The following is a 55,785-nucleotide window of genomic DNA, read 5'->3' as shown; positions in this document are numbered from 1 at the left end:
CCGTTGAACGAGAGCGCGACCTTCTTCGACCCGAGCTGCACGTCCGGACCGGTCGTCGTGGAGAACACTCCGTACTTCGGCATGTAGCCCTTCTCGGCGAGCCCGAAGTACCAGGAGATCGTCTTCTGGAACGCGGGGTCGTCGTAGCGGAACGCGTTCCCCCACGGGTTCCGGTTCGTGTAGGACCAGTCGATCGACCCGGTGAACGGCGACCACTGCGTCTGCCCGAACCCGTCGCCACCGCTGCCGTTGGCGCTGATGCCGTAGACCGCCACGTCCGACCTGTCGAAGCCGGGCTCGTCCCCGCGGCGCCCCTTGCCGTCGATGGTCAGGTGCGCGACCGCCCGTTCGAAGGTCCCACCGTCGTCCGGGTTCCACTCGAGCGCGGCGAGGTCCTCGGCCGAGTAGCCGGCCTTCGCGATCACGTTCCGGTCGTAGAACATCGCGACCGTGTCCCAGTCCTTCGGCGACCCGTAGCGGTGCCCGTCGCGCCCCTTCCAGAGCTGCGCGAGGCCGGACTGGTAGTCGTCGTCGCGGATCGCACTCGTCGCCTCGAGCTCGTCGAGCCGGTGGAGCACGTCGAGGTCGGCGAACTGCGGGAACTTCGACAGGTGGTCGGTGAACACGTCGGGCGCGGTACCGGCGATGAACCCGGCGGTGAGCTTCGTCCAGTAGTCGCTCCACCCGAGCTGGGTGATGCGGATCCGGATGTCGGGGTTCTCACGCTCGAAGGCCTTCGCGACGGCCTGGTACGCGGGGAGCTGGTTCGCGTCCCACAGCCAGTAGGACACGGTGCCGGTCGCGCCGCTGCGGGGGTCCGGCGTGCTCGGGGACGAGCAGGCGGCGAGGGCGCCGAGCGCCAGGGCCGAGGCACCGCCCGCGAACAGTGCGCGTCGGGAGATGGAGTGCGTCATGTGCGGGGTTCCCTACTTGATCCCGGAGAAGCCGATGGAGTTGACGATGCGCTTGGCGAAGACGCCGAACAGCACGATCATCGGGAGCGCGGCGACGAGGGTCGCCGCCATCAGGCCCGCCCAGTCGGTGCCGGACTGCGGCGTCTGCGACTTGAACACCCCGAGCGCGACCGTGAGCACGCGGGAGCTGTCCGTGTACGACACCATGAGCGGCCAGAAGTAGTCGTTCCACGCCGTGATGTAGGTGAGGACCGCCAGCGTCGCGATCGGCGCCGATGCCATCGGCAGGACGAGGCGGAAGAACACGCGCACCTTCCCGGCGCCGTCGATGAGTGCGGCCTCCTCGACCTCGCGGGAGATGCCGAGGAAGAACTGCCGGAGGAAGAACACCGCGAACGGGGTCATCAGCATCGAGGGCAGGGCGATCCCGAGCACGGTGTCGACCAGGCCGAGCGACTTGATCAGGGTGAAGTTCGGCAGGAGCGTGAAGATCGTGGGGACCATGAGCCCGGCGAGGAACACCCCGAACACCCGGTCGCGTCCCGGCCAGCGCAGCCGGGCGAAGGCGTAGGCGGCTCCGGCGGAGAAGAACACCTGCCCGACCGTGATCATCGTCGCGGTGACGACCGAGTTGAGCAGGTACTGCCAGAAGTTGATCGCCGCGCCGGAGCCGCCCTGCGCCAGGGCCTCCTCGGTGGACTGCAGGCCGAACACCCGCTCGAACCCGCCCAGGCTGAAGCCGGTCGGCAGCAGCGAGGTGGGGTCGGCGGAGATCGCGCCGTTCGACGACAGCGCCGTCCGGAGGATCCAGTAGAAGGGGAACAGGGTCACGACGATCACGGCGATCATCGCGGTCCAGGCGAGGACCCGTCCGACGGACGGCTTCGGACGCGGGGGCTTCGCGCCGCGGGTGGTGAGGGCGCGCGTGGTGGTGGGTTCGACCACCGGGGGCAGGGTGCTGGTCATCGTCGACTCGCTTCCGGTTGCTTCGGTGGCCGTCAGTCCAGGTCGCTCTCGCCGGAGCGCGAGAGTCGGTACTGGACGATCGTGATGATGCTCAGGACGACGAGGAGTGCCACCGAGACGGCGGACGCGTACCCGAACTGGAACCGGCCGAAGGCCAGGTTGTAGATGTAGTTCTGCACGACGTTCGTGGCGTTCGCCGGGCCGCCCTGGGTGGTGATCGCGACCGTGTCGAACACCTGGAACGAGCCGATGATCGTGATGATGAGCACCAGTGACAGGATCGGGCGCAGCAGCGGGACCGTGATCCGCCAGAACATCTTCCACTCGCTCGCACCGTCGATGCGGCCGGCCTCGTAGACGCTCTCCGGCAGCGCCTGCAGGCCCACGAAGATGAGCAGTGCGGTGTAACCGACGTTCCGCCAGACGTTGATGAAGGCGATCGTGGGGATGCCCCAGACGTCGCTCTGCAGGAACGGGATGCGTCCGACACCGATCGCGGACAGGACCTCGTTGCCGATGCCGAGCTGCGTGTCGAGGATCCAGAGCCAGATGAGTGCCGCGACGACGTTCGACACCAGGTAGGGCGCGAGCACGATGCCCCGGACGAAGGTCGACTGCGTGAGCCGGTGCATCATGACGGCGATGAAGAGCGCCAGGACCGTCTGGAAGCCGATGTTCAGCACGACGTACTCGACGGTGACGAGCATCGAGTTCCAGAAGATCGAGTCCTGCACCAGGCGCTCGTAGTTCTGCAGGCCCGTGAACACCGGCGGGGTGAGCAGGTTGTACGTGGTGAAGCTGAGCCAGATGCCCCGGATCGTCGGCCAGAGCAGGAACACCGCGAACCCGACCGACGCGGGGGCGATGAACACGAGCGCGAGCCACAGGTCGTTCCGTCGTCGGCGGCGTGGTGTGGTGGTCCGGGCACGTGCCGTGTCGGCACTCCGCGCGGTCCGTGGTGGTGCCGTCACCAGGGGTGACGACAAGGGGCTATCGGTTGCCATCGCGACTCCTTCGTCTGCGGTGGACTGACGTCGGCAGTCCGTGGCGGGGAATCTACACGTGGGGACTCAGCCTCACAAGGACCGATTCATGGCGCGCTCCAAGGGGTTGTCACGTGTAGACCCCTGTGCAATGCTTGGCGGCGATCGCGACGGAGCGACCTGCTCGGCGACACGTCCCCCACCTCGGAAGGTCACTGATGATCAGCATCGGAATGGTCGGAGCCGGCCAGTTCGCGCCCCAGTTCGCCAAGCTCTTCAAGATCCACCCGGACGTCGACCGGGTGTTCGTCACCGACGTGGTCGAGGGCCGCGCCGAGGACCTCGTCGCCGCCCAGCACCTCGACGGCACGCTCGAGGACTTCGACGCCGTGCTCGCCTCGGACGTCGACGCCGTCGCGATCTTCACCCAGCGGTGGACGCACGGTCCGCTCGTCGTCCGCGCTCTCCGGGCCGGCAAGCACGTGTACTCCGCCGTGCCGATGGCGGTCACCGAGGACGAGATCGCCGCGATCATCGAAGCCGTCCGCGAGACGGGGCTCACCTACATGATGGGCGAGACGAGCCACTACAACCCGGCGACGGTCTTCGCGCGGAAGCAGGTGGCCGAGGGCGCCTTCGGCCGGGTGTTCTACGCCGAGGGCGACTACGTCCACGACATGGACCTCGGCTTCTACGCCGCCTACCAGTACAGCGGCGGCGAGCAGTGGAAGCGCACTGCGAGCTACCCGCCCATGCTCTACCCGACGCACTCGGTCGGTGGCGTCCTCGGCGCGATCCCCGGACACGCGGTCAGCGTCAGCTGCATCGGCGTCAAGGACGACCGCGACGACGGCGTCTTCGACAAGGAGGTCAGCCAGTTCGACAACGACTTCTCGAACGCGACCGCCCTGTTCGAGCTCGACAACGGCGGTGTGGTCCGGATCAACGAGATGCGACGGGTCGGCTACCCGTCGCACCTCCGCGAGTCCCGCTTCCGGTACTTCGGCACCGAGGCCAGCTTCGAGCAGCTCGCGACGGTCAGCGTGTGGCAGGACAAGGAGGCCGTGCACGACGTCAGCGACCAGATCGACACCCGCCCGACGATGGAGCTCGACGACCCGCGTCTCGCCGACGTCGACCCCGCCCTCCGGGACGCGTTCGTGTCCGGCTACGCCCCCGTGCACGACGTCGACCGCCTGCCCGCCGAGTTCGACGGGGTGCCGACCGGGCACGAGGGCAGCCACCACTTCCTGGTCGACGACTTCGTCCGCGCGGTCGTCGACGGGACGCTCCCCCCGGTGAACGCCTGGGTCGCCGCCCGGTACACGCTGCCCGGCATCGTCGCGCACCGGTCGGCCCTGCAGGGCGGCGTGCGGCTGCCCGTCCCCGACCACGGCGACGCACCCGAGCCCGCCACCAGCACCGTCTCGTCTAGGATCGCGAGCGAGTAGCCCGCCGCTCGGCAACGGACGGCGCCCGACCACGGTCGTCACCCGACGCCGGACGGCGCCCGACGACGACCGTCACCCGACGACGTCGAGGAGTCCGCGCGGGCATCCCGTGCGACCAGTGCGGCCCGGCCCCGTCCCGTGACGGCGCCGGGCCGCTCCCGTCGGCCCGAGCGGCCGACGGACCGACCGACGAAGGTGATCCCGTGACCGTGCCGACCAACCCGAGGGCGGTCACCCGTGCGGACGTCGCCCGGTACGCAGGGGTGAGCACGTCGGTGGTCAGCTACGTCGTGCACGACGGACCGCGCCCGGTCGCCGCGGAGACGGCAGCGCGGGTCCGCGAGGCCATCCGGGTGCTCGGCTACCGCCCGAACGCGAGCGCCCAGGCACTCCGCACCGGCTCCTCGAAGATGCTCGGCCTGATCGTGCCCGAGCTCGACAACCCGTTCTGGTCGGAGCTCGCGGTGGCCGTCACGCACGCCGCGGCGGCCCGGGGGTACGACCTCCTCATCGCGAACAGCGACGGGGACGCCCAGCAGGAGCGGGAGCGGCTCCGCACGCTGTCCGCCCGGCAGGTCGACGGGATCATCGTGACGAGCATCATGACGCACCCCGACCTGTCGTCGACGACCGACCCCGGCATCCCGATGGTGCTGCTCAACACCTTCTTCGAGGTACCCGAGTACGCGAGCATCGGCGTCGACGCCCTGCGCGGCGCCCGCGAGGGCACGCAGCACCTCGTCGACCACGGCTACCGGGAGATCGGGCTCGTCATGGGGCACACCGGGTCGATGGAGCTCCGCGAGCAGGGGTGGATGCAGGCCCTGCGCGCGGCCGGGCTGCCGGACGGACCGATCGTGCGCTGCTCGTTCGACCGCGCCGGCGGGTACGAGGCGGGCCTCCGGATGTTCGGCGGCGGCACCGGACCGCGCGCCGTCTTCGTCAGCTCCGACCTGCAGGCCGTCGGGCTCCTGCGCGCCCTGTACGAGCTCGGGCTCCGCTCCCCGGACGACGTCGCCGTGGTCTCGTTCGACGGCGTGGCGGAGGCCGACTACACGAACCCTCAGCTCACCGTCGTCCGGCAACCCGTCGAGGCGATGGCCGCGGCCGCGGTCGACCGGGTGCTCGCGCGGGAGGACCCCGACGACCACCACCTCGACCTGGTGCCGGCGGAACTCGTGCTCGGGGCGAGCTGCGGCTGCGACGTGCGACGCTGACGTTCTACGTCTTGTAGAGTGAGCGCTCGTGCGGCACGGTGCCGCACCTCCGCCCGACAGCCCGACAGCCCGACAGGACCCTGCGCTCCGATGCCCGTCACCGCCCCGCCTCCGTCCCGCGGCTGGTTCGCCCAACTCCTCCTCCGCCTGCACTTCACCGCCGGGCTCTTCGTCGGCCCGTTCGTCCTGGTGGCGGCGCTCTCCGGAGCCGTGTACGCCGTCGCACCGACCGTCGAGCAGGGCGTGTACCGGCAGGAGCTCACGGCGCCGTCGTCCGCGCCTGCGCTCCCCCTCGCCGACCAGGTCGCAGCCGCGGAGCGCTACGTGGCCCGCCACCACCCGGACGACACCGTCGCCGAGGTCCGCCCGGCCCCCACGCCCGGCACCACCACGCGCGTGATGTTCACCGAGGAGGGCCTGCTCGAGTCCCAGACCCGTGCGGTGTTCGTCGACCCGGGCGACGCCGCCGTGCGCGGGGACCTGCCGGTGTACGGCACGTCGGGGTCGCTCCCCTTCCGCACGTGGATCAGCACCGTGCACCGCAGCCTGTTCCTGGGCGACGTCGGGCGGCTCTACAGCGAGACCGCGGCGTCGTGGCTCGGCATCGTGTCGCTCAGCGGCATCGGCCTCGGGGCGTTCCGCCTCCGGCGCGCACGACGGAAGCGCGACCTCGTGCTGCCGGACAACCGTGCGACCGGGTACCGGCGGACGTTCTCCTGGCACGCCGCGACGGGCGCGTGGGTGCTCCTCGGCGCGCTCTTCCTGTCGGCCACCGGCATCACCTGGTCGCACTTCGCGGGCGACAACGTCAGCGCGCTCCGCTCGACGCTCAGCTGGCGGGCGCCGACGGTCGACACCGCACTCGACGGCTCGTCGGCGACGTCGGGCGGGGAACACGCCGGGCACCACGGCGGTGGCTCGATGCCGATGGGCTCCCCGACGACGACGCCCGAGCAGTTCGACGAGGTGCTCGCGGTCGCCCGCGACTCCGGTGTCCGCGCGGCCGAGGTCCGGATCCGTCCGCCGGCGGCCGCCGATACGGCGTGGACCGTCGAGGAGATCAAGCTCAGCTGGCCGGTCGCGATGAACGCGGTCGCGGTGGACCCGGGCACGATGACGGCGGTGTCGCGGGTCACCTGGGGCGACTACCCGCTCATGGCGAAGGCCGCCAAGCTCGGCATCAACACGCACATGGGCGCGCTGTTCGGCCTGGCGAACCAGGTCGTGCTGCTGCTCGCGGCGCTCGGGATCGCGGCGATGGTCGTGTTCGGCTACCTCATGTGGTGGCAGCGGCGTCCCACCGGTGCGCGTGCGGGTCGCGCGCCCGCCGCGGGTGCGCTGGCCAGGGCTCCGTGGTGGGGCACCGCCGCGGTCGTCGTCGCCGCCGTCGGCCTCGCGCTGCTGCTGCCCGTCGTCGGGGTCACCCTGCTCGGGTTCCTGCTGGTCGACGCACTGGTCACGACGTTCCGTCGCCGTGCCGACTGACGGACGGGAGGCCCGTGGCGGTGTCGCCACGGGCCTCCCGTCCGTCAGGTGGTCCGGATCAGGCGGAGGCGGGCTCCGAGATCGCGTCGCGGAGCGCGGACGCGGCGGCGGCCACGTCGTCGGCGCTGTAGATCGCGCTGCCGGCGACCGCGATGCGGGCGCCCGAGGCCTGCACGGCCTCGATCGTGTCGGTGGTGATGCCGCCGGCGACCGAGAACGGGACGCCCGAGGCCTCGCCGTCGCGCAGCAGCGTCTCGAAGGTGAAGCCCTCCTCGGCCTGCTCGTCGAGGCCGGCGTGCATCTCGACGAACTCGGCGCCGAGCGCGACGACCTCCGTCGCGCGGGCGGCCTTGTCGGGCACGCCGATCAGGTCGACGACGATGCCCTTGCCGTGCGCCTTCGCGGCCTTCACGGCACCGGCGATGGTGGAGTCACCCGCGACGCCGAGCACGGTGACGAGGTCGGCACCGGCCGTGAAGGCGATGTCGGCCTCGAGCTCGCCGGCGTCCATCGTCTTGAGGTCGGCGAAGACGACCTTGTCCGGGTGCGCCTCCTTGATCGCGGTGATCGCGGAGAGGCCGGCGCTCTTGATCAGCGGGGTGCCGAGCTCGATGACGTCGACGTACGGCGCGGCCTTGCCGGCGAGGTCGAGGGCGGCCTCGGTGGTCAGGGTGTCCATGGCGAACTGGAGCTGCATGGTGGTGTCCTTCCGGTGGTGGTTCGTGGGGGTCTCGGTGGCGCGCTCGGGTGGCACCGGCGGCGTCACGGTCGGTTCACTCGAGGTTGGCGTGCCGCGGCCACAGGTCGTCGGCGGAGTGCCCGCTGCGCTGCCAGAGCGCGTGGAACAGGGCGTCCCCGAGGAGCGCGACGCCCTGCTCGAACAGGCCGCCCGCGTACTGCGCCGAGGCCGTGCCGGAGCGGTCCGTCTTCGTGGCGGCGGGCAGGACGAGCGTGGTGTCGGCGACCTCGGACAGCGGAGAGTCGTCCGTCGTGCTGACGGCGAGCACCTGCGCTCCGACCTCGGTCGCGGTCCGGGCTGCCTGCACGATGCCGCCGGTGGTGCCCGAGCCGCTCGCGACGAGCAGCAGGTCGCCCCGCCGGATCGCGGGCGTCGTGACCTCGCCGACGACGTGCACGTCGAGCCCGAGGTGCATGAGGCGCATGGCGGTCATCCGGAGCGCGAGGCCGGACCGTCCGGCGCCGTGCACGAACACGCGCTCGGCACCGGACAGCAGGTCGAGGCCGCGCTCGAAGGGCGCCTGGTCGGCGCGGCGAACGGTCGCAATCAGCTCCTGGAGCTCGTCGCCGATCAGTCCGAGGGCGTCGGCGGTCGTCGTGGTGGCCATGACTCCGATGCTCCTCGCGCGGGGTCGATCGCGCCGCTGCCCGGGCAGGCGGTCCACCCACCCGATCGGGTGGGACCGTCCGTCCGGGTGGGACCGGTACGTTCGGTCCTCGTGGAAACGGAACCGGACGCACCAGCCAGCCGGATCGCGGCGTCGGAGCACGCCCGGACGGTGGCGGAGCAGGCCGACCGCCATGCGCTGACCCTCGAGTCGGTGCTCGCCGCCCTGCGCGCGAACCGCCTGTCCGACGCCGCCGCCCGTGCCGAGGCCGTCGAGATCGCCTCGGCCGCACTCGTCGAGCTCCGGACCGTGACCGACCGGCAGCGGAGCACCCTGCTCGAACCCGTCACCGGGGCGTTCTCACGGCTGCGGGCCGACCTCCGCCCGCTGGTCCGGTTCGGTGACCTCGACGTGCAGTTCGTCGAGCCGCCGGCGACCGGCAGGGCTCTGCCCGGGGACGTCGCGCACAGCGCACGAGCGATCGTCCGCACGGCCGTGCTCGCCCTGGTCGACGGCGGGGTCGCCCGACGCGTCCGGATCCAGTGGGACTGCGACGGGCGCAACCTGCTCATGCAGCTCCGGGACGACGGTGCCGGCACCCTCGACACGCACGACGATGCCGTCCGCCCGATCGCCGAGCGGGTCGTCGCCCTCGACGGCACGATGCACGTCGACTCCACGCCGGGCTGGGGCTCGACCCTGGACATCTCGCTCCCCCTCGACCCGGCGCCGGGCGCGACCGACCTGCCGGAGGACACCGACCTGACCGAACGGGAGCGCGACGTGCTGCGGCTCGTGGTGACCGGCGTCGGGAACCGGGAGATCGCCGAGGGGCTCGGGATCAGTCCGAACACGGTCAAGTACCACGTGGCGAACCTGCTCCGGAAGCACGGTGCCCGCACCCGTGCGGAGCTCGCCGCGCTCGGCGCCCGCCCCTGAGCGGCGGGCGCGGGGCGCCTCCGTGTCGAACCACGTTCCCGACGTCGAACCAGCCACCCGGGATGGTTCGACGTCGGGATCGTGGTTCGACGGCGGGATCGTGGTTCGACGGGATCGTGGTTCGACGGCGGGATCGTGGTTCGACGGCGGGATCGTGGTTCGACGTGCGCGCGCACAACCGGGAGCACGTCGCGCCACGTCGTTCCACGGCGCGACGTGGTCCCCGTTGTGCAGCGTGCAGCGCGAGGCGCAGCGTGCGGCGTGCGGCGTGCGGCGTGCGGCGTGCAGCGGCGCGCTAGGCTGCCCCGATGACAGCGGGGGCGACGGTCGGCACGGACGAACGGTCGGGGTGGACGCGACCGGGCTGGGTCGCGCTCTACTGGGCGACCGTGGGGCTCGGCGTCCTCGGCGGGGCCTGCTCGTGGCTGTGGCTGTTCCTGGCATCGGAGGAGGCCACCCGCGGCGCGACCCCCGACCGATCGGGAGCGAACCCCGGCATCCCCCTCGGACTCGTCGGACTCGTCGTCGGCCACGTGGTGGGGTTCCTCCTGCTGCTGATGGCCGCGCACCTCGCTCGCCACGGCGGGGCGTCGGCGGCGCGGTTCGCGGTCCTCGGGCTCGTGGTCGGCTCCGGGGTCGGGCTCGCGTGCTCGCTCGCTCTCACCGGCGGTGCGCTCGTCGTGCCGTGGCCGGACGCCCCGTACACCCCCTGACGACCGCGCACTGGCTCGACATCGGGGTCGTGGTTCGACACGCCCGCGCACAACGGGGAGCACGTCGCGCCACGTCGTTCCACGGCGCGAGGTGCTCCGCGTTGTGCAGCGGGCAGCGGGCAGCGGGCGCCGCGCAGCGGGAAGCGGGCGCCGCACGCGTACTGCTCGGACGTCCGTGCGTCAGGCGTCCGGCGCGAGCACCTGGAACATGACGTGGTCGCGCCACTCGCCGGCGATCCGGATGTACTTCGGCGCGAACCCGTACCGCTCGAAGCCGTTCCGCTCGAGCGCCCGCTGCGAGCCGGTGTTCTCCGGGAGGGTCTCTGCCTGGACCCGGTGCAGCCCGAGCTCCCGGAACGCGTGGTCCAGCGCGAGCCCGACCGCACGGGTCGCGTGCCCCTGCCGCGTCCGGTCGGCACGGACCCAGTACCCGAGCGCACACGACTGCAGGGCGCCCCGGGTCACACCGCTCAGGGTGATCCGTCCGAGCAACTCGTCGTCATCTCCCATGATCACGAAGGGAACCGAGCCGTTCTGCGCGGCGGCGAGCAGGACACCGATGGTCGCGCGCTGCCCGGCCTCGGTGAAGTAGCTGTCCGGCCGCGTCGGCTCGAACGGCCGCAGGTGATCGGCGCTCGCGCGGACGATCGCGGCGAGCTCGGCTGCATCGGACAGCTCGATCAGTCGGAGGCGGGTCCCGGTGCTCATGTGCGGAGGGTGTGGGATTCGAACCCACGAGACATTGCTGCCCACCTGTTTTCAAGACAGGCTCCATCGGCCGCTCGGACAACCCTCCGTGACGCGACCACGTGGCGAGACGTGATCGCGTCCCGGGCAGTCTAGCGAACCTGCCGTCCGTCAGCGCGGCAGCGCGTCGAGTGCCGCGGCGAGCCCGTCGTCGGTGACCCCGCCGGTCAGCTCGTTGCCCGCGTCGACGACGTCGTCCGGGGCCTGCCCCATGACGACTCCGCGGCCCGAGGTCGACGCCCAGCGCAGCATGTCGATGTCGTTCCGCCCGTCACCCGCCGCCATGACGCGGGAGCGTGGGATGTCGAGCCACTCGCGGACGCGCTCCATCGCGGTGGCCTTCGTCACGCCCTCGGGAGCGATGTCGAGCCAGGACGTCCAGCCGACCGAGTACGACACCTTCTGCAGCCCCATGCGCTCGACGACCTGCAGGAAGTCCTCGGTGTCGTGTCCCGGCGAGATGACGACGACGCGGGTGGCCTCGGTCCCGAGCAGCTGCTCGAACGGCACGTGCTCGCCGGCGACGGTCATCGTGTCGTCGGGGAAGTTGCCGGAGAGCAGGAAGTGGCCGGTCTCGTCCTCGACGCCGAACGCCGCGTTCGCGAGGGCACCGTGGATGACCTGCAGGACCTCGGTCGGGTCGAAGCGCTCGACGTGGACCCGGCGGTAGGACCCGTCGTCCTGGCGGGCGAGGGTCAGCGCGCCGTTGGCGCACACGACGTACTTCGAGCGCAGGCCCAGGCGTTCGAGCAGCGGGATCGTCATGCCCTCGCTGCGTCCGGTGGAGAGCATGACCTCGTGCCCGGCGGCCTCGGCGTCGCGGACGGCGTCGATCACCGTGTCCGTGATGACACCGTCCTCGCGCATCGTCGTGCCGTCCACGTCGAGCGCGACGAGCCAGCGCTTCGTCCGCGGAGACGCGGCAGCACCGCCGGCAGCACCAGCGACAGCGCCGCCGGCAGCGACCGAGCCCGAGCCGGACGCACCGGCGCCGGAGCCGCCGCCCTGCGCCGACCCGTCGACGAACCGCTCGTGCGCGCTCATCGGGGCTCGATGACCTCGACGCCGCCCAGGTACGGCCGCAGCACCTCGGGCACGACCACCGACCCGTCGGCCTGCTGGTGGGTCTCGAGGATCGCGACGATCCAGCGGGTGGTCGCGAGCGTGCCGTTCAGCGTGGCGACCGGCGCCGTCTTCCCGGTCGACGTGCGGTAGCGGGTGTCGAGGCGACGGGCCTGGAACGTCGTGCAGTTCGAGGTCGACGTGAGCTCGCGGAAGGTGCCCTGCGTCGGGACCCACGCCTCGATGTCGTACTTGCGTGCGGCGCTCGTGCCGAGGTCACCGCCGGCGACGTCGATCACGCGGTAGTGCAGGCCGAGGTCCTGCATCATCGACTCCTGCATCGCGACCAGGCGCTGGTGCTCCGCCTCGGCCTGCTCCGGGAGCACGTACGCGAACATCTCGAGCTTGTTGAACTGGTGCACGCGGAGGATGCCGCGGTTGTCCTTGCCCGCCGAACCGGCCTCGCGCCGGTAGCAGGTCGACCAGCCGGCGTAGCGGATGCCCTCGCCCTCGGGGAAGGCGAGGATCTCGTCGGCGTGGAACCCGGCGAGGGCGACCTCGCTCGTGCCGGTCAGGTACAGGTCGTCGGCCTCGAGCCGGTAGACCTCGGCCGCGTGCTCGCCGAGGAAGCCGGTGCCGGCCATCGTCTCCGGACGCACGAGCGTCGGGGTGATGAGCGGCTCGAAGCCGTGCTCGATCGCACGGTCGAGGCCGAGGTTCATGAGCGCGATCTCGAGCCGCGCGCCGAGACCGCGCAGGAAGTAGAAGCGCGACCCGGAGACCTTCACGCCGCGCGGGATGTCGATGATGCCGAGGTGCTCGCCGAGGTCGGCGTGGTCCTTCGGCTCGAAGGCGAACTCGGGCTTCGTGCCGACGGTGCGGAGCGTGACGAAGTCGTCCTCGCCGCCCTTCGGCACGTCGGGCAGCACCACGTTCGGGATCGAGCGGACGACACGGTCGAACGCCTCCTCCGCCGAGGTGACCTCGGCCTGGGCGTCCTTCACCTTCGCGGCGAGGGCCTGCGCCTGCTGCACGAGGGCGGCCTTCTCGTCCTTCGGGGCCTTCGCGACGGTCTTGCCGAAGGCGTTCTGCTCCGCACGGAGGGCCTCGAACGCGGTGATCGCGCTGCGCCGCGCGGTGTCCGCGGCGACCGCGTCGTCGACGACGGACACGGAGGCGCCGCGCGCCTCCTGCGAGGCCTTGATGACGTCCGGGTGGTCGCGCAGGAGCTGGAGATCGATCACCGGATCATCCTAGAGGGACCGTGTGACCACCGGACGGGAGGCCCGTGGCGGCCCAGTCACGGGCCTCCCGTCCGTCAGTCGGTCACGGCACCCGACGTGTCGTCACGCAGGGCGGCGACCATTCCGCGCAGCAGGCGGAAGGCCGCTGCGCGGCCCGCGTCGTCGAGGTCCCGGGTCATCCGGAGCTCGACCTGCCGGACCGCCGCGCTGGCCGCCTCGCGTTGGCGTCGTCCGGCCGCGGTGAGCGTGGTGGGGAGCACCTTGCCCGTGGTCGGGGTGGCCGGCCGGGTGACGATGCCGTCGCGCTCGAGCTGCTGCAGGAGCGTGTTCATCGACTGCCGGGTGACGAAGGTGCCGCGCGCGAGGTCCGAGTTCGACATGCCGGGGCGCTGGGCGAGCAGTTCGAGGCACGAGTAGTGCGTGACCGTCATGCCGAGGGGACGGAGGGCGTCCTCCATGGCGGCGCGCAGGGCACTGGCGGCCTCCTTCAGGACGTAGCCGACCGAGCTGTCGAGGTCGATCCGCGCTTGACGCATGTCAGGATTCTGACACATACTGCTCGTGTCAGGCATCTGACACAGACGAAGGAGCACACCATGCCCGCCACCGGGATCGACTTCACCTCGCTGCAGGTCCGCGACCTCGACGCCTCGCAGGCGTTCTACGAGCGGTACCTCGGACTCGTCCGCTCCCCCGCCGGCCCGCCGCACGCCGTGGTCTTCCAGACCGAGCCGATCGCGTTCGCGCTCCGCGACCTCGTGCCCGGGACGGACCTGTCCGCCGGGCAGCCCGCGCTCGGCGTCGCACTGTGGTTCCACGCGACCGACGTCCAGGCGATCCACGACGCGCTCGTCGCCGACGGGCACGGGATCGTGACCCCGCCGTTCGACGGCCCGTTCGGCCGGACGTTCACCTTCGCGGACCCGGACGGCTACCCGGTCACACTGCACGACCGGCGCTGAGCCGGACGGGCGGGTCGCCGACGCGGCTGGCCGCGCCGACCCGGACGGGCCGCTCGCCGAGGCGCGCGGTCGAGCGCCGGTACGGCCGGTCGGGCCGCCGACGCGGGCGGTGCGCGCCGACCCAGCCGGTCGCTCGCAGGCGTCCGTCGGTAACGTCGGCAGCATGTCGACACCATCGGAGACCGCGCCCGCGGGCCAGGACGCCCTCCCCACCGAGCAGAAGACGGCCGCGGTCGTCTACAACCCGGTGAAGGTGGACCTCGAGACCCTGAAGCGCACCGTCGCGGAGCACGAGCAGGAAGCCGGCTGGGCCGAGACCCTCTGGTTCGAGACCTCGGAGGAGGACCCGGGCGGCGGCATGGCGAAGGCCGCGCTCGACGCCGGAGCCGACGTCGTCGCAGCGGCCGGCGGTGACGGCACCGTCCGTGCCGTGGCCGAGGTCGTGCACGGGTCCGACGCCGTTCTCGCCCTGCTGCCGAGCGGCACCGGCAACCTGCTCGCCCGGAACATCCCGGCGCCGATCGACGACCTCGGTGCGAGCGTCCGGACGATCTTCCGCGGCGAGGACCGCCCGATCGACTTCGGTGAGCTCGAGGTCGAGCGCGAGGGCGGTGAGCGCGAGCAGTTCGGCTTCGTCGTCATGGCCGGGCTCGGGCTCGACGCCCGGATGCTCGCCAACACGAACGACGACCTGAAGAAGAAGGTCGGCTGGCTCGCCTACGTCGACTCGCTCTTCCGGTCGCTCCGCGACGCGGACGCCTTCGAGTTCCGGTACCGGCTCGACGGCGAGGGCAACCAGTCCGTGCGCGCGCACTCGCTCATCGTCGGGAACTGCGGGATGCTGCAGGCCGGCGCGACGCTCCTGCCGGACGCCGAGATCGACGACGGCGTGTTCGACATCGTCGTGATGCGGCCCCGCGGGTTCTTCGGGTGGGTCCGGATCGGCGCCCGGGTGTTCTGGGAGAACGCGATCCTGCGCTCGTTCCGCCGCTCGAAGATCGGGCAGACCCAGGTCGGCAAGCGCATCGCCACCGCCGCGCGCGAGGAACGACCGCTGCGCTACATCCGCGGTCAGGACTTCGTGGCGCGGCTCGAGCGTCCGGACGAGTTCGAGATCGACGGCGACCCGGTCGGCGAGGTCGTGGCGTTCAAGGCGCGCATCGACACCGGTGGGCTGCGGGTGCGCGTCGCCGGACCGCAGGACCAGACCCGCAACACGCGCCGGGTCGAGAACGCCCACAGCTGACGCGGGCCCCCGTCCGGCGGGCGTGCGCCTGCTGGGACGGAGAGCGGCCGGCACAACCGGAGGCACGTCGAACCACCGAAGAGCGTGGTGCGACGTGCCTCCGGTTGTTCGGCGGCACGTCGCGCCACTGCCGGACCGGCCGCTCCGCCGGGCTCGGGCTCGGGCTCGGCCAGGCTCGGGCTCGGGCTCGGCCAGGCTCGGGCTCAGGCTCAGCCAGGCTCGGTCAGGGCTCAGCCGGCCTCGGGCTCGGGCTCGCCGTCGGGCTCGCCGGAGACGATCGCGCGGAGCCAGTCCCGTGCCTCGACGAACGCCTCGTCCGAGTAGCGCGCGGAGACCTCCGGGCGGAAGCCGTCGGCGCGCGGGTACGACCCGAGGAACGTCACGCGGGGGCTGAACCGGCGCAGGCCGAGCAGGGCGTCGGCGACCCGCTCGTCGTGCACGTGTCCGTCGAGGTCGATGACGAACCGGTAGCGCCCGAGCTCGTCGCCGATCGGCCGCGAGGACAGCAGCCCCATGTTGATGCCCCGCGTCGCGAACTGCTCGAGCATGTCGACCAGGGCGCCGGGGTGCTCGCTCGGCAGCTCGACGATGACGCTCGTCTTGTCCGCTCCCGTGCGCTCCGGAATCGCGAGCGTGCGTGACACGAGCACGAAGCGGGTGACCGCCGAGGCGTTGTCGCCGATGGACGACGCGAGCACCGCCAGGTCGTGGTGGTCGGTGATCCCCGGCGGGGCCACGGCGGCGTCGGCGACGGGGTGCTCGTCGAGCAGCGCGGTCGCGGCGGCGACGTTCGACGACGCCGGGATGTGGCCGTGGCCGCGCAGGTTGGTCTCGAGCCAGCGGTGCGTCTGCGCGTACGCGACCGGGTGCGCGTTCACGGTCCGCACGTCCGACAGGGCGGTGCCGTGCCGGGCCACGAGCACGAAGTCGACGGGCACGAGGTACTCGCCCACGATCCGCACGCCGGGGATCCGCGCCAGGGCGTCCTGCGTGGCGCTGACGCCGCCGTCGACGCTGTTCTCGATCGCGATCACCGCTCCGACCGACCGTCCCGTCACGACGTCGTCGAGCGCCTCGCCGACGTTGTTCACGCTGCGCCACGGCTTGCCGGCGGCGGCCTCGACGAGCTTGAGTGCCGCCTCGGTGAACGTGCCGGCGGGTCCGAGGTAGGAGTACGTGTCGGACGGCGTGGCACGGTCGGTCATGCGCCAGATCCTACTGGTGTACCAGTCGCCCGCGACGCGAGCAGACCGACCAGACCGACCAGACCGACCGAACCGACCAGACCGACCAGGGCGCCGGCCCGGACGTCAGGACCGGACGAGCATCGTGTCCGAGTCCCCGTTCCGCCCGACCGTCCGGAACCCGGCCCGCTCGTACGTGATCCGCGCCCCGGTGTTGCCGTCCTCGACGCTCAGGCTGACACCCGGCCAGCCCGCGGCCCGGCCGGCGTCGAGCAACCGCGCGAGCAGCGCCGTGCCGATCCCCCGACCCCGCCCGCGTGCCTCGACGGCCATCGTGAGCTCCGGGACGTCCTCGGCCACGAACCCGTACCCGGGGTCGTCCGCCGGCAGGAACCGCGCCCAGGCCACCCCGACCGGTCCCTCGCCGTCCTCCGCCACCACGCCGTGGTCGCGGGCGGGGTCGAAGGCGACGAAGTAGTGCGCGAACTCGGGGCGGTCGAGGTCGGCGTCCGCGAAGGACGGGGCCTTCCAGTTCATCGCCGCGAGCGTCGCGTGCCGGAGCAGCCCGGTGTCGTCCGCAGTCGCGTCCCGGAAGAGCACGTCCGCCGGTGCAGAAGGCGATGCACCCGTCAGACGCTCCTCGCACAGCACCTCGCCGTCGGACCGCGGGTAGGTCAGCGCTGCGAACCGCCCCTCGGGGTCGAGCCGCCCGAGCAGCGCCCGCGTGATGCCGTCGAGCTGCCGGACCTGCTCGTCGCTCAGCGCGTCGATGACGAAGCGTCGGGCGGTCCGGACGTGGTCGGGCGCCGCCGCGACGATGGCCGCGAACCCGTCGTCGGTCAGTCGGACGTCGGTGGCCCGGCGGTCGTCGACCGAGGGGCACCGGGTGACGAGCCCGCGCTTCTCGAGCCGCGACACCACGTGCGACAGGCGCGGCAGGGACGCGTTCGTCGCCGCGGCGAGCGCCGACATCCGGAGCGTGCGCGACTCGGTCTCCGACAGCATCGCGACCACCATGTAGTCGAAGTGCGTCAGGTCGGCGTCCCGCTGGAGCTGCTGGTCGAGTGCGGCCGGCAGGAGCTCCATGACGGCGACGAGCTTCATCCACGCGCGGAGCTGGTCGCGCGTGAGCCAGGGCGTCTCGTCCGTCATGCACTCATGCTAGCCATTGATTGTCGATGCAACCAGTGGTCGCGGGGATCGTCGTGCACGGACGACGCCGACCACGAGTGCGACCACCACGACCGCGAGCAGCAGCCCCTCGACGACGAGCAACCGCGCGGTGTAGTCGAACGGCAGCACGGTCGGGTTCTTCTGTCCGTGCTGCTTCGCGGCGATCTCCGGGAGCACCACCAGGGCGAGCACGCTCCCGAGCACCACCGCGGTCTGCACGACGACGAGCACCCCGGCGCCGAGCGTCCTGCCGGTCCGACGGAGCAGGAGTCCCGCTCCGACCACGAACGGCGACAGCACGACGTCGTGCAGCACGACCGCGCCGAGCAGCCACGTCGCCAGGCCCCAGATGCGGTTCGGTCGGACGGTCGTGACGAGCACGTACGCACCGAACGCCATCACGAGCACGCCCACGACGACGAGCACGATCCTCGCGGCCCTCATCGGATCACCTCGATCTTCCCGATCCACTTCGTCTGCAGCACGCCGGGTCGTCCCGGCGCGATGACCCGGGCGGGGAACCCGTGGTCCAGGTCGAGCGTCTTCCCGTTCACCTCGAGCGCGAGGAGCGTCGTCGGGTCGGACGCGTACTCCGGGCCCATCTCGGTCACCCGGTACCCACCGCTCTTCTCGAGGCTCGTGATCCGCAGCGGCGACGCCGGGTCGGCCTGCACCGACGCGAGCAGGTCCCGCATCCGGACGCCCCGCCAGGACGCCACCTGGCTCCACCCCTCGACGCACGAGATCGGCAGGTCCGCGGTGGCGGTGCCGAGCGCGACGAGCTCGGCGCGCGAGAACGTCCGCGTGACGTCCGGACCGACCACGGTCAGCGTCCAGTCCGCCGCGGTCGCGGTCGCCAGGACCCCGGCGGCGCGAGCGGTGCGGTTGACGGGGAGGTCGTCCGGGCCGATGTGCCGCTGACGGGCACCGAACACGTTGAGCGGTTCGAGCAGCCGGTTCGACTGCCCCGCGGTGAGTGCGACGACGCCGACGGTCGCCGCCGTCACACCCGCCACGAACCCGCGGCGGGCGATCCGCTGACGGGGTCCGGGGAGCGCGTCGTCGTGCTCCGGCCGGGAGGCGCGACCCGCCTCCGCCCCGCCCGCGCCGTCCCCGAGACTCGGCTCCGCGGACGTGTTCGCGGTCCCGAGACCGCGAACCTGTCCGCCAGGGCGAGTCTCGGCAGCGCCCGCCGGCGCAGCCGGCGCAGCCGCGCCGTCCACCCACCGCAGCAGGCGGCCGGTCAGGCCACGGGGGTACGCGCCGCCGGCCGTCTGCTCGGCCGCAGGGCGGCCACCCACGGCGGGGCGGGCCTCCCGGCCGTCCGGCAGCAGCTCGCTGCCCACCGTCGGATCGGCGACGAACCGGCCCTCGGCGTCGTGGGCGTCCCGCGCCCGCCAGTAGCGCGCGATCACGGGCAGCTTCGACGCGATGTGCACGACGAGCGAACCGATGATCAGGTACGACATGGCGTAGTGGACCTGGCGGAACGGGAACGGCCACGGGTACCACTGGTACGTGTTCAGCAGGCCGGTGCCGACCTGCACGATCGACGCCGACACGAGCACCGCGATCGACAGCCGCTCGAGCAGGTGCAGGACCCCGCGCACCGGCGGGACCTGGGCCAGCGCGGGCATGACGACGTTCAGCTTGGCGAGCAGCAGCGGGATGATCGCGATGCCCGCGGTGATGTGCAGGCCCTGCGTGAACTGGTAGAGCTGCGTCGGCCGGGTGGGGAAGCGCATCCACGGCAGGGGGTCCTGCAGCAGGTGGCTGTAGACGCCGGTCCCGAAGCAGACGACGAACGCGATGCCGAGCAGGCGACCCCAGACGACGGCCGAGCGGGCGTTGCGGTTCGGGGACGCCATGACCGCGCGTGCGTCCAGCAGGACCCGGCGCACGATCGGTAGCCTCGGGGAACCATGAGCAGACGACCGCGCGCCGCCTCCGTCCCGACGACCGCGGTCGTGTCGACCGTCCTGTCCGTCGTCGGCGTGCTGGCGCTGGCGGGTGTCATCGCCTTCGGCATCACGCATCTGGGGTTCCTCCGTGCCGGTCATCGTGCACCATTCGTTGCCTGGACGCTCATCGCTTGGGCGGTCTTCGCGGGAGCAGTGGTCGCCGTGCGGTTCGTGCCCCGCGAGTGGACGACCCGGATCGTCCTCGGTGGGGCGGTCGTGGTCGGCATCGCGGCGCTCGTCGGCCCGCCGAACACCAGTACCGACTCTGCCCGGTACGCCTGGGACGGCATCGTGCAACACGCCGGCATTTCACCGTACGCCCACACGCCGCAGTCGAACGCGCTGGCCGACCTGCGCCCGGACTGGCTGTTCCCGGACAAGATCGACGGCACCTGCAAGCCGCTCGAGCCGCGGATGCGGGGGCTCGGCGACGGGGCCGACGGGCACTGCGTCGCCATCAACCGGCCGGACGTGACCACGATCTACCCACCGATGGCGCAGCTGTGGTTCGCCGGTGTGCGCGCGTTCGTGCCCGCGACCGCGCAGTACATGCCGTTCCAGGTCGCGGGACTCCTCGTCTCCCTCGGCGTCACGATCGGTCTGGTCGCGGTGCTCCGTCGCGTCGGCCGCCCGACCTGGTGGGCCGCACTGTGGGCCTGGTCGCCGCTCGTCGCGTCCGAGGCGGTCACGAACTCGCACGTCGACGTCGTCGGTGCCGCCCTCGCCACGGCGGGCGTCGTGCTCGTCGCCTTCGGTCGGCCGATCTGGGGCGGGATCGCCCTCGGTGCGGCGACGGCCACCAAGCTCATCCCGGCGATCGTCTACCCGCCCCTGCTCGGCCGGTGGCGGTACTGGTGGGCGGTCCCCGTCGGCATCGCCACGTTCGCGCTGCTCTACGTGCCCTACGTGCTCACGACCGGCGTGAAGGTCCTCGGGTACCTGCCCGGCTACCTGTCCGAGGAGGGCTACGAGGACGGCTCCCGGTTCGCCCTGGTCTCGTCCGTGATCAAGGGCGATGCGGCGACGATCGTCGTCGGGCTCGTGATGCTCCTGGCGGCCGTGGTGTCCTGGCGCCTCGCGGACCCCGCACGGCCGTGGTCCGCCGAGGTGTTCATGATCGGTGTGACCTTCCTCGCCGTGACCCCGCGGTACCCCTGGTACGCGCTGCTCCTCATCCCCTTCGTGGTCCTCTCAGGTCGGTGGGAGTGGATGGCCCTGAACCTCGCCATCGCCCTGCGCGGGGTCTGGCCCTCGGCGCCCGCGTTCCGGTGGTGGCTCCTCGCCGCGGTGCTCGTGATCGTGGTCGTCACGCTCGTCCGCACCCGGCGCGAGGACTGGGTGCGCTGGGGACGACGACTCGACCCCCGTGGGTGGCGGTCCGTGGACCCCCGCACCCGCGACCGCACCGACGCGGGGTAGCATCACGGGGATGACGGCGCGGATCCTGCCCTCGACCGGCCTGCTGCGCCGGGTGCGCAGCGAGTCGCCGGCCATCCCTCCTCGACCCGTCGACGACCCCGGGCTCGTCGACCGGTTCGCCCGGCGCGCCGTCGACCTGCGGGTCTCGCTCACCGAGCGCTGCAACCTCCGATGCACGTACTGCATGCCGGCGGAGGGGCTGCCCGTGATCCCGTCGGACGCACTCATGACGGCGGCGGAGATCGACCGTCTGGTCGGCCTCGCCGCCGGCACCCTCGGCGTGCGCAAGGTCCGCTTCACCGGTGGTGAGCCGCTCCTGCGCGCCGACCTCGTCGACATCGTCCGTCGGTGCTCGGCCCACGACGTCGAACTGTCGATCACCACGAACGCGATCGGCCTGGCGAACCGCGCACGGGCCCTGGCGGACGCCGGACTGCGCCGCGTCAACGTCTCGCTCGACACCGTCGACCCGGACGTCTTCGCCGAGGTCACCCGGCGCCCGTTCCTCGACCGCGTGCTCGAGGGCATCGCCGCCGCGGCGGACGCGGGTCTCGGGGTCAAGGTCAACGCGGTGCTGCTCCGCGGGGTGAACGACCACCTCGCCGTCGACCTGCTCGCCTGGTGCCTCGAGCGCGGGCACGAGTTGCGCTTCATCGAGCAGATGCCACTCGACCCCGGGCACGCCTGGGACGGCGCCACCATGGTCACGGCGGAGGAGACCCGCGCCCTGCTCGGCGAGCACTACCGGCTCGAGCCCGACGAGGCGCCGCGTGACGGCGCCCCCGCCGAGCGGTACCGCGTGTCGACGCTCGACGGCGAACCGCTCGGCACCGTCGGTGTGATCGCGAGCATCACCGAGTCGTTCTGCGCCGACTGCACCCGCACGCGCCTGACCGCCGAGGGACACGTGCGCTCCTGCCTGTTCTCGGACGACGAGGTCGACCTGCTCGGCCCCCTGCGCGCCGGCGCCGACGACGACGTCCTGCTCGACACCTGGCGACGCGCGATGTGGGCGAAGCCGCGGGACCACGGCGACGACGCGGACGGGATCGTGCACCCGTCCCGCGGCATGAGTGCGATCGGAGGCTGACCCGTGACGACGATGCGGTTCTTCGCCGCGGCCCGCGCGGCCGTCGGCCAGGACGAGACCACGGTGGCCGCGACGACGCTCGATGCGGCACTGCGGGGCGTCACGGCGGCCGATCCGGACCGGTGGACGGCGTTGCAGGAGCGGTGCTCGTACCTCGTCGACGGGGTCACGACGCGCGACCGCTTGACGTCGCTCGACGGCGTCGCGACCGTCGACGTGATGCCCCCGTTCGCCGGCGGCTAGGCCACCGTCACGCGGGCGCGGCGACGCTGACCTCGTCCGGGTCGACAGCGACCCGCACCGCCACTCCCGGCTCCAGACCGAGGGCCGCGGCCGACGCGACGGTCACGTCGGCCACCAGGTCACCCGCGTGCACCCGCACCAGCCCGTCACGCGGTTCCACCGCGGTCACCGTCCGTGCCAGCCCCGGCCCGTCACGGCGCACGCGCGCCGCGGTCGGGTGCAGGGCCGCGACCGCGGGTCGGCCGGGAGGCACGGTGTGCGTCGCGGACGCCAGCTCACCGCCGCCGTCGAGCGCGATCCCGGTCGGCGTGGCCGTCCCGGGGACGAGCACCAGTCCGGAGAAGGACGCCGAGAACGGCGTGCGCGGTTGCCGGAGGACGGCCTCGGTGCGCCCCTCCTCGACGACGCGGCCGTCCTGCAGCACGACGACGCGGTCGGCGAGCGTGACGGCCTCGAGCGGGTCGTGTGTGACGAGGAGGGTCGGGCGGCCGCGCAGGGCGGCGCGCAGCGCCGCGCGGACCTCGGTGCGGGCGTCGACGTCGAGCGCCGTGGTCGGCTCGTCGAGGAGCAGCAGCGCGGGTTCCGTCGCGAGGGCACGGGCGACCGCGACACGCTGCGCCTGCCCGCCGGACAGCGTGGTCGGTGACCGGTCGGCGAGTCCGGACGCACCGACGGCGGCGAGGGCCGTGGCGGCGCGGTGCCGCGCCTCCCGGCGGCCGGCCCCGGTGGCACGCGGGCCGAAGGCGACGTTGCCGGCGACCGTGCGGTGGGCGAAGAGGTCCGGGCGTTGTGCGACCAGGCCGACCCGGCGGCGGTGCGTCGGCACGGACGTCAGGTCGCGGCCCGCGAGCACGACGCTGCCGTCGCGCGTGCGGAGGAGGCCGGCGAGGGCCTCGACGACGGTCGACTTGCCGGCGCCGTTCGGCCCGACCAGCGCGACGCACTCGTCGGGGCCGATCGTCAGGCGCACGTCGACGTCCCGCTCGGGCACGAGCACGTGCGCGACGAGCCCCGTTCCACCGCCCGTCACGTCGTCACCGGGCGGGTGCGCACCGTCGTCGTCCCGATCACGACGAGGGCGACCACGACGAGGACGAGCGCGAGCGCGACGGCGGTGTCCGGGTCGATCTCGCGCTGCAGGTAGACCTCGAGCGGGAGCGTCCGGGTGACCCCCTGCAGGCTGCCGGCGAAGGTGAGGGTGGCGCCGAACTCGCCGAGCGCCCGCGCCCCGCAGAGCACCAGGCCGGAGGTGATGCCCGGGAGCACGCGCGGCGTCGTGACGGTGAGGAACGTCCGGGTCGGTCCGGCGCCGAGCGTGGCGGCGACCCGTTCGGCGCGACCGCCGCCGGTGCGGAGCGAGCCCTCGATCGACGACACCAGGAACGGCATCGACACGAAGACCTGCGCCGTCACGACCGCCGTCGTGGTGAAGGCGATCCGGAGCCCGTGCTCGTCGAGGAACGCGCCGAGCACGCCGAGCCGCCCGAAGGCCGCGAGCAGGGCGAGGCCGCCGACCACGGGCGGGAGCACGAGCGGCAGGAGGACGAGCGCACGGAGGACCCCGACCCAGCGGGAGGTCGAGCGGGCGAACAGCACCGCCAGCGGGTAGCCGAGGACGAACGCGACCCCGGTGGCGGCGGCCGCGGTGCCGAGGCTCAGCCCGAGCGCGGTGGTCGACGCGGGTGCCGTGACCAGGGCGACGAACGACGACCAGTCGACGCGACCGACCATCGCGGCCACGGGCACGACGACGAACAGGCCGCCGAGGACCGCGGGGACCGGGAGCCACCACGGCACGGGGTCCCGCTGGTGGCGGAGCGTGGTCCTGTTCGTCATCGTCCTGGTCGTCCGGTGCATCGTGGTCGTCGTCAGGGTGCGCCGAAGCCGGCGTCCGAGAGGACCTCGCGGCCGGCGTCGGAGCGGACGAACGCGGCGAACGACGCGGCGGTCTCCGGGTTCGCGGAATCCTTCAGGACACCGATCGGGTACGTGTTCACGGCCTCGGACGACTCCGCGAACGGGACGCCCTCGGCCTTCCCCCCGGAGCCCTCGACGTCGGTGACGTAGACGAGCCCGGCGTCGGCCTGCCCGGACTCGACCTTCCCGAGGACGTCGGTGACCGACTGCTCCTCGCTCACCGGTCGGAGCTCGACGCCCGCGGCCCGCTCGACCTCCGCCGTCGCCGCACCGCACGGCACGGGGGCGGCGCAGGTGACGACCTGCAGGTCGGACGCGGTGAGGTCGCGGAGGTCCGCGACCTGCTCGGGGTTGCCGGGTGCGACGGCGATCTCGAGGGTGTTCGTCGCGAAGTCGCGGGGCCACCCCGTCGCCAGGTCGGTCGTCGCGAGCTTCGCCATGTTCGCCTCGTCGGCGGAGGCGAACACGTCGGCGGGGGCGCCGTTGCGGATCTGCGAGACGAGGTCGCTCGAACCGGCGAACGAGAACGTGACCGTGGTCCCCGGGTGCTGCTGCTCGTACTGCTCCCCGAGCTCCGTGAAGGTGCGCTGGAGCGAGGCGGCGGCGAAGACCGTGATCGACCCGGTCGGGCCCGTGCTGCCCGTGGCGGTGCCGCTCGCCGAGGTGCCCGTCGCGCCGCCGGTGGCCGGCCGGGTCGTGCACGCGGCGAGGCTCGTCCCGACGACGACCACGAGCGCGATCGCAACAGAGGTTCGCAGGAGCGTCTTCACGGGGCGATCCTAGCCGCACCTGCGGTCAGGAGGTGATCGGGTGGCCTTCCTGGCCCCACGCGGTGATCCCGCCGTCGAGGACGGTGACGGGCGACGACCCTGCCGGACGGTCCGCGATGGCCTGCCGTGCCCAGGCGGTGGCGCGCTTCCCGGACGCGCACACGACGACCAGTTCGTCGATCGCCCCGGAGCCGCCGAGGTCGTCCGGGGTCCGCGAGCCCGGGATCACCCCGGTCGCACGCTCCGCCTCGGTCCGGACGTCGACGAGGACGATCCGGTCGCCGGCGACGTCGGCCGCACCGTCGTCACCGAGTCGTCGTGCCAGCTCGGCGGGGGCGATCCGCGGCGGCTCCGCGACCGCCGACGCCGCGGGACGGACCGATCCCGGGCCGCGACGCAGGACGCTCTCGGTCCAGCGCCACCGACGGGCGTCCACCGTGAGCACCCGGCCGAGCAGCGGCTCGCCGAGCCCGGCGACCAGGGCGGTGACCTGCGCCGCCATCACCGCGCCCACTGCGCCGCACAGGGCGGGCAGCACGCCGTCCGCGGCGCAGGAGCCCTCGTCCGGCAGCGCCTCGGGGTGGAGGTCGTGGAAGTCGACCGGGTCGGCGGCGGCGTCGTGGAAGACCGAGACCTGTCCGTCGTAGCCGAGCGCGGTGCCCCAGACGAAGGGCACGCCCGCCGCGGCGCACGCGTCGGAGACGGCACGGGTGACCTCGACGCTGTCCGCCGCGTCGACCACCACGTCGTGGTCGGCGACGTGCTCGGGGCGGAAGCGCTCGGTCAGGGCGACGACCTCGACGACGGCGTCGACGCCGCGCACCCGGTCGGCTGCGCACGCCGCCTTCGAGCGCCCCACGTCGGCGGCAGCGAACAGCGTCTGTCGCGCCAGGTTCGACGTGTCCACCGTGTCGTGGTCGACGATCGTGATCCGGCCGAGCCCGGAGCCGGCCAGGTACGTCAGGACGGGTGCGCCGAGCCCGCCCGCTCCGACGACGAGGACCCGGGCGCCGGCGAGCGCGTCGAGCGCCGCCTGCCCGGCACCGTCGAGCGCGGCCGTGCGCGAGGTGCTCCGCCGCCGGGCGGCGAGCGCTGCGGGGTCGGGCGTGGCTGGGTCGGGCGTGGCTGGGTCGGACACGGCGGGGTCGGACACGGCGGGGTCGGGCGTGGCGGGGTCGGGCGTGGTCACCGTGCGCGCTCCGGCTGCTCCGGCACCTCGACGGTGACCATCGTGGCCTTGACGGACGCGACCGCGACGGAACCGACCTCGAGCCCGAGGTCGCGGACGGCCTCGGCGGTCATCAGGGACACCACGCGGTTCGGGCCGGCCTGCAGCTCCACCTGGGCGACCACCCCCTCGACGACCAGGTCGGTGACGATGCCGACGAAGCGGTTCCGCGCCGAGCTGCGGACACCGGACGGGTCGTCGAGCCCGGCGTCACGACCGCGGACGTACGCGGCGAGGTCCCGCCCCTCGACCACCGTGCGGCCGGACGGGTCCTCGGAACGGGGCAGCGTGCCGGCGTCGACCAGGCGCCGGACGGTGTCGTCGCTGACGCCCAGGTACCGCGCGGCGTCTCGGATGCGGAGTGTCGTCATGGTGTCCGTGACCCTACGGCATGGCGAACTCTCACGGAGGGGACAGCGGTACGGGGCACGCGCCCAGCCGTGCGCGCTACCGTCGCGGGCGTGACTGCACCACAGACCGGCACCATCCACGTCCCCGCATCCGCCGGGGTCGCGCCGGTCCGTACCCGCCTGCGGTCCGCGTCGACGGCCCTGCGCATCGCAGCCGTCCGGACCCCGGAGCTCACCGTGGGCGCGCTCGGCGTCGTCACGGGTGCGCTCTTCGCCTGGGTCCCCTCGGTCTGGTACGACGAGGCCGCGACGGTCACCAGCGCCACGCGCAGCTGGCCGCAGCTCTGGGCCGAACTCCACACCGTGGACGCGGTGCACGGGCTGTACTACGCACTCATCCACGCCTGGTTCTGGCTCGTGGGGTACACGCCGTTCACCCTCCGCTTCCCGAGTGCACTCGCCATCGGCGTCACCGCCGGGCTCGTCGTCGCACTCGGACGCCGTCTGGGTGGTCGTCGGCTCGGCATCGTCGCCGGGCTCGTGTTCCTCGCGATCCCCCGCGTGCAGTGGGCCGGGTCCGAGGGCCGCCCCTACGCCACCGTCACGACCCTGGCCGTCGCACTGACGCTCGTCGGCATCACGGCCGTCCGACGCACCCGGTCCGGCGCGACGCGGGCGTCGAGCATGCGCTGGTGGACCGCCTACGGGCTGCTCGCGGTCCTGGCCGTCTGCTTCAACGTGTACCTCGCGCTCGCCGTGGTCGCTCACGCGGCAGCCCTGGCCTGGACGTGGCTGGCCGAGCGCCGGTCGCGCACGTGGACCCGGCGGTCGGGCACCGGTGACCCGCTCGCGGGCCGCGTCGTCCTCGTCCGCTGGGTCATCGCCGCCGCAGCTGCCGCGCTCCTCGCGTCGCCGCTCGTGCTCGAGGTCACGGAGCAGTCCAAGCAGGTCGCGTGGATCTCGGGCATCACGCAGCGCACGCCGCGCCAGGTGTTCGCCACCTCGTGGTTCGGCGGGATCGACTCGTACGCCGCGGTCGCGTGGACGCTCCTCGTCATCGGTGTCGTCGTGTCCCTGGTCGCCGCACACCGCCGCGTCCCCACCGTCCGCGCGCTCCTCCGGGCGCAGGCGGTCCGGATCGCCCTGCCGCTGGCGCTGCTGCCGACCGGGGCACTCCTCGCCGCGACGGCACTCGGCAAGCACCTCTACTCCCCCAAGTACGCATCGCTGAGCATGCCGTTCGTCGCGCTCCTCATCGCGCTCGCGATCACCGCCCTGCGGCGGAAGGCCCTGATCGCCGCGCTGCTCGCGCTCTTCCTCGTCATCAGCGTCCCGAGCGCGATCGACGTCAAGACGCCCCGGTCGAAGCAGGAGTCGACCTGGGCGAACGCCGCGTCGATCATCGCCGCCGAGCGTGGGGCGAACACCGGTGCCAACGAGGGCGTGGTCTTCGGCAGCGTCTACGGGCACCCGACGTCCACCGCGGAGATCATCCGCGTCTCCTACCCCTGGGCGTTCACCGGGATGACCGACCTGGGCATCCGGAAGAACGGCGCCGAGACGGGCGTGCTCTGGAACGAGAACGGCGACCTGGCGTCGACGATCCCGGCACGCCTCGGTGACATCGACACCGTGTGGTTCGTCGGCGGCACCCCGAAGGCTCGCAACATCCAGCCGGAGACGACCGAGGTGCTCGCCGAGCACGGCTTCCACGTCGAGCAGAAGTGGCGGACCGGTCGGGTCGTCATCACGGAGTTCGTCCGCGACTGAGCCCCGACGGCACCGTAGGTCCGGTGGTCAGTCGGCACCGCGGGTCCGGTGGTCAGTGCACGACGCGGGCACCGTGCACCGGGCCGGTCGCCCGGAGCGCGACGAGCCCGGAGGCGCTGAGCTCGACCTGCACCTCGAGCGCAGCATCGCGGTCGGCGACCAGGAACGCGACCGTCGGGCCGCTCCCCGAGACGATGCCCGCGAGCGCGCCGGCCTTCTCCCCCACCTCGATCGTCGCCGCGAGCCCCGGCTGCAGCCGCATCGCGGGTGCCTGCAGGTCGTTGTGCAGGCAGTCCGCGAGCAGGTCCGCGTCGCCGGCACGGAGCGCCTGGAGCACGTTCGCCTCGACGACGGGGGTCGTGGGAGCCGGGCGGATGTCGGCCCGGTAGCGCTCCCGGTGCTCGTCGAGCGCCCGGTAGACAGCAGGGGTGGAGAGACCGTCCTCGCTGAGCGCGAGGACCCAGTGGAACTCCCCCTTGGCGAGCGCCGGGCTCAGCTCGTCGCCGCGACCCGTCCCCACGGCGGTGCCGCCGGCGAAGGCGAACGGGACGTCCGCGCCGAGTCGGGCCGCGAGCCGCAGCAGCTCGTCCCGCCCGAGGGCGGTGCCCCAGAGGGTGTCGCACGCGAGCAGGGTCGCCGCGGCGTCGGCCGATCCCCCGCCCATCCCGCCGGCGACGGGGACCTGCTTGTCGATGGTGAGCCGGACGCCGCCCCGGTGCCCGGCGGCCTCGGCCACGAGACGCGCGGCGCGGATCGCCAGGTTCGAGTCGTCGGTCGGGACCGCACTGGCGTCGATCGGTCCCGTGAAGCGCACGGAGAAGTCGTCGGCCGCTTCCGCGGTGACGTCCTCGTACAGCGACACCGCCTGGTACGCGGTCGCCACGTCGTGGTAGCCGTCGTCCTGCAGCGCGCCGACGGACAGGAACACGTTGATCTTGCCGGGAGCGCGCACCCGCACGCGGGTCGGTGCGGCCAGCGAGGTCATGCGTCCAACCTATCCTCCCCGCGCCGGGCCGCGGACTACGCCGAGGTCCCCGCCGCCGCGAACCCGCGAGCCAGGTCGGCCAGGATGTCGTCCACGTGCTCCAGACCGATCGACAGGCGGATCATGCCCTCCCCGACGCCGGCGGCCGCGCGTTGCTGCGGGGTCATCTGCACGTGGGTCGTCGACGCGGGGTGCACGACGAGCGACCGGACGTCGCCCAGGTTCGACACGTGGTCGAAGAGCTCGAGCGCGGCGACGAACCGGCGACCGGCAGCGACCCCACCGGCGAGGTCGAACGCCAGCACGGCCGACGGCCCCTTCGGCACGTAGCGCTGCTGCAGGTGGTGCCACGGCGACGAGGGCAGCCCGGCGTAGTGCACGTGCTCGACCTGCGCGTGTCCGTCCAACCACGAGGCGACCGCGGCCGCGTTCGCCACGTGCCGGTCCATGCGCAGCGACAGCGTCTGGATGCCCTGCAGGACGAGGAAGGCGTTGAACGGGGCGATCGCGGGGCCGAGGTCGGCGGACAGCTTCGACCGGGTGCGCTGGATGAACGCGCGGCGGCCGAACTTCTCGGCGAAGGCCGTCCCGGCGAACCCGGACTGCTCGACCGTCGTGAGCTGCGGGTACTTCTCCGCCTGCGCCGCCCAGTCGAAGTTCCCGCCGTCGACGATGATCCCGGCGACGGCGCTGCCGTGGCCGGCGAGGTACTTCGTCGCCGAGTGCACGACGATGTCCGCGCCGTGCTCGATCGGTCGCACGAGGTACGGCGTCGCGATGGTGTTGTCGACGATGAGCGGCACCCCCGCGTCGTGCGCGACACCGGCGACCCCCGCGAAGTCCAACACGTCGCCGCGCGGGTTCGGGATGCTCTCGCCGAAGAACGCCCGCGTCTCCGGACGGACCGCGGCGCGCCACTCGTCGAGGTCCGTCGGGTCATGCACGAAGGTGAACGTGATGCCGAGGTCGCTCAGCGTCGAGTGGAAGAGCGTGTAGGTCGCACCGTAGAGCGACGCCGACGAGACGACGTGGGCGCCCGCCCGCGCGACGCCGAGCACCGCCAGCGAGGTCGCCGCCTGACCGGACGCCAGCGCCAGTGCTCCGACCCCGCCCTCGAGGTCCGCGACGCGTCGCTCCAGGGCCGCCGCAGACGGGTTGTTGACGCGTGTGTAGGTGTGTCCAGGTGCGTCGAGCATGAAGCGCGCCGCCGCGTCCTCGCCCGAGGGGTACACGAAGGCCGCGCTCTGCGCGATCGGAGGCACGTTCGCCCCGAAGCCCGGGTCGGCCGTGAAGCCGGCCCGGATCTGCCGCGTCTCGAACGCCCAGTCGTCCTCGGCCGCCATCAGGCGACCGGCTCGGCGGGGACGGCGGCGCGGACGAGCGGGATGACCTGCTCGCCGAAGCGCTCCATCTCCTCGGCCTGCGGCGAGAACTGCAGCAGGAGCGTGTCGACGCCGGCGTCCTCGAACTCGCGGATGCGGTCGGCGACCTGCTGCGGCGTACCGACGAACCCGGGGCGCAGACCGCGGTTCGACACCGAGTAGTCCTCGAGCGACGGCACGTGCTCGAGCTGCGACTTCGAGATGAAGTCCTGGTACGACTCGTACGCCTTCCCGTGGCGGACGTCGGTGATGCGGGCCAGCTCGGCCTGCGCCTCCTCCTCGGTCTCGCGGACGATCACGTACGCGGCCATGCCGAACGCCTCGAACGGTGCGGCGCCGGCGTCCTCGCGGCGACGCTTCATCTCGTCGATCTTCGTGCGGAGCTCGTCGACGGTGCCGCCGTGCGTCAGGTACGCGTCGGCGAAGCGGGTGATCGAGCTCTTGCCCGCCTCGCTCTCGCCGCCGGCGTAGATGCGCGGGGTGACCCGCGGCTTCGGCTCGAGGTGCGTGTTCTGCACGTCGTAGTACTCGCCCGTGAACGAGAACGGCGTCTCGGCCCAGAGGCCCTTGAGGATCGCGACGAACTCCTCGGTGCGCGCGTACCGGTCGTCGTGCTCGGAGAAGATGCCACCGTACTGGCGGGCTTCCTCCGCCCACCAGGCGCTCACGACGTTGAACGTGAAGCGACCACAGGAGATCTCGTCGATGGTCGCGGCCTGCTTCGCCGTCACCGCCGGCAGGTGGTAGCCCGGACGCATCGCGGCCATGATCTCGAGCCGCTCGGTCGTCGCGGCCAGGGCGGCCGCGAGCGCCCACGCCTCGAGGCTCGGCGCGGCCGTCCCCTTGATGTCGTTGAGGTTGAGCTCCGGCACGAGCGTCAGGTCGAAGCCGATCCGCTCGGCACGCTGCGCCAGCCGCTTCACGTAGTCGAAGGTGACGGGCATGTCCTCGTCCTCGACGTTGCGCAGCCAGCCGCCGAAGAGCGGGGTCCAGTATCCGAATCGCACGAGTGGTTCCTCAGGTGTGTCGTGACGGCCGGGAGGCGCGGGGCGGGCCCGCCACGAGCCTCCAGGCCGGTGGGTGGTGTCGTCTCAGGCCGTGGTCGCCGACGTGGCGTACGCCTGCTCGAGGAGCGCGCCGGTGAAGCGCGCGATCGCGCGCGGACCGGAGACCGGCGCGACCGCCTCGACGGCGGGGTTGTAGTTCGTGTTCGTGTTCACGTCGTAGACGACCGTGCGGCCGTCCGTGGTCTCCATGAACTCGACACCCGCGACCTGGATGCGCTGGTCGGCGAGGAACGTCCGGAGCTGCTGCACGAGCGGGTGGTGGGCCGTGACCTCGTCACGGATGCTGAAGGCGGCCGGTGCCCCGGTGCCGGTCGTCTCGGCGCCGGGCACGTCGCAGACGGCGCCGGCGATGGCCTGGGGCACCTCGCACGCGTCGGCCGGGCAGAGCTCGAAGCTGCCGGCGCTCGTGTCGACACGGACCGCGTAGACGAACTCGCCGCCGACGAACTCGGCTCGGGTGATGAACGGCTCGCGGGCGGTCAGGAGCTCCTGGAGCAGCGTGATGCCGTCGACGGGGGCCTCGAACTCGGGGCTGTCGACGTACGCGTCGAACTCGGCGAGGGTGTCGAAACGGCGGACGCCGAGGCCCTTGCCGCCCTGGTTGTGCTTCGTGATGAAGGGGACGTCCTGCCCGTCCGTGAAGGTCCGCGCGGCGTCCTGCAGGGCGGCCGACCCGAAGACCGCGGTCGTGCGGGGCACGTCGAAGCCGGCGTCCCGGAGGAGCCCGTGCTGGGCGACCTTCGACACCTCGAGCTCGAGCACGTGGCTGCCGTTCACGACCGTCGCACCGGAGCGCTCGAGCCAGCCGAGCAGCGCGCGGGCGTACTCCTTGCTGTGCTCGTTGCCGCGGGTGTGGCTCGACGCGGACATCCGCGACCAGTAGACGCCCGGAGCCGGCTCGGCGGTCAGGTCGATGCTGCCCAGGGCACCGCCGTCGGTGAGCAGGAGTTCCTCGACCGGCACCCCTTCTGCCGCGAAGGCAGCGGCGAACGGCGGGAACCACTCGGGGTTCTCGTGGATGACGTACACGCGCGGAGTTGTCACCGGGCCACCCTAGGCACGCTCCCCCTGGGGGTGCCAGGTGTGTGACGCGGGATTGCGGCGTGCGTCCGCGCGCGGTCGCCTCGTGCCATCGCGGCGGGGTCACCTCGTGCCGGAGCGCCGGGTGTGCGAGGGTGGAACGCATGTCCTACCCCGCGTACGAGGAGACCGTCCGTCCCGGCCGTGTGATGACCGTCGTGGGGTGGGCCGTGATCGCGACCGCGGTCGGGATCGCGACGCTCGTGCTCGCGGTGCCGGCGGGGTGGCAGGACCAGCCGCCGTCGGCGTCGGACGTCGGCGTGCTGGTGGTCACCCTCGCCGTCACGGTCGCGCTCGGCATCGGGATGATGACCATGCGGATGACGGTGCGGGTCGACGAGGTGCTCGAGGTCCGTGTCCGCCCCTGGTGGTACCGGCGGCGCGTCGCCCCCGAGCAGATCACGTCGGCCGAGGTCGTGCACATGACGGGTGGCAACTCCGGCGGGCTCGGCATCCGGCTCGTCCCCGGCGGCACGGCGGTGCTGCTCGACGGCGGACCCGGCGTGCAGGTCGCGATCCGCGGGGCGCGGTCGCTGCGGTTCCGGTGCAACGACCCCGAAGCCGTCGTCGAGGCCCTGCGGGCACGGGGTGCGTCGGCGGACTGAGGATCAGCGCGCGACGCGGTCGGCGCCGAACTGCTGCGTGCCGACGACGCCGAGGAGCTCGAGCTTCTGCGCGTCCTCGCTCCCCGCGGGCGCGGTGAACAACAGGAGCGCCTGCGCCTGGTCGTCCGTGTGGAGCACCTGGCAGTCGACGGTGATCCGGCCGAGCTCGGGCTGCACGATGGTCTTGTTGTCGGACCAGCGGGTCGCGACCTCGTGGCGTTCCCAGAGCTCCCGGAACTGCGGGCTGCGGCGCTGCAGTTCGGCGACGAGCTCCGTCGCCCGACGGTCGCTCGGCCCCGCGAGCCCGACGGCCGCGCGGAGCGACGCGACCACGACCCGACCGAGCCGTTCGTGCTGTTCGGGCGCGTACTTCGCCTGCTCCGTCCCCGAGACGAACCAGCGCCACGCCTGGTAGCGCTCGTTGCCCGGCAGGTCGACGGATCCGCCGAGCAGTGCCCGAGCGAGCCGGTTCTCGACGAGCGTCTCACCGAGGTGGCTCACGACGATCGCCGGGGTGTCCTCGAGCCGGTCGAGCACGCGCAGGATCGCGGGGTCCACGTGGTCCGCGCGGTGCATCCGGACCGGCGCCGTGTGCCCGGCGAGGTGGAACAGGTGGTCGCGTTCGTCGAGGCTGCACCGGAGGGCCCGGGCGATCGCCGCGACCATCTGCTCCGACGGCTGCGGGCCCCGCTGCTGCTCGAGCCGCGTGTAGTAGTCGACGCTCATCCCGGCGAGTGCGGCGACCTCCTCGCGACGGAGTCCGGGGGTCCGCCGACGGGGACCGCTGCCGAGGCCGACGTCCTCGGGGCGCAGCAGCTCGCGGCGGCGGCGCAGGAAGTCGGCGAGCGTGGGGCGGTCCATGCCCCCATCGTGCCGTCTCGGCCGGAGCGGAGCCAGGGACCGCCGGTCCCCCGATGCCCGCGCCCTGGAGGAGCCCCGGGCGCAGGAGCATCGTGGTCGGCATGGACACCACGAACAGCACCGTCTTCATCTCCGGCGCGACCTCGGGCCTCGGGCTCGCCCTCGCGCAGCGCCTGCAGGCCGCCGGCAGCACCGTCGTCATCGGCGGCCGCCGCCAGGACCGCCTGAACGCCCTCGCCGCCGAGCACGGCTTCGGTACCGTCGCGATCGACGTCGCCGACGCGGACTCCATCGCGAGCGCGGCAGCGGACGTGACGGCCCGCTGGCCGGAGCTCGACACCGTCGTCACGATGTCGGGCATCATGCGCAACGAGGACCTGCGCGACCCCGGACACATCGACGACGCACTCGCGACCGTCCAGACCAACCTGGTCGGGACGATCCGGCTCATCGACGCCTTCCTGCCGCACCTGCTCTCCCGGCCGGCGGCGACGCTGATCACGGTGTCGTCCGGTCTGGCCTTCGTCCCGCTGACCGCGACCCCGACCTACAGCGCCACGAAGGCCGCGGTGCACTCGTACACGCAGGCGCTCCGGCAGCAGCTCGTCGGCAGCTCGGTGGCGGTGCTGGAGCTCGCCCCGCCGGCCGTGCAGACGGACCTGATGGGTGGCGCCGACTTCGGCGGGATGCCCCTCGACGCCTTCACGGACGAGGTGATGGGTCTGCTCGACTCCGGTGCCGCGCCGGAGATCCTCGTGCAGGACGTCCAGCCGCTGCGCTGGGCCGAGCGCGACGGGACGCACCAGCAGATCCTCGAGGCGATGGCCGGCCGCGGCCACTGAGCCACGCACCACGGGCGGATCAGCCCCGGGCGAGGAGACGTGTGCACGTCGACCGTCAGGCCGGGGTCGGGGTCGGGGCCGGTGCGGGCACCGGCGCCGGCGGGAGCACGCTGCTCCGTCAGTCGACCTCGCCGGCGGCGCGCCGACGCCGGATCCGCGCGTCGAGCCCCCGGTTCAACGCCCAGAGCCCCAGCACGATGGCGGTGACGAGGAGCGACTCGGCCAGCGTCCGGTCCAGCGGTCCACGGAGCACCCAGAAGGCGCCCCCGGCCAGGACGGCGACCATCGCGACGGTGCCGATGGAGCTCCTCGCAGCCCGCGGCTCGGCCCCGGTGGACGCCCCGTCCTCGTCCTCGTCCGCGAGCTGGTTGAACCAGAGTCCCCACGCCGCCAGGCCTGCCCCGAACAGGGCGGCTGCCCACGCAGCATCGTCGCCGGCGTCACGGACGAGGGCGACGACGGCGAGGACCACGACGAGTGCACCGCCCGCGAGGAAGAAGAGCGTGATCGCCAGGGCGAAGCGTGAGGTCGGAGCGTGCACGCGGTCAGCCTAGGGCTCCGTCGCCGACACGACGACCACCGGACCGGAGCAGTGACCCGACCGCCTGCCGTCAGGCGGCGGCGAGGACCGTCAGTCCGAGGCGCACGAAGTCGTCCGGCGACAGCGCCTCACCCCGAGCAGTCGGGTCGAGACCGGCCGCGGTCAGCAGCTCCGACGCACGGGCGCTGGACCCCAGGACCCCGGACAGGCTCTGCCGGAGCATCTTCCGGCGCTGCTGGAACGCCCCGTCGACGAGCTCGAAGACCTGCGCCCGCAGCGTCTCGTCCCCCGGGCGCTCACGACGGTCGAAGCCGACGAGCACGCTGTCGACGTTCGGCACCGGCCAGAACACCTGGCGGCTGATCTGCCCGGCGGTCGACCACGACCCGTACCAGGCAGCCTTGACGCTCGGCGCCCCGTAGACCTTGCTGCCCGGCCCGGCGGCGATGCGGTGGCCGACCTCGGCCTGCACCATGACGAGCACCCGTTCGATGGTCGGGAAGGTCGCGAGCAGGTGCAGCAGCACGGGGACGGAGACGTTGTACGGCAGGTTCGCCACGACGTGCGTCGGGGCCTCGGGCAGTTCGTCGGCGGTCACCGCGAGCGCGTCCTGGTGCACGACCCGCAGGCGCGCGCCCGGCTGCATCGCCGCGACGGTCGCGGGCAGCTGGGCTGCGAGCCGACCGTCGATCTCCACCGCGGTGACGGACGCGCCGGTCTCGGTCAGCCCGAGGGTCAGGGAGCCGAGCCCCGGTCCGATCTCGAGCACGCGGGAGTCCGACGTGACCCGGCCGGCCGAGACGATGCGGCGCACGGTGTTGGCGTCGTGCACGAAGTTCTGGCCGAGCTTCTTCGTCGGGGTGACGTCGAGCTTGGCGGCGAGGTCCCGGATCTCCGCCGGGCCGAGCAGTGCGCCCACGACTACTGGTCCACCGTGACGGGCTCGGCGTCCCACGCACCGTAGACGAGCTCGGTCGTCGAGGCGATCTGCGCCGCGAGCATCGACGGGTCGGTACCGAGGGTCTCGGCCATCGACCGGAGCGTGAGCGGGATCAGGTACGGCGCGTTCGGCCGCCCGCGGTACGGCGTCGGCGTGAGGAACGGGGCGTCCGTCTCGATCATGACCAGGTGCCGCGGCGCGACCTGCAGGGCGTCTCGGAGCGACTGGGCGTTCTTGAACGTGACGGTTCCGGCGAAGGACATGTACCAGCCGCGCTCGGCGCAGAGCCGGGCGAGGTCGGGACCGCCGGAGAAGCAGTGGAAGACGGTCTTCTCGGGAGCGCCGACGCGGTCGAGCACCTCGACCACGGCCTCGTGCGCGTCACGGTCGTGGATCGTCAGCGCGAGGTCGTGCTCCTTCGCGATGCGGATGTGCTCCTCGAACGAGCGGACCTGTGCCGCGCGGCCGTCCTCGCCGGTGCGGAAGAAGTCGAGACCGGTCTCGCCGATCGCCCGGACGCGGGGCAGCGCCGCGAGCCGCTCGATGCCGGCGAGGTGCTCGTCGAGCAGCCCCTGCTCGTCGAGCACGGGCGCCTCGTTCGGGTGCAGCGCGACGGCGGCGAGCACACGGGGCTCACGCGCGGCGATCTGCGCCGACCACTCCGACGTCGCCAGGTCGGTGCCGACCTGCACGACGCCGCGGACCCCGACGCTCGACGCACGGTCGAGGTGCTCGCGGTAGTCGAGCGGACCGTCGCCGCCCTCGCCGACGCCGTCGGCGATCTCCATGTGCGTGTGGTTGTCGTACACCGGCACCACGAGCGCCTGCGGCAGCGGTGGGTAGCTCAGGTCGCGCTTCGAGCCGCCGGACGCCCCCTCGCCACGCGCCCGGACGTGCGAGCCGTCCGCCGCGTCGGTCACGCTGCGCCCTGCTCGGGCTGCTGCTCGATGCGCGGGAACAGGCCGGACCCGAGCGGCACGACGGTTGCGGCGCCCTGCCACTCGTAGGCGCGGTCAACGCGCTGCTCGGTCACCGATCCGCCGGCACCGATCGACGCCCAGAGCTTCTCCGTTGCCTTCGGCATCACCGGGGACACGAGGACGTTCACGGTGCCGAGGCCGCGGAGCGCCGTCGCGAGGACGGTGCCGAGACGCTCGCGCGCCGACTCGTCCTTCGCCAGCGCCCAGGGCTCCTGCTCGGTGATGTACCCGTTCAGCGCGTCGACGAGCTCCCACACGGCGGCGATCGCCTCGTGCGGCGCGAAGGCCTCGACCGCGGCGTCCGCACGCTCGGTGACGGACACCGCGAGCGCGTCGATCGCCTCGTCCGACGGGGTCAGCTCGCCGCGCGACGGCACGGCACCGTCGAAGTACTTCTGCAGCATCGCGACGAGACGCGAGGCAAGGTTGCCGAAGCCGTTGGCGAGGTCGGCCGAGTACCGGGCGGAGATGTCCTCCCAGCTGAAGTTGCCGTCCTGCCCGAAGGTGATCGCGCGGAGGAAGTAGTAGCGGAAGGCATCCGAGCCGAAGGTGTCGGTGATCTCCGACGGCGCGATGCCGGTGAGCTTCGACTTCGACATCTTCTCGCCGCCGACGAGCAGCCAGCCGTGACCGAACACACGCTCCGGCACGGGGAGGCCCGCCGCCATGAGCATGGCGGGCCAGATCACCGCGTGGAAGCGGGCGATGTCCTTGCCCACGACGTGCACGCTCGGCCAGAGGCGCTGGAACGCCTCGTCGTCGTCCGACCCGTAGCCGAGGGCGGTGACGTAGTTGAGCAGGGCGTCGAACCACACGTAGAGCACGTGGTCGTGGTCCCAGGGGATCGTGATGCCCCAGTCGAAGCTCGAGCGCGAGATCGACAGGTCGCGCAGGCCCTGCTTCACGAAGGAGACGATCTCGTTGCGGACGCTCTCGGGCTGGATGAACTGCGGGTTCGACTCGTACAGGTCGAGCAGGCGCTGCTCGAAGTCGCTCATGCGGAAGAAGTAGTTGCGCTCGGCGAGGACCTCGACGGGGATCGAGTGGATCGCGCAGACCTGCTGGCCCTCGTAGGGACCGGTGCCGGGCACGAGGTCGCTCGGCTGCTTGTACTCCTCGCACCCGACGCAGTAGAAGCCCTCGAACTCGCCGGCGTAGATGTAGCCGTCGTCGTACAGCTTCTGCAGGAACGCGGTCACGCCGCGCTCGTGCCGTTCGTCGGTCGTGCGGATGAAGTCGTCGTTCGCCACGTCGACCGTGTCGAGCAGCGGCTTCCACGCGTCGGTGACGAGCCGGTCGGCCCACTCCTTCGGGGACACGTCGTTCGCGCTGGCGGTCCGGAGGATCTTCTGGCCGTGCTCGTCGGTCCCCGTGAGCAGCCAGGCGTCGTCGCCCCGCTGCCGGTGCCACCGTGCCATGAAGTCCGCGGCGACCTCGGTGTAGGCGTGCCCGATGTGGGGCACGTCGTTCACGTAGAAGATCGGCGTGGTGATGCTGAACGAGGACCCGTCGGACATGCGGACCATCCTACGGGCGGGCCGGAGCCGCGTGACGCGCCCCGCGCGCCGCCTGTGGAGAACCGGACGGGAGGCGGGTGGCGGGCCCGCCCCGCGCCTCCAGACCGACGGTGGTCGGCCCTACCGCGCGGCGAGCGCGCCCTCGTACAGGTCGCGCTTCGACAGGCCGGTCGCGTCCGCGACCGCCGCGGCGGCCTCCTTCATGCGCGACCCGGCGGCGACCCGCTCGAGCACGAGCCGCACACCGTCCTCGATGCTCGTCACGTCGAGCGCGCCGGTCGAGCCCTCGACGACCACGCAGATCTCACCGCGCACCCCGTCGGCGGCCCAGGCGGCGAGCGCGGCGAGCGAGTCGCGGCGGACCTCCTCGTGCAGCTTCGTGAGCTCGCGGCACACGACCGCGCGGCGGTCGTCCCCGAACCCCGCGGCCATGTCGGCGAGCGTGTCGGCGAGCCGGTGCGGTGACTCGAAGAACACCATCGTCCGCTGCTCACCGGCCAGGGACGCGAAGAGACGACGGCGCTCCCCCGCCTTGCGGGTCGGGAAGCCCTCGAAGCTGAACCGGTCGGTCGGCAGGCCCGACACGGCGAGCGCCATGAGCACCGCGGACGGCCCGGGCAGGGCGGTGACGGTCACCCCGGCGGCCGCCGCGGCCTCCACGAGGGGGAAGCCCGGGTCGCTGATCGCGGGCATGCCCGCGTCGGTGAGGACCACCACGTCCTCGTCGCGGGCGAGCTCGACCACCTCGGCGGCCTTCGCGCGCTCGTTGTGCTCGTGGAGGGCGATCAGGCGCGGGCGGTTCTCGATGCCGAGCGCACGCATCAGGTGGATCGCGGTCCGGGTGTCCTCGGCGGCCACCACGCTCGCGTTCGAGAGGGTCTCGACGAGACGACGAGACGCGTCGCCGAGGTTGCCGATGGGCGTTGCTGCGAGGACGATCACCTCCCCATTCTGGTGCCAGGTCCGCCGTGGCGGCGATCCGTAGGATGCAGGCGATGACCAGCGAGCTGACCGACGACCGCACCGCCCTCGTCGACGGACCGGCCGGCTCCCGCCTCGACGACTGGTGGGGTCGGGTCCTCTCGACGTCGCGGCGGGTCGCCGTGTGGCGCTGGACGGGTCCGATCGCGGTGACGCTGCTGGCGGCCGTGCTCCGTCTGGTGGGACTCGGACACCCGCACTCGCTCGTGTTCGACGAGACGTACTACGTCAAGGACGGCTGGTCGATCGTGCACCTCGGCTACGAGGGCACCTGGCCGGCGAACTCCTCCGACGACGGCGCCCCGACGACCGACCAGCGCTTCGCGGACGGCGAGACCGACCTGTACTCGAGGGCGGCGGAGTTCATCGCGCACCCGCCGCTCGGGAAGTACCTGATCGGCCTCGGGATGCTGCTGTTCGGCGCCGACAGCTCGTTCGGGTGGCGGTTCACGGTCGCCGTGCTCGGCACCGCGACCGTGTTCCTGACCGCGGTCATCGCCCGCTCGCTGTTCCGCTCGACCGCGATCGGGACGCTCGCCGGCTTCCTGCTCGCGATCGACGGGCAGGCGATCGTGCTGTCGCGCGTGACGCTGCTCGACGGCATCCTGACGTTCTTCGTCGTGCTCGGCGCGGGTGCGCTGCTGCTCGACCGGAGGTGGACGCAGCGGCGGCTCGACGACTGGGTCCACCGCCGCGTGGACGGCGGCGGCGACACGCTCTGGGGGCCGGTGCTGGTCCGGCGGCCGTGGCTCGTCGCGATGGGCGTCGCCCTCGGTCTGGCGTCCGCTACGAAGTGGTCCGGCCTCTACTTCCTGGCGTTCTTCGCCCTGTACTCCGTGCTGAGCGACATGGTGATGCGCCGCCGGGCGGGCGTGACGTTCTGGTCCTCGAGCGCCTTCCTGCAGCAGGCGCCGGTGACGTTCCTGCTCACCGTGCCGGTCGCTGCCGTGACCTACCTGGCGTCGTGGACGGGGTGGTTCCGGACCTCCGGTGGGTGGGACCGGAACTGGATCGCCTCCGGCGGCGAGCGGTGGACGGGACTGCTCGCGTGGGTGCCGGACCCGCTGCAGAACTGGTGGCACTACCAGTCGGAGATCTACGGCTTCAACATCGGCCTGCACACCCCGCACTCGTACCAGGCGAACCCGCTGCTGTGGCTCGTCATGCAGCGCCCCACGTCGATGTACTACGTCGGGACGAACCGCGGCCAGGACGGCTGCTGGGCGGACCGCTGCGGCGAGGCGATCACCGGCATCGCGAACCCGTTCGTCTGGTACGCCTCGGTGATCGCGGCGGTCGCGCTGCTCGTGCTCTTCGTGCTGCGGCGCCGGTGGGAGTACGGCTTCGTGCTCATCGGTGTCGCGGGCGGGTACCTGCCCTGGCTGCTGTACACCGACCGCACGGTGTTCCAGTTCTACACGGTGGCGTTCGAGCCGTTCCTCGTCATGGCCCTGGCTGCGGCGATCGGACTCGTCGCCGGCTCTCGGACCGACCCGCGGCCGCGGCGGACCCGGGCGTTGGTCTGGGTCGGCGTGTACCTCGGTGTCGTCGTGCTCGCGTCGGCGTACTGGTACCCGATGTGGACCGGCTTGCAGATGCCGTGGGACTTCGTCCGGTCGCACTACTGGTTGCCGAGCTGGCTGTAGCGGTGCTGCCGAGCTGGCTGGAGCGGTCCGGCCCTGGGGACGCGACCGCGCGGGACGCCGGTGACTGCCGACCCGCTGTCGGCCTGGAGGCGCGGTGCCCGGCCGCCACGAGCCTCCCGCCCGGCGCATACCGCGTCAGGCGACCGTCAGGGCTGGCCGTGCAGGGCGCGCTCGATGGCGGCGCGGTCGAGCGGGGCGCCGACCATGGGGTCGGTGGTGCCGCCGGGCAGCACGCCCTCGAGCACGACCTCAGCGTAGCGGCGCCAGGCGTCGGGGTCGTGGGCGCGTGTGGCGTCCGCGACGGCGCCGACCATCGTGGTGAGCATCGGGAGGTCGGCGTAGCTGAACCCGGCCCGCACCACCCCGGACGCCGCCGCTCGCTCGATGATGGTCGCGACCTGGCGCTCGAGCCGGTCCCGCTCGTGCACGATCGACGGCCGCGCCTTCCCCGCGCGGACGATGGCGTCCGCCAGGGCACGGTCGCGCGCGCGGAACTCGAACACGCCCGTCAGGTAGACACGGAGGGCCTCGCGCGGATCGGTCTCCTGCGCGGCTCGGGCGGCGGCGGCGTTCATCGCCTCGAACTTGGTGGCGAGCAACGCCTCGATCAGGGCGTCCTTGTCGGCGAACCGGCGGTAGACGGTGCCGACGCCGACCCCGGCCTCGTGCGCGATGTCGTTCAACGTGACCGACAGGCCCCGCTCGGCGAAGCACCGGCGCGCGGTCTGCAGGATCAGCTCGCGGTTGCGCGCGGCGTCGGCGCGCAGGGGGCGCTCGAGGTCGTGCGCGGTGTCGGTGGTGCTCACGACGTCGACGGTAGTTGACGATTCTGGGAACAAACGGATGCGGTGGCTCCGTTTCGGTCTACACTCGACACAAACGGATGCACCACATCCGGTTTCCACCTCCTCGCGAAGCGCTCGACGGCGCGTGCTCCGCCACCTCCACCCTTCTCCGAAGGAGGCTGCCGTGACGGCAGAACAGACCGTGCCGACCCCGACCGGGTCGGCACCGACGACGACCGGCCGTGCTGCCGGCACCACGACCGGCTCCGGCTCCGGCTTCGGCTCCGGCTCCGACAGGCCGAACCACCGCTGGATCGCGCTGGCGGTCATCGCCCTCGCCCAGCTCATGGTCGTGCTCGACGCGACCATCGTGAACATCGCCCTCCCCTCGGCGCAGGCCGATCTCGGCTTCGGCACCGACCAGCGGCAGTGGATCGTCACCGCGTACTCGCTCGCGTTCGGCTCCCTGCTCCTGCTCGGCGGTCGCCTCGGTGACCTGTTCGGCCGGAAGACCACCTTCATCGTCGGCCTGGTCGGGTTCGCCCTGGCCTCGGTACTCGGTGGTCTCGCCGACTCGTTCGGCCTGCTCGTCGCCGCCCGCGCACTGCAGGGCGTCTTCGGTGCCCTGCTCGCCCCCTCGGCGCTCGGCATGCTCACCACGACCTTCCGCGATCCGAAGGAACGCGGCCGGGCGTTCGGCATCTTCGGGTCCATCGCCGGCTCAGGTGCGGCGATCGGCCTGCTGCTCGGCGGCGTGCTCACCGAGTACGCGTCCTGGCGCTGGTGCCTCTACGTCAACGTCGTGTTCGCGGTCCTCGGGGTCATCGGTGCGCTCGTGTTCATGGCGAAGCCACCGAAGGTCGAGCGTCCCCGCATCGACGTGGCCGGTGTGCTGACGATCACCGCGGGTCTGGTCGGCATCGTCTACGGCTTCTCGAACGCCGAGTCGAACGGCTGGGACGCCCCGCTCACCATCGTCATGCTCGCCGCGGGCGTCCTGCTCGTCGCCGCGTTCGTGGTCATCGAGACCCGCGTCGCGCACCCGCTCCTGCCGCTGCGCGTCGTGCTCGACCGCGACCGCGGCGGCGCCTTCATCGCGATCGGCCTCGTGGCGATCGGCATGTTCGGCATCTTCCTGTTCCTGACGTACTACCTCGAGCAGACCCTCGGCTTCAGTTCGCTGCAGACCGGTCTGGCGTTCCTGCCGATGCCGCTGTCGATCATGGTGTCGGCGACGCAGATCGGCGGGCGGCTGCTCCCCCGCGTCGGCCCGAAGGTCCTGATCTTCGCGGGCGGACTCGTCGCGGCGACCGGGCTCCTGCTGCTGCTCCGCACCGACGTCGACAGCACCTACGCGGGCACCGTCCTGCCGGCGCTGATCGTCATCGGTCTCGGCATGGGCACGATCTTCTCGTCTGCGATGAACACCGCGACGACCGGTGTCGCACGGGCGGACGCCGGCGTGGCCTCGGCGACGGTCAACACGATGCAGCAGATCGGCGGCTCGATCGGCACCGCCCTGCTCTCGACGATCTTCGCCGACGTCGTGAAGGACAGCCTGTCGGGCCTCTCGGCAGCACCGACGAAGCTGCAGCAGGCCCAGGCGGTGATCGACGGGTACCACGTCGCCTTCGGCATCTCGGCCGGGGTGCTCGTGCTCGTCGCCCTCGCCGGCGGCCTGCTCATCAACCGGCAGTCGGTGCGACTCGCGAAGCTCGAGCGCGCGGCGTCGGCGACCACGGGCAGCATCCCGGCAGCGGCGCACTAGCCGCCCCGCCCCGCTACCCGAGCCGCTCCGCTCCGCGCCCGGTCCGCCCCCGGTCCGCCCTGCCCTGCTCTGCCCCCGCTCTGCGACATCCCACGCGTCGATCGACGCGTGGGATGTCGCGTCCCCGGGGCTGGCCGAAGGAACGACCGACCTCGGCCGTTCCGGTGCGCACGGATTCGGCACACCCCGTGGTCGGGACGGCGGCGTTGCGCACTGTGTCGGTCCTCCTGCGGCACATCAGTGGCCCCGGTTACCCTGAGCGCCATGGCCCCCGTCCTGACCTCGCCGCTCGTGTCGACGCAGTGGCTCGCCGACCACATCGGTGCCGACGATCTCGTCGTCCTCGATGCCTCGGTGCACACCACCGGGGTCGGCACGGCGATGCGCTGGCAGGCCGCCCGCGACGCGTACGAGCAGCACGGGCACGTACCGGGCGCCCGGTACGCCGACCTGGTCGACGACTTCTCGACGCCCGACGCGGACGTGCCCTTCACCCGCCCGACGGCGGAGCGTTTCGAGTCCGCCGCGAGTGGACTGGGCGTGACCAACGGCTCGACCGTGGTGGTCTACGACGACAGCGTCGGTGAGTGGGCGGCACGGCTCTGGTGGATCTTCCGCGCGTTCGGCTTCGACGACGTCGCGGTGCTCGACGGTGGGTTCACCAAGTGGCGGGACGAGGGACGGCCCGTCCGCGTCGGACCGCTCCGTGGCAGCACCCCGTCGCCGTCCGCCGAGCCGTTCCTGGCCGGCGAGGAACGCCCCGTGTGGGCCGACCACGACCGTGTCCTGCGCGCCGTCCGCGGCGAGGAGCCCGCGGCGGTCGTCCTGGCGGCTCCCCCGTCGGCGCTGGGATCCGACCACCCCGGCGTGGTCCCCGGCAGCACGGCGATCACCACGGACGACGTGGTCGACCCCGACACCAACACCCTCCGCCGCGGCCCGGCACTCGCCGAGGTGTTCGCGCCGGTGCTCGACGCCGACGAGATCGTGACGTACTGCGGCGTCGGCAGCGCGGCCTGCGTCGACGCGCTCGCCCTGACGGTGCTCGGGCACGACCAGGTGAAGGTCTACGACGGCTCGCTCGCCGAGTGGTGGCGCCTCGAGCCGGAGCTGCTCGCGTCCTGACGCCACAACGTCGGCCACGCCGACCGCGCTGGCCGGGCCGACCGGGCTGGCCGGGCTGGCCGGGCGTCCGGGCCGTCCCCGCGGCACTAGCGTTGGCGCATGAGCACCAGACGCGCGGTCGTCCTCGGCGGTACCGGCGGGATCGGGTCGGCGGTGGTCCGAGACCTCCTCGACGTCTCCGGCCGCGGTGGCGACGACTGGCAGATCGACGTCGTGGCACGACACGGTGGTCCCGCAGCCGATGCGCTGACGGCAGCCGGCGCCTCCTTCGTGGCCGGTGACCGCCGCGACACGAGCGTGCTCCGCGAACTCCTGCGTCCCGGCGCCGACCTGCTCGTCGACACCGTGGGCGCGACCCGTGACGACGCCCTGCAGCTGCGACCGTTCCTCGACGACGTCGGCTCGACGGTGTTCGTGTCCTCGAAGGCGGTCTACGTCGACGACCGAGGGCGCCACGCGAACTCGGTCGGACGGCCGGTGTTCGGCGGCGCGGTCACGGAGCTCCAGCCGACCGTCGTCGCGGGCGACGGCGACCCGACCTCGCGCGAGGGCTACGGCGCCGCGAAGGTTGCCGCCGAACAGGTCCTGCTCGACCACGGCGCTCCCGTCACCGTGCTGCGCCCCTCGAAGGTGTACGGCGTCGGGATCGGCCGCCCCCGGGAGTGGTTCGTGGTGCGTCGCGCGCTCGACGGCCGGGAGCGGATCCTGCTCGCGGACCACGGACGCGGGGTCGACCACACGACGGCGGCGAGCGGGATCGCTTCGCTCGTGCGCCTCGTCGCCGACGCTCCGGACCGCCGGATCCTCAACGTGGCCGACGAGACCGCGCCCGACGTGCTGGAGATCGTGCGGACCGTGGCCGGGCTCGTCGACCACCGCTTCGACGAGGTCCTGCTCGACGAGGACGCCCCCGCCTTCGTCGGGACGACCCCGTGGAGCTCGCCGTCGCCGTTCGTCCTCGACACGACGGCGGCACGGGCGCTCGGCTGGCAGCCCCCGCGGTACGCCGAGGCGGTGCGGCCCGAGGTTGACTGGCTGCTCGAGACCGCGCACGCCGTGCCGGCCGGCGGCGACGTCCCCTGGGCGGAGGACCCGTTCTGGGAGCGGATGTTCGACTACGGCCCGGAGGACGCCGCCCTCGTGCTGCTCTCGCTCGGCAGGGGCTGAGCCGGTGCCCCGCTCGGAGGTCCTGTTCGTCGGCGGGCGTTCGGGCGTCGGCAAGTCGACCGCGGCCGAGGCGCTCCACGACCTGCTGGTGGCTGCCGACGTCCCGCACGCGGTCATCGAGGGCGACCTCCTGGACCTCGCGCACCCGGCTCCGCACGTGGCGCACCCCGCCGTCCGGCTCGCCGAGCGGAACCTGCGCGCGATGTGGGCGGCGTACCGCGAGCTCGGGCACCACCGGCTCGTCTTCACGAACACCGTGTCCGTGCTCGAGCACGAGCGGCTCGCCGCCGCGATGGGCGACGACCCGCTCGTCACCGCGGTCCTGCTCCGCGCCTCCGACGCCACCACCGCCGCGCGTCTGGCCCGGCGGGCGGGCGGCACGGTCCCGCATGCGCAGCTCGCCCACAGCACGGCGACGGCCGGGAGGCTCGACTCGGCCGTCGCGGACACGGTCGCCCGGGTGGACACCGACGGCAGGTCCCCGCTCGTGATCGCGCGACGGCTCGCGTCGCTCACGGGCTGGCTGCCCGGCTGACCGCCGGCCCGGGCACGGTGTCCCGGACTCCATGGCCTGCGCCTGTGGACGAGCGACCTGTCCACCGGCCGCCGGATCGTCAGCACCGTCCAGCGCCCGCGGGGCAGGCTGGACGCATGAACGACAACCGGCTCGGAACGTCCGTCAGCCCGTACCTCCGTCTGCACGCCGACAACCCGGTGGACTGGCGGGAGTGGGGACCCGACGCGTTCGCCGAGGCACGGGAGCGCGACGTCCCGGTGCTCGTCTCGGTCGGGTACGCCACGTGCCACTGGTGTCACGTCATGGCGCGCGAGAGCTTCTCCGACCCCGAGATCGGCGAGCTGCTCCGTCGCGACTTCGTCGCCGTCAAGGTCGACCGAGAAGAGCGTCCCGACGTGGACGCCAGCCTCATGGCCTCCGCGAGCGCCTTCACGCAGCAGCTCGGGTGGCCGCTGACCGCGTTCACGACGCCCGAGGGGCGGGTGTTCTTCGCGGGGACCTACTACCCGCCGACCCCGGTCGGCCAGGTCGGGTCGTTCCGCCAGGTCCTCACGGCGGTGCTCGATGCCTGGACCCAGCGGCGGCACGAGGTGGACGCGAACGCGAGCGCGATCGCCGCGGCGATCGCGCAGGGGGCGCAGGCGGACGCCACCGCCCAGGGTGGCGAGCCGTCCGACGCAGACACGCCGCGCCTCCCGTCCGTCGACGCGATCCGCTCCGTGACCGCGCAGCTCGTCTCGGCGGAGGACACCACGTACGGCGGCTTCGGCGGTGCACCGAAGTTCCCGAGCGCGCCGCTCCTCGAGTTCCTCTCCGACGTCGCGGCCGACGGTGACGCCGCCGCACGCGGGTTGCTCGAGCGGAGCCTCCGGGCGATCCGGACGACCGAGCTGACGGACGCCGACGGCGGCGTGTTCCGGTACGCGACCAAGCGCGACTGGAGCGTGCCGCACTACGAACGGATGCTCTACGACAACGCGGGGCTGCTCGCGGTCGCCGGGGCCGAGCAGGCACGGGGCATCGCCGACTTCCTGCGCGACACGCTGCAACGGCCCGACGGCGCCTTCGTCGCGGCGCAGGACAGCGAGTCGACCATCGACGGGCGACGCGTCGAGGGCGACTGGTACCGGCTGCCACTCGACGAGCGCGGACAGTTCGACCCACCGCCCCTCGACGACCAGGTGCTGACGGGGTGGAACGGCCTCGCGATCCGCGGGCTCGCGCGTGCTGCGGCCCGGAGCGGTGACGACGAGTGCACCGCCCTCGCGCAGGGTGCCGCCGACGCGGTCCTGGCCGCCCACGTGCGCGACGGACACGTGGTGGTCCGGTCGAGCACCGCCCACGGCACGTCCGCGGCGCCTCCCACGATCGAGGATGTCGGACTGCTCGCCGAGGGGCTGCTCGAGCTCGCGCTGCTCACCGGCGAGGTCCGGTACGCCGAGACGGCACGCGCGCTCGTCGACGACGGCCTCGCCGGTCGCTTCGAGGCTGATCCGGTCCTGCGGGCAGCCGGCACGACGACGGGTGAGCAGCCGCAGACGGCACTGCGGTCCGGCACCGTCGCACTGGCGGCGACCGCGGCGACACTGGCCGCACTCACCGGTGACCGGGCACTCCGGGACGCCGCGACGCGGCTCGTCGCCGACCGTGCACGCACCGGTACCGAGCGGCCGCTCGGCCACGCCGACGCCCTCGGGGTCGCGCTCGCCCTGCAGCGTCCCTCGCGTGAGGTCGTCGTCGTGTCCGGCCGCGACGACCCGATGCGGTGGACCGGCCTCGCCGCCCGCCGGCCGGGCACCGTGGTCGCGACCGTGACCCCGGACCAGGCGCGGGCGTGGGCCGCCGCCGGGTTCTCGCTGTTCGCCGGGCGGGACAGCGCAGCACCAGCCGCCTACGTCTGCCACGACCACGTCTGTGCGTTGCCGGCCCGGAGCGACGCCGCGCTCGCCGAGCAGCTCCGCTGACGACAGCCGCCGCACGGACCGCTATCCTGGAATGCTCATGTCTGCCACGCCCGTCATCACGTACCCGCCCGAACTGCCGGTGTCGCAGCGGCGGGACGACATCGCCGCCGCGATCCGTGACCACCAGGTCGTCATCGTCGCCGGTGCCACGGGCTCGGGCAAGACGACGCAGCTGCCGAAGATCTGCCTGGAGCTCGGCCGCGAGTCGATCGGGCACACCCAGCCCCGCCGGATCGCCGCCCGCACCATCGCCGAGCGCGTGTCCGAGGAGCTCGGCAGCGAGCTGGGCGACCTGGTCGGCTACCAGGTGCGGTTCACCGACAAGGTGAGCGGGAACACCCGGATCAAGCTCATGACCGACGGGATCCTCCTCAACGAGATCCACTTCGACCGTGACCTGGAGCGCTACGACACGATCATCATCGACGAGGCCCACGAGCGCTCGCTGACGATCGACTTCCTGCTCGGGTACCTGAAGCGGCTGCTCCCCCGGCGCCCCGACCTCAAGGTCATCATCACGAGTGCGACGATCGACCCGGAGTCGTTCTCGCAGCACTTCGGCGGCGCACCGATCATCGAGGTGTCCGGCCGGACGTACCCGGTCGAGATCCGCTACCGGCCGCTCGTCGCCGACGACGCCGCGGACGGTGACACCGGTGCGGACGAGGGCGACGACACCGACCCACGGACCGACGACAGCGGTGGCCGCGGTGGGAGCGCGGACGACCGCGACGTGCTCCAGGGCATCACCGACGCGCTCGACGAACTCGCGCGCGAGGACCCGGGCGACGTCCTCGTGTTCCTGTCGGGCGAGAACGAGATCCGTGACGCGCAGGAGGCGATCGAGGGCAAGCGCTACCCGGGCACCGAGGTCCTGCCGCTCTACGGCCGACTCTCCGCCGCCGACCAGCACCGCGTGTTCGAGCGCCGGACCACCCCGGGTGTCCGTCGCCGCGTCGTCCTCGCCACGAACGTGGCGGAGACCTCCCTGACGGTGCCGGGCATCAAGTACGTGATCGACACCGGCACCGCCCGCATCTCCCGGTACTCCCCGCGGGCGAAGGTGCAGCGGCTGCCGATCGAGGCGATCAGCCAGGCGAGCGCGAACCAGCGCTCCGGACGCGCGGGTCGCACCAGCGCCGGCATCGCGGTCCGGCTCTACTCCGAGGACGACTTCACGCGCCGTCCGGAGTTCACCGACCCCGAGATCCTCCGCACGAACCTCGCGGCGGTCATCCTGCAGATGATCTCCCTCGGCTTCGGCGACATCGAACGCTTCCCGTTCCTGCAGCCGCCGGACTCCCGGGGCGTCAAGGACGGCCTCGACCTGCTGCGGGAGCTCCGCGCGGTCGACCGCGACGGCCGGATCACCAAGTCGGGCCGACAGCTCACCCGGTTGCCGATCGACCCGCGGCTCGGCCGGATGGTGCTCGAGGCCGGTCGCCAGGGCGTCGGGCGCGAGGTCATCGCGATCGTCAGCGCCCTGAGCATCCAGGACCCACGTGAACGACCGCTCGAGAAGCGTGCCCACGCCGACCAGCTGCACGCCCGGTTCGCCGATCCGACGAGCGACTTCCTCACCCTGCTCAACCTCTGGAACCACATCGAGGACAAGCAGGAGGAGCTGTCGTCGAGCGCGTTCCGTCGCCTGTGCAAGGCCGAGTTCCTCAACTACTTGCGGATCCGCGAGTGGCAGGACCTGTACCGGCAGCTGTCCCGCGCCGCGAAGCAGGTCGACGTGCGGGTGGGCCAGTCGCGCTCCGAGGACGGCGACGCGGTGCACCGTTCGCTGCTCGCCGGGCTCCTCAGCCAGATCGGGCTGCGGGACAAGGAGAAGCGCGACTACCTCGGCGCGCGCAACGTCCGGTTCGTGGTGTTCCCGGGCAGCGTCCTCGCGAAGAAGCAGCCCGACGCCGTGATGGCCGCCGAGCTCGTCGAGACGAGTCGCCTGTTCGCCCGGACCGTCGGCCGGATCGACCCCGCGTGGGTGGAGCCGCTCGCCGGTGACCTGCTCAAGCGCACCTACGGCGAGCCGCACTGGGAGAAGAAGCAGGGCGCGGTCGTGGCGTACGAGCGCGTGACGCTGTTCGGTGTCCCGATCGTGCAGCGTCGCGGCGTGCAGTACGGGCGCGTCGACCCCGAGCACTCGCGCGAGCTGTTCATCCGCCACGCTCTCGTCGAGGGCGAGTGGGACGCGCAGCAGGCCTTCGACCGCGCGAACCGGAAGCTCCGCCGCGAGCTCGAGCAGCTCGAGGAGCGCACCCGCCGTCGCGACATCCTGTTCGACGACGAGCGTGTGTACGAGTTCTACGACGCACGGATCCCTGCGGACGTCGCCACCACGCGCGACTTCGAGGGGTGGTGGCGGACGACCCGTCGTGAGCAGCCGGACCTGCTCACGATGCGGCGGCAGGACCTGCTCGACGAGGACGCCGCCGAGGCCGCCCAGGACGAGCAGGAGTACCCGACGCAGTGGCGTTCCGGTGACCAGCGCCTGGCGATCAAGTACCGCTTCGAGCCGGGCGCGCAGGACGACGGCGTCAGCGTGCAGGTGCCGCTCGCGCTGCTCCCCCGCATGCGCGAGGAGGGCTTCGACTGGCAGGTCCGTGGCCTGCGGAAGGAGCTCGTCACCGCACTCATCAAGTCGCTGCCGAAGCAGATCCGGAAGAACGTCGTCCCCGCTGCCGACTGGGCCGAGAAGATCGTCGCCGAACTACCCGACGACGCTCCGACCGAGCCGACGGAGTCCTTCCGCGCGACCCTCGCCGCGGCGATCCAGCGGATGACGTACGTGCCGGTGACCGAGGCCGACTTCGACCTGTCCCGGGTGCCGGCGCACCTGCTGCCCACCTGGGCGGTCGTCGACGAGCGCGGCCGTCGGGTCGAGTCCGGCAAGGACCTCGCGGCCCTGCAGACGAAGCTGAAGGACCGGACGCAGCAGAGCGTCGCCTCCGCGACGGCGAGGGCAGCGGCCCGGCCGGGAGGCGCGGCGCGCGTCGCCGGGGCCTCCTCCGGCACGCAGGTGGAACGCTCCGGCCTCACCGCCTGGCCGTCCGACGACCTGCCGCAGGTCCTCGACACGAAGCAGGCCGGTGGCGTGATCCGTGCCTACCCGTCGCTGGTCGAGGAGGGCGACGGCCCCAAGGCGACGGTCGGTGTCCGCCTCCTGGCGACGCCCGGTGACCGCACTGTGAACATGCCCGCCGGCGTCCGTCGGCTCGTCATGCACGCCGTGCCCTCGCCGGTGTCGTACGTGCAGTCGCACCTCACGGCGCAGGAGAAGCTCGCGCTGGCCGCGAGCCCGTACGCGTCGACCGCGGCGCTGTTCGACGACGTGCTGGCCGCCGTCGTGGACGCGGGCATCCGACGCACCCACCCCGACGGCCTGGTCTTCTCGAAGGCCGACTTCGAGACGGTCCGCGATGCCGTGTCCGCCACCGTCGTCGACACGATGTTCACCGCCGTGTCCGAGGTCGCCGCCGTGCTCACCGCGCAGCGGGCGGCCGACAAGGCGATGAAGCAGGCGAACTCGATGGCGCTCCTGCCGGCGCTGACCGACATGCGCCAGCAGGTGGAGCGCCTGGTCTTCCCGGGCTTCGTCGCCGTCGCCGGGCTCGACCGGCTCCGGCGGATCCGGGTGTACCTGCGGGGTGTCGAGGCCCGCGTGCAGAAGCTCCTGCAGAACCCCGGCCGTGACGCCACGTGGATGCGCGAGGTCACGGTCGCCACCGACCGCTACACCGACGCCGGTGGCGTGTTCCCGCCGTCGGTCGGGGCCCACGCCGAGCTCGTGCACGCACGGTGGATGCTCGAGGAGTTCCGCCTCAGCCTGTTCGCCCAGGAGCTCGGCACCGCCGAGACGGTCTCGCTGCAGCGGATCACGAAGACCCTGGCAGCCGCCCGCTGACGGGGCTCAGCCGACGCCCGTGGCGTCGGGGGCGTCGGGGGCCTGGTCCGCGAGGGCCAGCCCCTCGACCACGGTGACGTTCGGCAGCGCCGCCAGGGTCCGCCCGGGCAGGAACACCTTCGCCCCGCGGAGCCCGGCGCCGACGACGACCTCCGGAGCACCGAGCACGCGGGCATCGACGTACACCGGCCAGTCCGCGGGCAACCCGATCGGGGTGATCCCGCCGTACTCCATGCCGGTCAGCTCGACCGCCTGGTCCATCGGCGCGAAGCTCGCCTTGCGGACGTCCAGCAGCTTCTTCACGACCCGGTTCACGTCGAGCTTCGTCGACGCGAGCACCACGCACGCCGCGTGGCGGACCTCGTCGCCGCGCTTCCCCGCGACGACGATGCAGTTCGCGCCGCCCTCGAGCGGGTAGCCGTACGCCTCGGAGAACGCTGCGGTGTCAGCGAGGGCCGGGTCGATCGGCGCCGCCTGGATCGTCGACAGCAGGTCGCTCGGCAGTGCGACGAGCGCCTGGGCGACGGGGATCGCGAGGAACCCGGTGGCGACGAGGGCAGGGGAACGATCGAGCGTCGGCATGCCCCGAGCCTAGGGAGCAGCCGACGGACGGGCGATCAGGCGGTCAGGCGCGCTCGTCGATCGACCGGGCTCCCGGCACGGGCGGCGCCGGGTCGTCCGAAGCCTCCGGGTCGTCCGCCCGTGCCCACTTCACCGTCCACCGGACCAGCGGCTGCACGCGGTCCCACGCCGCGGTGATGTCGTCGAGGGAGCTCTCCAGCGGCAGGTGCACGAGCGCCGCGTAGTGCTGCATCCGGAGCAGGTCGATCCGCGGGTGGTCCACGTCGTACCCGCGCGGGGCGGTCTTCAGCGGCGGTCCGGCCAGCTCGTACCCGGCACCGGTCAGTTCGTCGAGCTCACGCTGCAGCGCGGCCGCGGCCTGCGGGTGCTCGTCGATGGTGGTGCGCGCTGCCCGCAGCTGTGCGCGGGACGGTTCGTAGAGTCCACCGCCGACCTGCAACCCGTCCGCTCCGGCACTGAGGTACGTGCCGCCCGCGGTGAGACCGGTGTCCTCGCGGTAGGGCCGCTCGTCCGGCGTGAAGCGCAGGTCGCGGTGCTGCCGGAGCACCCGTCCGGCACCGTAGCGGTGCTCGGCCTCGTGCAGGAGCGCCTCCATCGGCTCCTGCACGTGCCGTTCCCAGTCGTCGCGGTGCTCCTCGAACCACGACTTCTCGTTGTGCGCGGCGAGCCCGCGGAAGAACGTCGCGAGCGCTGGTGAGAACGGCGTCGAGGGCATGCACCACTGAACCGCCGTCCGGTGCACGCGCGTCGGGAGTCCGGGGGACGAGACTGGCCGGGTGGACCGACTCCGACCGATCGACCTCGACCAGTGGCCCCGCGCCGAGCACTTCGCGCACTACCGGCGGGAGCCCTGTGCGTGGGAGATGACCGTGGAGGTCGACGTCACCGCCTTCGTCGACGCCGCCCGAGCCGCCGGCGCGAAGACGTACCCGTCGCAGATCTGGGTGCTCGCGACGGTCGTGAACCGGCACGACGAGTTCCGGATGCAGCTCACCGAGGAGGGCCGGCCCGCGGTGTGGGACGTGGTGCACCCGACCTTCACGGTCTTCCACCCCGACACCGAGACCTTCTCGGTGCTCGTCACCGAGTACGACCCCGACGCACGGGCGTTCCACGACGCCGTGGTCGCCACGACCGAGCGGTACCGCGACGACCACCGCATGTTCCCGCAGGGCACCGGTCGCACCGACCTCTTCGACGTCTCGACGCTCCCCCGCACGTCGTTCACCGGCTTCGCGCTGCACCTGACGGGCGCCGAGGACCACCTGGCGCCCGTGATCACGCTCGGGCGCTACCGACAGGTGGACGGACGCACCCGCATGCCGATGGCGCTCCGGATCAACCACGCGGCGGTGGACGGCTTCCACGCCTCGCGCTTCGTCACCGAGGTCGAGGAGCTCTTCGCCGACCCGTCCTGGCTCGGTTGACCAGCACCGCGATCCGATCGTCCCCGTCCCCCGGACGCACACCCGACGAGCACCGGCCGAGAGCACCGTGGCCGGCATGCACGACGACGAACTCACCGCCCTCGCGGTCTCTCGCGCCCTCGACAACGTCCACGACGGTGGCAAGCCCTTCGCCTGCCTGATCGTCCGCGACGGCGAGGTCGTGGTCGAGGCCGTCAACCACGTCGCCCAGACCGGCGACCCGACCGCGCACGCCGAGATCCGCGCGATCCGCGCCGCCGCCGAGCAGGGCATCACCGACCTCACCGGCCACGAGGTGTTCGTCACCGCGTACCCGTGCCCGATGTGCCTCGGCGCGCTGTACTACGCCCAGCCGGACCGCGTGGTCTTCGCCGCGACGCGGGAGCAGGAGGGCGAGCACTACGAGGACGGCAACCGCCTGATGACGCTCGCCACCTTCTACGACGAGTACGCGAAGCCCGTCGCGGAGCGCGCCCTGCCGAGCGAGCAGGGCCGGGTCGACGACCCGACGGCCCCGTTCCGCGAGTGGACCGCCCGCCACCCGTCCTGACCGGACGCCCGCCCGCCACGGATGGGACCGTACGACGGGTCGTCACCACGCGACGCGCGTGACCCGGTGACGGAGGGGAGGCCCGTGGCGACGCCGCCACGGGCCTCCCGTCCGTCACGGATCGCGACCCGGCTGCCGTGGCCGGGCCTTCAGGGAGCCGGCGTCAGCCGGTAGAGCACCTGCGGG

Annotated in this window: 54 protein-coding genes and 1 tRNA gene (2 of these 55 running past the window's edge); 22 read left to right on the top strand and 33 right to left on the bottom strand. The window is 72.6% G+C overall.

Annotation, left to right across the window (positions count from 1 at the left end; all coding sequences use genetic code 11):
* The 3 genes in view from J2X59_RS12785 to J2X59_RS12775 are tightly spaced (at most 32 nt apart) and all read right to left on the bottom strand, a layout consistent with a single transcriptional unit that may run on beyond the window.
* On the bottom strand, positions 1-914 hold the 5' portion of the coding sequence (locus tag J2X59_RS12785; RefSeq protein WP_209685600.1) for an ABC transporter substrate-binding protein. The gene continues 460 nt to the left of window position 1, outside the view; 914 of the gene's 1,374 nt are visible here — the first part of the coding sequence; its start codon is at positions 912-914; the stop codon falls past the left edge of the window.
* 12 nt (positions 915-926) lie between these two features.
* Positions 927-1,880 (bottom strand): carbohydrate ABC transporter permease, encoded by a 954-nt coding sequence (locus J2X59_RS12780; protein ID WP_326496938.1) that lies wholly within the window; start codon positions 1,878-1,880, stop codon positions 927-929.
* A 32-nt stretch (positions 1,881-1,912) separates the two neighbouring features.
* Entirely contained in the window at positions 1,913-2,884 is a 972-nt protein-coding gene (locus J2X59_RS12775; RefSeq protein ID WP_326496937.1) for a carbohydrate ABC transporter permease, read from the bottom strand.
* Between the two features lie 194 nt (positions 2,885-3,078).
* On the opposite strand from J2X59_RS12775, the gene J2X59_RS12770 reads away from it, so the two are divergent.
* The 3 genes from J2X59_RS12770 to J2X59_RS12760 all read left to right on the top strand — a co-directional run bounded on the left by J2X59_RS12770 (position 3,079) and on the right by J2X59_RS12760 (position 7,016).
* A complete protein-coding gene (locus J2X59_RS12770; protein ID WP_144411460.1) occupies positions 3,079-4,314 on the top strand; it encodes a Gfo/Idh/MocA family protein in 1,236 nt (411 codons plus the stop codon).
* Between the two features lie 203 nt (positions 4,315-4,517).
* Entirely contained in the window at positions 4,518-5,531 is a 1,014-nt protein-coding gene (locus tag J2X59_RS12765; protein WP_066655849.1) for a LacI family DNA-binding transcriptional regulator, read from the top strand.
* A 90-nt stretch (positions 5,532-5,621) separates the two neighbouring features.
* Positions 5,622-7,016, top strand: coding sequence for a PepSY-associated TM helix domain-containing protein (locus tag J2X59_RS12760; RefSeq protein WP_326496936.1), 1,395 nt, complete (start codon positions 5,622-5,624; stop codon positions 7,014-7,016).
* A 58-nt stretch (positions 7,017-7,074) separates the two neighbouring features.
* Here J2X59_RS12760 and hxlA read toward each other — a convergent pair whose 3' ends face one another.
* Positions 7,075-7,713 carry a 3-hexulose-6-phosphate synthase gene (hxlA, locus tag J2X59_RS12755; protein WP_326496935.1) on the bottom strand — a complete coding sequence of 213 codons (639 nt, stop codon included), beginning with the start codon at positions 7,711-7,713 and terminating at the stop codon, positions 7,075-7,077.
* A 76-nt stretch (positions 7,714-7,789) separates the two neighbouring features.
* A complete protein-coding gene (gene hxlB / locus J2X59_RS12750) occupies positions 7,790-8,362 on the bottom strand; it encodes a 6-phospho-3-hexuloisomerase (RefSeq protein ID WP_326496934.1) in 573 nt (190 codons plus the stop codon).
* 111 nt (positions 8,363-8,473) lie between these two features.
* Here hxlB and J2X59_RS12745 point away from each other — a divergent pair, with 111 nt between their 5' ends.
* Both J2X59_RS12745 and J2X59_RS12740 read left to right on the top strand, forming a co-directional pair.
* On the top strand, positions 8,474-9,301 hold the full coding sequence (locus J2X59_RS12745) for a helix-turn-helix transcriptional regulator (protein ID WP_326496933.1): 828 nt from the start codon (positions 8,474-8,476) through the stop codon (positions 9,299-9,301).
* Between the two features lie 308 nt (positions 9,302-9,609).
* Positions 9,610-10,014, top strand: coding sequence for a hypothetical protein (locus J2X59_RS12740; RefSeq protein WP_326496932.1), 405 nt, complete (start codon positions 9,610-9,612; stop codon positions 10,012-10,014).
* Between the two features lie 180 nt (positions 10,015-10,194).
* Here J2X59_RS12740 and J2X59_RS12735 read toward each other — a convergent pair whose 3' ends face one another.
* From J2X59_RS12735 to J2X59_RS12715, 5 genes are all read right to left on the bottom strand, one after another.
* The gene (locus tag J2X59_RS12735; RefSeq protein ID WP_326496931.1) at positions 10,195-10,722 is read right to left on the bottom strand and encodes a GNAT family N-acetyltransferase; all 528 of its coding nucleotides are present in this window, start codon (positions 10,720-10,722) and stop codon (positions 10,195-10,197) included.
* Between the two features lie 3 nt (positions 10,723-10,725).
* Positions 10,726-10,810: transfer RNA gene (locus J2X59_RS12730), tRNA-Ser, on the bottom strand.
* Positions 10,811-10,872: 62 nt separating this feature from the next.
* A complete protein-coding gene (locus tag J2X59_RS12725; protein WP_326496930.1) occupies positions 10,873-11,805 on the bottom strand; it encodes an HAD family hydrolase in 933 nt (310 codons plus the stop codon).
* A complete protein-coding gene (gene serS, locus J2X59_RS12720) occupies positions 11,802-13,067 on the bottom strand; it encodes a serine--tRNA ligase (RefSeq protein WP_326496929.1) in 1,266 nt (421 codons plus the stop codon). The genes J2X59_RS12725 and serS overlap by 4 nt, the downstream gene beginning before the upstream one ends.
* Positions 13,068-13,141: 74 nt before the next feature.
* Complete coding sequence (locus J2X59_RS12715; RefSeq protein WP_326496928.1) at positions 13,142-13,603, bottom strand: MarR family winged helix-turn-helix transcriptional regulator; 462 nt, start codon at positions 13,601-13,603, stop codon at positions 13,142-13,144.
* Between the two features lie 60 nt (positions 13,604-13,663).
* Here J2X59_RS12715 and J2X59_RS12710 point away from each other — a divergent pair, with 60 nt between their 5' ends.
* A complete protein-coding gene (locus tag J2X59_RS12710) occupies positions 13,664-14,029 on the top strand; it encodes a VOC family protein (RefSeq protein WP_326496927.1) in 366 nt (121 codons plus the stop codon).
* 163 nt (positions 14,030-14,192) lie between these two features.
* Entirely contained in the window at positions 14,193-15,275 is a 1,083-nt protein-coding gene (locus tag J2X59_RS12705) for a diacylglycerol/lipid kinase family protein (protein WP_326496926.1), read from the top strand.
* A gap of 230 nt (positions 15,276-15,505) precedes the next feature.
* Here J2X59_RS12705 and pheA read toward each other — a convergent pair whose 3' ends face one another.
* The 4 genes from pheA to J2X59_RS12685 form a co-directional block, all read right to left on the bottom strand.
* Positions 15,506-16,480, bottom strand: a complete 975-nt coding sequence (gene pheA, locus J2X59_RS12700) for a prephenate dehydratase (RefSeq protein ID WP_326496925.1) — start codon at positions 16,478-16,480, stop codon at positions 15,506-15,508.
* A 105-nt stretch (positions 16,481-16,585) separates the two neighbouring features.
* Positions 16,586-17,611, bottom strand: coding sequence for a bifunctional helix-turn-helix transcriptional regulator/GNAT family N-acetyltransferase (locus J2X59_RS12695; RefSeq protein ID WP_326496924.1), 1,026 nt, complete (start codon positions 17,609-17,611; stop codon positions 16,586-16,588).
* A 9-nt stretch (positions 17,612-17,620) separates the two neighbouring features.
* The gene (locus J2X59_RS12690) at positions 17,621-18,076 is read right to left on the bottom strand and encodes a hypothetical protein (protein ID WP_326496923.1); all 456 of its coding nucleotides are present in this window, start codon (positions 18,074-18,076) and stop codon (positions 17,621-17,623) included.
* Positions 18,073-19,533, bottom strand: a complete 1,461-nt coding sequence (locus tag J2X59_RS12685) for a molybdopterin-dependent oxidoreductase (RefSeq protein ID WP_326496922.1) — start codon at positions 19,531-19,533, stop codon at positions 18,073-18,075. Before J2X59_RS12685 ends, J2X59_RS12690 begins: the two co-directional genes overlap by 4 nt.
* A 21-nt stretch (positions 19,534-19,554) precedes the next feature.
* On the opposite strand from J2X59_RS12685, the gene J2X59_RS12680 reads away from it, so the two are divergent.
* Genes J2X59_RS12680 through J2X59_RS12670 form a run of 3 tightly spaced genes read left to right on the top strand, consistent with a single transcriptional unit; the run spans position 19,555 to position 22,345 of the window.
* Positions 19,555-21,012, top strand: coding sequence for a glycosyltransferase 87 family protein (locus J2X59_RS12680; RefSeq protein WP_326496921.1), 1,458 nt, complete (start codon positions 19,555-19,557; stop codon positions 21,010-21,012).
* 10 nt (positions 21,013-21,022) lie between these two features.
* Positions 21,023-22,102, top strand: coding sequence for a GTP 3',8-cyclase MoaA (moaA, locus tag J2X59_RS12675; protein WP_326496920.1), 1,080 nt, complete (start codon positions 21,023-21,025; stop codon positions 22,100-22,102).
* A gap of 12 nt (positions 22,103-22,114) precedes the next feature.
* The gene (locus J2X59_RS12670) at positions 22,115-22,345 is read left to right on the top strand and encodes a MoaD/ThiS family protein (RefSeq protein WP_326496940.1); all 231 of its coding nucleotides are present in this window, start codon (positions 22,115-22,117) and stop codon (positions 22,343-22,345) included.
* A gap of 7 nt (positions 22,346-22,352) precedes the next feature.
* On the opposite strand, the gene J2X59_RS12665 is transcribed toward J2X59_RS12670, so the two are convergent.
* From J2X59_RS12665 to J2X59_RS12645, 5 genes are read right to left on the bottom strand one after another with little or no spacing between them, the layout of a single operon-like run.
* Positions 22,353-23,375 carry an ABC transporter ATP-binding protein gene (locus tag J2X59_RS12665; RefSeq protein ID WP_326496919.1) on the bottom strand — a complete coding sequence of 341 codons (1,023 nt, stop codon included), beginning with the start codon at positions 23,373-23,375 and terminating at the stop codon, positions 22,353-22,355.
* The gene (locus J2X59_RS12660) at positions 23,372-24,181 is read right to left on the bottom strand and encodes an ABC transporter permease (RefSeq protein WP_326496918.1); all 810 of its coding nucleotides are present in this window, start codon (positions 24,179-24,181) and stop codon (positions 23,372-23,374) included. Before J2X59_RS12660 ends, J2X59_RS12665 begins: the two co-directional genes overlap by 4 nt.
* A gap of 32 nt (positions 24,182-24,213) precedes the next feature.
* Positions 24,214-25,032 (bottom strand): molybdate ABC transporter substrate-binding protein, encoded by an 819-nt coding sequence (modA, locus tag J2X59_RS12655; RefSeq protein WP_326496917.1) that lies wholly within the window; start codon positions 25,030-25,032, stop codon positions 24,214-24,216.
* Positions 25,033-25,057: 25 nt separating this feature from the next.
* A complete protein-coding gene (locus J2X59_RS12650; protein ID WP_326496916.1) occupies positions 25,058-26,221 on the bottom strand; it encodes a ThiF family adenylyltransferase in 1,164 nt (387 codons plus the stop codon).
* Positions 26,218-26,631: a TOBE domain-containing protein gene (locus J2X59_RS12645; RefSeq protein ID WP_066655894.1), complete on the bottom strand. Its 414-nt coding sequence runs from the start codon at positions 26,629-26,631 to the stop codon at positions 26,218-26,220. The genes J2X59_RS12650 and J2X59_RS12645 overlap by 4 nt, the downstream gene beginning before the upstream one ends.
* A 90-nt stretch (positions 26,632-26,721) precedes the next feature.
* Here J2X59_RS12645 and J2X59_RS12640 point away from each other — a divergent pair, with 90 nt between their 5' ends.
* Positions 26,722-28,380: a glycosyltransferase family 39 protein gene (locus J2X59_RS12640; RefSeq protein ID WP_326496915.1), complete on the top strand. Its 1,659-nt coding sequence runs from the start codon at positions 26,722-26,724 to the stop codon at positions 28,378-28,380.
* A 52-nt stretch (positions 28,381-28,432) separates the two neighbouring features.
* On the opposite strand, the gene J2X59_RS12635 is transcribed toward J2X59_RS12640, so the two are convergent.
* The 4 genes from J2X59_RS12635 to J2X59_RS12620 form a co-directional block, all read right to left on the bottom strand.
* Positions 28,433-29,365 carry a 4-(cytidine 5'-diphospho)-2-C-methyl-D-erythritol kinase gene (locus J2X59_RS12635; protein ID WP_326496914.1) on the bottom strand — a complete coding sequence of 311 codons (933 nt, stop codon included), beginning with the start codon at positions 29,363-29,365 and terminating at the stop codon, positions 28,433-28,435.
* A 35-nt stretch (positions 29,366-29,400) separates the two neighbouring features.
* Positions 29,401-30,708, bottom strand: a complete 1,308-nt coding sequence (locus J2X59_RS12630) for an O-acetylhomoserine aminocarboxypropyltransferase/cysteine synthase family protein (RefSeq protein ID WP_326496913.1) — start codon at positions 30,706-30,708, stop codon at positions 29,401-29,403.
* Positions 30,708-31,754 carry an LLM class flavin-dependent oxidoreductase gene (locus J2X59_RS12625; RefSeq protein ID WP_209685568.1) on the bottom strand — a complete coding sequence of 349 codons (1,047 nt, stop codon included), beginning with the start codon at positions 31,752-31,754 and terminating at the stop codon, positions 30,708-30,710. Before J2X59_RS12625 ends, J2X59_RS12630 begins: the two co-directional genes overlap by 1 nt.
* 84 nt (positions 31,755-31,838) lie before the next feature.
* Positions 31,839-32,858 (bottom strand): ATP-grasp domain-containing protein, encoded by a 1,020-nt coding sequence (locus J2X59_RS12620; RefSeq protein WP_066655905.1) that lies wholly within the window; start codon positions 32,856-32,858, stop codon positions 31,839-31,841.
* Between the two features lie 140 nt (positions 32,859-32,998).
* Between J2X59_RS12620 and J2X59_RS12615 the strand changes: the two genes are divergently transcribed.
* A complete protein-coding gene (locus J2X59_RS12615; protein ID WP_066655907.1) occupies positions 32,999-33,499 on the top strand; it encodes a hypothetical protein in 501 nt (166 codons plus the stop codon).
* A 3-nt stretch (positions 33,500-33,502) separates the two neighbouring features.
* Here the strand turns inward: J2X59_RS12615 and J2X59_RS12610 are convergent, their stop codons facing one another.
* On the bottom strand, positions 33,503-34,360 hold the full coding sequence (locus J2X59_RS12610) for a helix-turn-helix transcriptional regulator (protein ID WP_326496912.1): 858 nt from the start codon (positions 34,358-34,360) through the stop codon (positions 33,503-33,505).
* Between the two features lie 101 nt (positions 34,361-34,461).
* Here J2X59_RS12610 and J2X59_RS12605 point away from each other — a divergent pair, with 101 nt between their 5' ends.
* Positions 34,462-35,202, top strand: a complete 741-nt coding sequence (locus J2X59_RS12605) for an SDR family oxidoreductase (protein WP_326496911.1) — start codon at positions 34,462-34,464, stop codon at positions 35,200-35,202.
* A 118-nt stretch (positions 35,203-35,320) separates the two neighbouring features.
* Here the strand turns inward: J2X59_RS12605 and J2X59_RS12600 are convergent, their stop codons facing one another.
* From J2X59_RS12600 to rsmI, 5 genes are all read right to left on the bottom strand, one after another.
* Entirely contained in the window at positions 35,321-35,743 is a 423-nt protein-coding gene (locus J2X59_RS12600) for a hypothetical protein (protein WP_326496910.1), read from the bottom strand.
* Positions 35,744-35,813: 70 nt separating this feature from the next.
* The gene (rsmA, locus tag J2X59_RS12595; protein ID WP_326496909.1) at positions 35,814-36,662 is read right to left on the bottom strand and encodes a 16S rRNA (adenine(1518)-N(6)/adenine(1519)-N(6))-dimethyltransferase RsmA; all 849 of its coding nucleotides are present in this window, start codon (positions 36,660-36,662) and stop codon (positions 35,814-35,816) included.
* Between the two features lie 2 nt (positions 36,663-36,664).
* A complete protein-coding gene (locus tag J2X59_RS12590) occupies positions 36,665-37,603 on the bottom strand; it encodes a TatD family hydrolase (protein ID WP_066655919.1) in 939 nt (312 codons plus the stop codon).
* On the bottom strand, positions 37,600-39,180 hold the full coding sequence (gene metG, locus J2X59_RS12585) for a methionine--tRNA ligase (protein WP_251154467.1): 1,581 nt from the start codon (positions 39,178-39,180) through the stop codon (positions 37,600-37,602). The genes J2X59_RS12590 and metG overlap by 4 nt, the downstream gene beginning before the upstream one ends.
* 120 nt (positions 39,181-39,300) lie before the next feature.
* The gene (gene rsmI, locus J2X59_RS12580; RefSeq protein WP_326496908.1) at positions 39,301-40,122 is read right to left on the bottom strand and encodes a 16S rRNA (cytidine(1402)-2'-O)-methyltransferase; all 822 of its coding nucleotides are present in this window, start codon (positions 40,120-40,122) and stop codon (positions 39,301-39,303) included.
* Positions 40,123-40,175: 53 nt separating this feature from the next.
* Between rsmI and J2X59_RS12575 the strand changes: the two genes are divergently transcribed.
* Positions 40,176-41,807 (top strand): dolichyl-phosphate-mannose--protein mannosyltransferase, encoded by a 1,632-nt coding sequence (locus J2X59_RS12575; protein WP_326496907.1) that lies wholly within the window; start codon positions 40,176-40,178, stop codon positions 41,805-41,807.
* A gap of 146 nt (positions 41,808-41,953) precedes the next feature.
* Here the strand turns inward: J2X59_RS12575 and J2X59_RS12570 are convergent, their stop codons facing one another.
* Complete coding sequence (locus J2X59_RS12570; RefSeq protein WP_271826667.1) at positions 41,954-42,613, bottom strand: TetR/AcrR family transcriptional regulator; 660 nt, start codon at positions 42,611-42,613, stop codon at positions 41,954-41,956.
* Positions 42,614-42,776: 163 nt separating this feature from the next.
* On the opposite strand from J2X59_RS12570, the gene J2X59_RS12565 reads away from it, so the two are divergent.
* The 6 genes from J2X59_RS12565 (at position 42,777) to hrpA (ending at position 53,040) form a co-directional block, all read left to right on the top strand.
* The gene (locus tag J2X59_RS12565; protein ID WP_326496906.1) at positions 42,777-44,360 is read left to right on the top strand and encodes an MFS transporter; all 1,584 of its coding nucleotides are present in this window, start codon (positions 42,777-42,779) and stop codon (positions 44,358-44,360) included.
* A 264-nt stretch (positions 44,361-44,624) separates the two neighbouring features.
* The gene (locus J2X59_RS12560) at positions 44,625-45,485 is read left to right on the top strand and encodes a sulfurtransferase (RefSeq protein ID WP_326496905.1); all 861 of its coding nucleotides are present in this window, start codon (positions 44,625-44,627) and stop codon (positions 45,483-45,485) included.
* Between the two features lie 99 nt (positions 45,486-45,584).
* Positions 45,585-46,652: an NAD-dependent epimerase/dehydratase family protein gene (locus tag J2X59_RS12555; RefSeq protein WP_066655929.1), complete on the top strand. Its 1,068-nt coding sequence runs from the start codon at positions 45,585-45,587 to the stop codon at positions 46,650-46,652.
* 4 nt (positions 46,653-46,656) lie between these two features.
* The gene (locus tag J2X59_RS12550; protein WP_326496904.1) at positions 46,657-47,187 is read left to right on the top strand and encodes an AAA family ATPase; all 531 of its coding nucleotides are present in this window, start codon (positions 46,657-46,659) and stop codon (positions 47,185-47,187) included.
* Between the two features lie 116 nt (positions 47,188-47,303).
* Positions 47,304-49,133, top strand: coding sequence for a thioredoxin domain-containing protein (locus tag J2X59_RS12545; RefSeq protein ID WP_326496903.1), 1,830 nt, complete (start codon positions 47,304-47,306; stop codon positions 49,131-49,133).
* A gap of 37 nt (positions 49,134-49,170) precedes the next feature.
* Positions 49,171-53,040, top strand: a complete 3,870-nt coding sequence (gene hrpA, locus J2X59_RS12540) for an ATP-dependent RNA helicase HrpA (protein ID WP_326496902.1) — start codon at positions 49,171-49,173, stop codon at positions 53,038-53,040.
* A 6-nt stretch (positions 53,041-53,046) separates the two neighbouring features.
* Here hrpA and J2X59_RS12535 read toward each other — a convergent pair whose 3' ends face one another.
* A complete protein-coding gene (locus J2X59_RS12535) occupies positions 53,047-53,622 on the bottom strand; it encodes a YbaK/EbsC family protein (protein WP_326496901.1) in 576 nt (191 codons plus the stop codon).
* Positions 53,623-53,665: 43 nt separating this feature from the next.
* Positions 53,666-54,337 (bottom strand): DUF2461 domain-containing protein, encoded by a 672-nt coding sequence (locus J2X59_RS12530; protein WP_326496900.1) that lies wholly within the window; start codon positions 54,335-54,337, stop codon positions 53,666-53,668.
* Between the two features lie 61 nt (positions 54,338-54,398).
* Between J2X59_RS12530 and J2X59_RS12525 the strand changes: the two genes are divergently transcribed.
* Positions 54,399-55,049 carry a CatA-like O-acetyltransferase gene (locus J2X59_RS12525; protein ID WP_209685540.1) on the top strand — a complete coding sequence of 217 codons (651 nt, stop codon included), beginning with the start codon at positions 54,399-54,401 and terminating at the stop codon, positions 55,047-55,049.
* Positions 55,050-55,125: 76 nt separating this feature from the next.
* Positions 55,126-55,599, top strand: coding sequence for a nucleoside deaminase (locus tag J2X59_RS12520; protein WP_209685539.1), 474 nt, complete (start codon positions 55,126-55,128; stop codon positions 55,597-55,599).
* 149 nt (positions 55,600-55,748) lie between these two features.
* Here the strand turns inward: J2X59_RS12520 and J2X59_RS12515 are convergent, their stop codons facing one another.
* Positions 55,749-55,785: the 3' end of a response regulator gene (locus tag J2X59_RS12515; RefSeq protein WP_235426364.1), read on the bottom strand. 689 nt of this gene lie beyond the right edge of the window; the window shows 37 of its 726 coding nt (coding positions 690-726); its start codon lies off the right edge, out of view; it ends in the stop codon at positions 55,749-55,751.

Source organism: Curtobacterium sp. 260 (assembly GCF_030803485.1).
GTDB lineage: Bacteria > Actinomycetota > Actinomycetes > Actinomycetales > Microbacteriaceae > Curtobacterium.
The sequence above is the reverse complement of the archived record's forward strand: the minus strand, read 5'-3'. Positions and strand labels throughout refer to the sequence as shown.

Excerpts from the sequence above, each read along its gene's own strand:
- J2X59_RS12705 (WP_326496926.1), top strand. The coding sequence starts at position 14,193 with ATGTCGACACCATCGGAGACCGCGCCCGCGGGCCAGGACGCCCTCCCC.
- hrpA (WP_326496902.1), top strand. The coding sequence starts at position 49,171 with ATGTCTGCCACGCCCGTCATCACGTACCCGCCCGAACTGCCGGTGTCG.
- J2X59_RS12535 (WP_326496901.1), bottom strand. The coding sequence starts at position 53,622 with ATGCCGACGCTCGATCGTTCCCCTGCCCTCGTCGCCACCGGGTTCCTC.
- J2X59_RS12715 (WP_326496928.1), bottom strand. The coding sequence starts at position 13,603 with ATGCGTCAAGCGCGGATCGACCTCGACAGCTCGGTCGGCTACGTCCTG.
- J2X59_RS12605 (WP_326496911.1), top strand. The coding sequence starts at position 34,462 with ATGGACACCACGAACAGCACCGTCTTCATCTCCGGCGCGACCTCGGGC.
- hxlB (WP_326496934.1), bottom strand. The coding sequence starts at position 8,362 with ATGGCCACCACGACGACCGCCGACGCCCTCGGACTGATCGGCGACGAG.
- J2X59_RS12645 (WP_066655894.1), bottom strand. The coding sequence starts at position 26,631 with ATGACGACACTCCGCATCCGAGACGCCGCGCGGTACCTGGGCGTCAGC.
- J2X59_RS12635 (WP_326496914.1), bottom strand. The coding sequence starts at position 29,365 with ATGACCTCGCTGGCCGCACCGACCCGCGTGCGGGTGCGCGCTCCCGGC.
- J2X59_RS12725 (WP_326496930.1), bottom strand. The coding sequence starts at position 11,805 with ATGAGCGCGCACGAGCGGTTCGTCGACGGGTCGGCGCAGGGCGGCGGC.
- J2X59_RS12575 (WP_326496907.1), top strand. The coding sequence starts at position 40,176 with ATGACCAGCGAGCTGACCGACGACCGCACCGCCCTCGTCGACGGACCG.
- hxlA (WP_326496935.1), bottom strand. The coding sequence starts at position 7,713 with ATGCAGCTCCAGTTCGCCATGGACACCCTGACCACCGAGGCCGCCCTC.
- J2X59_RS12670 (WP_326496940.1), top strand. The coding sequence starts at position 22,115 with ATGCGGTTCTTCGCCGCGGCCCGCGCGGCCGTCGGCCAGGACGAGACC.
- J2X59_RS12735 (WP_326496931.1), bottom strand. The coding sequence starts at position 10,722 with ATGAGCACCGGGACCCGCCTCCGACTGATCGAGCTGTCCGATGCAGCC.
- J2X59_RS12545 (WP_326496903.1), top strand. The coding sequence starts at position 47,304 with ATGAACGACAACCGGCTCGGAACGTCCGTCAGCCCGTACCTCCGTCTG.
- pheA (WP_326496925.1), bottom strand. The coding sequence starts at position 16,480 with ATGACCGACCGTGCCACGCCGTCCGACACGTACTCCTACCTCGGACCC.
- J2X59_RS12680 (WP_326496921.1), top strand. The coding sequence starts at position 19,555 with ATGAGCAGACGACCGCGCGCCGCCTCCGTCCCGACGACCGCGGTCGTG.
- J2X59_RS12615 (WP_066655907.1), top strand. The coding sequence starts at position 32,999 with ATGTCCTACCCCGCGTACGAGGAGACCGTCCGTCCCGGCCGTGTGATG.
- J2X59_RS12610 (WP_326496912.1), bottom strand. The coding sequence starts at position 34,360 with ATGGACCGCCCCACGCTCGCCGACTTCCTGCGCCGCCGCCGCGAGCTG.
- J2X59_RS12520 (WP_209685539.1), top strand. The coding sequence starts at position 55,126 with ATGCACGACGACGAACTCACCGCCCTCGCGGTCTCTCGCGCCCTCGAC.
- J2X59_RS12760 (WP_326496936.1), top strand. The coding sequence starts at position 5,622 with ATGCCCGTCACCGCCCCGCCTCCGTCCCGCGGCTGGTTCGCCCAACTC.
- J2X59_RS12690 (WP_326496923.1), bottom strand. The coding sequence starts at position 18,076 with ATGAGGGCCGCGAGGATCGTGCTCGTCGTCGTGGGCGTGCTCGTGATG.
- metG (WP_251154467.1), bottom strand. The coding sequence starts at position 39,180 with ATGTCCGACGGGTCCTCGTTCAGCATCACCACGCCGATCTTCTACGTG.
- J2X59_RS12555 (WP_066655929.1), top strand. The coding sequence starts at position 45,585 with ATGAGCACCAGACGCGCGGTCGTCCTCGGCGGTACCGGCGGGATCGGG.
- moaA (WP_326496920.1), top strand. The coding sequence starts at position 21,023 with ATGACGGCGCGGATCCTGCCCTCGACCGGCCTGCTGCGCCGGGTGCGC.
- J2X59_RS12660 (WP_326496918.1), bottom strand. The coding sequence starts at position 24,181 with ATGACGAACAGGACCACGCTCCGCCACCAGCGGGACCCCGTGCCGTGG.
- J2X59_RS12630 (WP_326496913.1), bottom strand. The coding sequence starts at position 30,708 with ATGGCGGCCGAGGACGACTGGGCGTTCGAGACGCGGCAGATCCGGGCC.
- J2X59_RS12560 (WP_326496905.1), top strand. The coding sequence starts at position 44,625 with ATGGCCCCCGTCCTGACCTCGCCGCTCGTGTCGACGCAGTGGCTCGCC.
- J2X59_RS12775 (WP_326496937.1), bottom strand. The coding sequence starts at position 2,884 with ATGGCAACCGATAGCCCCTTGTCGTCACCCCTGGTGACGGCACCACCA.
- J2X59_RS12740 (WP_326496932.1), top strand. The coding sequence starts at position 9,610 with ATGACAGCGGGGGCGACGGTCGGCACGGACGAACGGTCGGGGTGGACG.
- J2X59_RS12780 (WP_326496938.1), bottom strand. The coding sequence starts at position 1,880 with ATGACCAGCACCCTGCCCCCGGTGGTCGAACCCACCACCACGCGCGCC.
- J2X59_RS12530 (WP_326496900.1), bottom strand. The coding sequence starts at position 54,337 with ATGCCCTCGACGCCGTTCTCACCAGCGCTCGCGACGTTCTTCCGCGGG.
- J2X59_RS12695 (WP_326496924.1), bottom strand. The coding sequence starts at position 17,611 with ATGACGGACGAGACGCCCTGGCTCACGCGCGACCAGCTCCGCGCGTGG.
- J2X59_RS12710 (WP_326496927.1), top strand. The coding sequence starts at position 13,664 with ATGCCCGCCACCGGGATCGACTTCACCTCGCTGCAGGTCCGCGACCTC.